At 47.6% G+C, this 43,706-nt stretch carries 41 protein-coding genes; 21 read left to right on the top strand and 20 right to left on the bottom strand.

Annotation, left to right across the window (positions count from 1 at the left end; genetic code table 11):
* From ABF86_RS10295 to cas3, 4 genes are all read right to left on the bottom strand, one after another.
* Nucleotides 1-272 (bottom strand): helix-turn-helix domain-containing protein (locus ABF86_RS10295; protein WP_160803584.1); only part of this gene is annotated, 272 nt, incomplete at its 3' end.
* 134 nt (nt 273-406) lie between these two features.
* Nucleotides 407-1,126: a type I-C CRISPR-associated protein Cas5c gene (gene cas5c, locus ABF86_RS10290; protein WP_074710198.1), complete on the bottom strand. Its 720-nt coding sequence runs from the start codon at nt 1,124-1,126 to the stop codon at nt 407-409.
* A 15-nt stretch (nt 1,127-1,141) separates the two neighbouring features.
* Entirely contained in the window at nt 1,142-1,486 is a 345-nt protein-coding gene (locus tag ABF86_RS12590) for a hypothetical protein (RefSeq protein ID WP_204987595.1), read from the bottom strand.
* The gene (cas3, locus tag ABF86_RS10285; protein WP_204987594.1) at nt 1,456-3,360 is read right to left on the bottom strand and encodes a CRISPR-associated helicase Cas3'; all 1,905 of its coding nucleotides are present in this window, start codon (nt 3,358-3,360) and stop codon (nt 1,456-1,458) included. The genes ABF86_RS12590 and cas3 overlap by 31 nt, the downstream gene beginning before the upstream one ends.
* Nucleotides 3,361-3,563: 203 nt before the next feature.
* Here cas3 and ABF86_RS10280 point away from each other — a divergent pair, with 203 nt between their 5' ends.
* On the top strand, nt 3,564-4,811 hold the full coding sequence (locus ABF86_RS10280; protein ID WP_110332583.1) for an EAL domain-containing response regulator: 1,248 nt from the start codon (nt 3,564-3,566) through the stop codon (nt 4,809-4,811).
* Between the two features lie 32 nt (nt 4,812-4,843).
* On the opposite strand, the gene ABF86_RS10275 is transcribed toward ABF86_RS10280, so the two are convergent.
* Together ABF86_RS10275 and ABF86_RS10270 are read right to left on the bottom strand one after the other, a co-directional pair.
* Nucleotides 4,844-5,374: a dihydrofolate reductase gene (locus tag ABF86_RS10275; RefSeq protein WP_011634100.1), complete on the bottom strand. Its 531-nt coding sequence runs from the start codon at nt 5,372-5,374 to the stop codon at nt 4,844-4,846.
* Nucleotides 5,371-6,165: a thymidylate synthase gene (locus tag ABF86_RS10270; RefSeq protein WP_011634101.1), complete on the bottom strand. Its 795-nt coding sequence runs from the start codon at nt 6,163-6,165 to the stop codon at nt 5,371-5,373. The genes ABF86_RS10275 and ABF86_RS10270 overlap by 4 nt, the downstream gene beginning before the upstream one ends.
* Nucleotides 6,166-6,264: 99 nt before the next feature.
* On the opposite strand from ABF86_RS10270, the gene ABF86_RS10265 reads away from it, so the two are divergent.
* A complete protein-coding gene (locus ABF86_RS10265) occupies nt 6,265-7,761 on the top strand; it encodes a leucyl aminopeptidase family protein (RefSeq protein WP_011634102.1) in 1,497 nt (498 codons plus the stop codon).
* 31 nt (nt 7,762-7,792) lie between these two features.
* Entirely contained in the window at nt 7,793-8,110 is a 318-nt protein-coding gene (locus ABF86_RS10260) for a DUF4389 domain-containing protein (protein ID WP_011634103.1), read from the top strand.
* A gap of 38 nt (nt 8,111-8,148) precedes the next feature.
* Here ABF86_RS10260 and ABF86_RS10255 read toward each other — a convergent pair whose 3' ends face one another.
* From ABF86_RS10255 to ABF86_RS10225, 7 genes are all read right to left on the bottom strand, one after another.
* A complete protein-coding gene (locus ABF86_RS10255) occupies nt 8,149-9,237 on the bottom strand; it encodes a sulfate ABC transporter ATP-binding protein (protein WP_011634104.1) in 1,089 nt (362 codons plus the stop codon).
* Between the two features lie 11 nt (nt 9,238-9,248).
* Entirely contained in the window at nt 9,249-10,118 is an 870-nt protein-coding gene (cysW, locus tag ABF86_RS10250) for a sulfate ABC transporter permease subunit CysW (protein WP_074685272.1), read from the bottom strand.
* Nucleotides 10,119-10,125: 7 nt separating this feature from the next.
* Nucleotides 10,126-10,959: a sulfate ABC transporter permease subunit CysT gene (gene cysT / locus ABF86_RS10245; RefSeq protein WP_074685274.1), complete on the bottom strand. Its 834-nt coding sequence runs from the start codon at nt 10,957-10,959 to the stop codon at nt 10,126-10,128.
* Nucleotides 10,960-11,294: 335 nt separating this feature from the next.
* Nucleotides 11,295-12,302, bottom strand: coding sequence for a sulfate ABC transporter substrate-binding protein (locus ABF86_RS10240; protein WP_074685278.1), 1,008 nt, complete (start codon nt 12,300-12,302; stop codon nt 11,295-11,297).
* 28 nt (nt 12,303-12,330) lie between these two features.
* Complete coding sequence (locus ABF86_RS10235) at nt 12,331-13,815, bottom strand: alginate export family protein (protein ID WP_074685280.1); 1,485 nt, start codon at nt 13,813-13,815, stop codon at nt 12,331-12,333.
* Nucleotides 13,816-15,063: 1,248 nt separating this feature from the next.
* The gene (locus ABF86_RS10230; RefSeq protein ID WP_160803583.1) at nt 15,064-15,222 is read right to left on the bottom strand and encodes a hypothetical protein; all 159 of its coding nucleotides are present in this window, start codon (nt 15,220-15,222) and stop codon (nt 15,064-15,066) included.
* Nucleotides 15,223-15,226: 4 nt separating this feature from the next.
* Nucleotides 15,227-15,577 (bottom strand): hypothetical protein, encoded by a 351-nt coding sequence (locus ABF86_RS10225; RefSeq protein WP_049753093.1) that lies wholly within the window; start codon nt 15,575-15,577, stop codon nt 15,227-15,229.
* A 443-nt stretch (nt 15,578-16,020) separates the two neighbouring features.
* Between ABF86_RS10225 and rpoH the strand changes: the two genes are divergently transcribed.
* Nucleotides 16,021-16,863, top strand: coding sequence for an RNA polymerase sigma factor RpoH (rpoH, locus tag ABF86_RS10220; RefSeq protein WP_074685282.1), 843 nt, complete (start codon nt 16,021-16,023; stop codon nt 16,861-16,863).
* A 49-nt stretch (nt 16,864-16,912) separates the two neighbouring features.
* On the opposite strand, the gene ABF86_RS10215 is transcribed toward rpoH, so the two are convergent.
* A complete protein-coding gene (locus ABF86_RS10215; RefSeq protein WP_074685284.1) occupies nt 16,913-17,626 on the bottom strand; it encodes a type 1 glutamine amidotransferase in 714 nt (237 codons plus the stop codon).
* A 259-nt stretch (nt 17,627-17,885) separates the two neighbouring features.
* Between ABF86_RS10215 and ABF86_RS10210 the strand changes: the two genes are divergently transcribed.
* Complete coding sequence (locus tag ABF86_RS10210; RefSeq protein WP_074685285.1) at nt 17,886-19,280, top strand: DUF2868 domain-containing protein; 1,395 nt, start codon at nt 17,886-17,888, stop codon at nt 19,278-19,280.
* Nucleotides 19,280-20,710, top strand: coding sequence for a DUF3482 domain-containing protein (locus ABF86_RS10205; RefSeq protein WP_074685287.1), 1,431 nt, complete (start codon nt 19,280-19,282; stop codon nt 20,708-20,710). The genes ABF86_RS10210 and ABF86_RS10205 overlap by 1 nt, the downstream gene beginning before the upstream one ends.
* Here ABF86_RS10205 and ABF86_RS10200 read toward each other — a convergent pair.
* Together ABF86_RS10200 and ppc are read right to left on the bottom strand one after the other, a co-directional pair.
* A complete protein-coding gene (locus ABF86_RS10200) occupies nt 20,705-22,654 on the bottom strand; it encodes an integrase (protein ID WP_240142305.1) in 1,950 nt (649 codons plus the stop codon). The two genes, ABF86_RS10205 and ABF86_RS10200, sit on opposite strands and share 6 nt — an antisense overlap.
* Nucleotides 22,655-22,910: 256 nt before the next feature.
* Nucleotides 22,911-25,712 (bottom strand): phosphoenolpyruvate carboxylase, encoded by a 2,802-nt coding sequence (ppc, locus tag ABF86_RS10195; protein ID WP_074685292.1) that lies wholly within the window; start codon nt 25,710-25,712, stop codon nt 22,911-22,913.
* 123 nt (nt 25,713-25,835) lie between these two features.
* Here ppc and hemC point away from each other — a divergent pair, with 123 nt between their 5' ends.
* Genes hemC through ABF86_RS10175 form a run of 4 tightly spaced genes read left to right on the top strand, consistent with a single transcriptional unit; the run spans nt 25,836 to nt 29,785 of the window.
* Nucleotides 25,836-26,762: a hydroxymethylbilane synthase gene (hemC, locus tag ABF86_RS10190; protein ID WP_074685312.1), complete on the top strand. Its 927-nt coding sequence runs from the start codon at nt 25,836-25,838 to the stop codon at nt 26,760-26,762.
* Nucleotides 26,763-26,781: 19 nt separating this feature from the next.
* Nucleotides 26,782-27,564, top strand: a complete 783-nt coding sequence (locus tag ABF86_RS10185) for a uroporphyrinogen-III synthase (RefSeq protein WP_074685294.1) — start codon at nt 26,782-26,784, stop codon at nt 27,562-27,564.
* Between the two features lie 14 nt (nt 27,565-27,578).
* The gene (locus ABF86_RS10180; protein ID WP_074685296.1) at nt 27,579-28,607 is read left to right on the top strand and encodes a uroporphyrinogen-III C-methyltransferase; all 1,029 of its coding nucleotides are present in this window, start codon (nt 27,579-27,581) and stop codon (nt 28,605-28,607) included.
* Nucleotides 28,604-29,785, top strand: a complete 1,182-nt coding sequence (locus tag ABF86_RS10175; protein WP_011634119.1) for a heme biosynthesis protein HemY — start codon at nt 28,604-28,606, stop codon at nt 29,783-29,785. The genes ABF86_RS10180 and ABF86_RS10175 overlap by 4 nt, the downstream gene beginning before the upstream one ends.
* 6 nt (nt 29,786-29,791) lie before the next feature.
* Here the strand turns inward: ABF86_RS10175 and ABF86_RS10170 are convergent, their stop codons facing one another.
* Entirely contained in the window at nt 29,792-30,838 is a 1,047-nt protein-coding gene (locus tag ABF86_RS10170) for a CDP-6-deoxy-delta-3,4-glucoseen reductase (RefSeq protein ID WP_074456341.1), read from the bottom strand.
* Between the two features lie 29 nt (nt 30,839-30,867).
* On the opposite strand from ABF86_RS10170, the gene ABF86_RS10165 reads away from it, so the two are divergent.
* The 6 genes from ABF86_RS10165 (at nt 30,868) to ABF86_RS10140 (ending at nt 35,611) form a co-directional block, all read left to right on the top strand.
* A complete protein-coding gene (locus tag ABF86_RS10165; RefSeq protein WP_074456340.1) occupies nt 30,868-31,773 on the top strand; it encodes an SDR family oxidoreductase in 906 nt (301 codons plus the stop codon).
* A 59-nt stretch (nt 31,774-31,832) separates the two neighbouring features.
* Nucleotides 31,833-33,053 carry a type II secretion system F family protein gene (locus tag ABF86_RS10160; RefSeq protein ID WP_160803582.1) on the top strand — a complete coding sequence of 407 codons (1,221 nt, stop codon included), beginning with the start codon at nt 31,833-31,835 and terminating at the stop codon, nt 33,051-33,053.
* A 43-nt stretch (nt 33,054-33,096) separates the two neighbouring features.
* Nucleotides 33,097-33,957: an A24 family peptidase gene (locus ABF86_RS10155; protein WP_160803581.1), complete on the top strand. Its 861-nt coding sequence runs from the start codon at nt 33,097-33,099 to the stop codon at nt 33,955-33,957.
* Between the two features lie 3 nt (nt 33,958-33,960).
* Entirely contained in the window at nt 33,961-34,572 is a 612-nt protein-coding gene (gene coaE, locus ABF86_RS10150; RefSeq protein WP_160803580.1) for a dephospho-CoA kinase, read from the top strand.
* Nucleotides 34,573-34,644: 72 nt separating this feature from the next.
* Nucleotides 34,645-35,400, top strand: coding sequence for a cell division protein ZapD (gene zapD, locus ABF86_RS10145; protein ID WP_160803579.1), 756 nt, complete (start codon nt 34,645-34,647; stop codon nt 35,398-35,400).
* 16 nt (nt 35,401-35,416) lie between these two features.
* Entirely contained in the window at nt 35,417-35,611 is a 195-nt protein-coding gene (locus ABF86_RS10140; RefSeq protein ID WP_011634126.1) for a DNA gyrase inhibitor YacG, read from the top strand.
* A 67-nt stretch (nt 35,612-35,678) separates the two neighbouring features.
* Here ABF86_RS10140 and argA read toward each other — a convergent pair whose 3' ends face one another.
* Nucleotides 35,679-37,013, bottom strand: a complete 1,335-nt coding sequence (gene argA, locus ABF86_RS10135) for an amino-acid N-acetyltransferase (protein WP_160803578.1) — start codon at nt 37,011-37,013, stop codon at nt 35,679-35,681.
* A gap of 23 nt (nt 37,014-37,036) precedes the next feature.
* Nucleotides 37,037-37,798, bottom strand: a complete 762-nt coding sequence (locus ABF86_RS10130) for a 16S rRNA (uracil(1498)-N(3))-methyltransferase (RefSeq protein ID WP_074456490.1) — start codon at nt 37,796-37,798, stop codon at nt 37,037-37,039.
* A gap of 97 nt (nt 37,799-37,895) precedes the next feature.
* Between ABF86_RS10130 and ABF86_RS10125 the strand changes: the two genes are divergently transcribed.
* Together ABF86_RS10125 and ABF86_RS10120 are read left to right on the top strand one after the other, a co-directional pair.
* Nucleotides 37,896-38,453, top strand: coding sequence for a thioredoxin family protein (locus ABF86_RS10125; RefSeq protein ID WP_011634129.1), 558 nt, complete (start codon nt 37,896-37,898; stop codon nt 38,451-38,453).
* Between the two features lie 2 nt (nt 38,454-38,455).
* Nucleotides 38,456-39,259 (top strand): inositol monophosphatase family protein, encoded by an 804-nt coding sequence (locus ABF86_RS10120; RefSeq protein ID WP_011634130.1) that lies wholly within the window; start codon nt 38,456-38,458, stop codon nt 39,257-39,259.
* A gap of 93 nt (nt 39,260-39,352) precedes the next feature.
* Here ABF86_RS10120 and ABF86_RS10115 read toward each other — a convergent pair whose 3' ends face one another.
* Complete coding sequence (locus ABF86_RS10115) at nt 39,353-40,957, bottom strand: multicopper oxidase domain-containing protein (RefSeq protein WP_074456491.1); 1,605 nt, start codon at nt 40,955-40,957, stop codon at nt 39,353-39,355.
* Nucleotides 40,958-41,427: 470 nt separating this feature from the next.
* Between ABF86_RS10115 and ABF86_RS10110 the strand changes: the two genes are divergently transcribed.
* The 3 genes from ABF86_RS10110 to ABF86_RS10100 all read left to right on the top strand — a co-directional run.
* Complete coding sequence (locus ABF86_RS10110) at nt 41,428-42,939, top strand: alginate export family protein (protein ID WP_345889568.1); 1,512 nt, start codon at nt 41,428-41,430, stop codon at nt 42,937-42,939.
* 45 nt (nt 42,940-42,984) lie between these two features.
* Entirely contained in the window at nt 42,985-43,320 is a 336-nt protein-coding gene (locus tag ABF86_RS10105) for a hypothetical protein (RefSeq protein WP_011634133.1), read from the top strand.
* Between the two features lie 130 nt (nt 43,321-43,450).
* Nucleotides 43,451-43,706, top strand: a 256-nt coding sequence (locus ABF86_RS10100) for a transposase (protein ID WP_160803576.1), incomplete at its 3' end; no start/stop codon positions are given.

Below are 43,706 nucleotides of genomic sequence, written 5' to 3'. Positions count from 1 at the left end.
TGCAAGGCATATAGACAATCATCCAGCGGTAGAAGCGTATGTTTGCGAAACGCCACAACAGCGGCTTCTTCTTCCAGACTTAAAACAGTCGAGTGCGACTCTTTGGGGCCCATCGGTGCATCGTGGGTGAATTCCCGCTTCCGCCACTTCGCTACCGTTTTTGGATTAATCCCATGCCGCTTGGCCAGAACATTCAGACTCTCTTGACTATTTTGTATCGCTCGACGCACCGCCGCTGTCGTGCGGGCGCTTCCGTGTAATATCTGTCCCATAAATCATCCCTCCGTAGCTGGTTATATGTTACACCGGCACACCGTGGGACTAAACATGGGTTTGATTTCAAAACCAGGGCGAGGTAAGTCCGGCTTGCGTTCGTAGTATTTACATAGCGCTTGCAAAATCATCCTCACACCTCCACGTTGTTCAAATCCAGCACACCATTTTTCATTTCAGCCCGGAAGAAGCGCGGATCGGGGCTGGCGGAGTTGGAATAATCCAGGTCGTACAGCATCCAGCCCAGATCACGGGTTTCGGTAATTGGCGAGGGCTCGGCAGAAATATCCTCGATCAGCCTGAAGCTGGCAGAAAATTCGCGACAACCCAGATAAGGCTGGTTTACGCATTGTCCTTTGGCAGCGCGACGTTCGAACATGGCGAGAAATTTTGCCGCGGTATTGACTATGCCAGCCGCTTGCCGTTCTTCCGCATCATTGATGGAATGTTTCACCAGATGCGGATAGTGATGCTTGTGCCGTGAGGCATCGCGCATTTCGAAGTGTGCATGAATACGATAAGCAACATCGCGCAGGAATAACCCAGCACGTTGCTGGCGTTCATTCTCAATGTGCAGGCCAAGGTCGCCGCTACCACTGTTCATAGCAGTCTGTACATTGCGCGTTGATATAACCGCCCCGACTTCATTGCGCCGCAGATTGATCCATTTAATCGGATTTAGCACTTCTATTTTGGTGATATGCCACTGAATGGCAGGTTTCCACAGAATGGCTTCAAACACAGCGTGTGCGGCAGAAGGAGTCATCACGTCATAGCTGACACGTTCGACTTTCATTTCCGGCCGAGTGAAGCAGGCGAAATCACCCGATACTTCCAGACAATAGGTTTTCATGTTTTCTATCCTTTTTCAAATCACCAGGCTATCCGGCGTGATGTTGCTGTCGAACACCACGCCGAGCTTATCGTTGTAAAGTGCTGCACTTGTCTGCGCGTAAATGCCGGGCCATATCTGATATACGTCGCCCTTTGCTTCAAGCTGTGCGAATACATGCCTGGGCAGATTGACCGAGTAACGCTGCAGCTTGCGCATCAACCAGCGGTGTGGCCCTTCCTTTTTCAGTTGGCCGAGCAGCGCATCATTGTTGTCATAGCGCACCAGTATGGTTTGGTAAGCACTGTCATCTATCAGGTGGAATCTGGCTGCTGCGGTGCGGAACTGAATTACACCATCGCCGGCATCGCGTGTAAGCAAATCATGGATGCCATATTTGTCGAGTGAAGGAGCACGTAAAGATGTTCGAAGAACCGCTTGGCAAGTCCGCGTTCCAGCACATCATTTTTATTGCCGGATAACAGACTGACCGAGATCTGTGCAGCCTGGCGCAACAAGCCGGGAGGCGCAGGTTTGGGGGGGACGAAAACCACTACTTTCCCCGGTGTGTAAAGTTTACCCTCCCGGTTGCAGCGCCCGGCAGCCTGCGCAATTGAATCCAGCCCGGCCAGTGCGCGATACACTACCGGAAAATCAAAATCCACGCCGGCTTCTACCAGTTGCGTGCTGATCACGTGAACAGACTGGTTATTCTTCAATTTTGCCCTGATGTCAGCGATGACGTGGTTGCGGTGTTCTCCGCACATCAGTGCCGATAAATGTATGGTTCCTTCCGGCATCAATCGGTACAGTTCACGTGCATCGTCGCGGCGATTGACAATGCAAAGTGCGGTTGAGTGTTTTTGCAGTGCATTGGCGATACTTTGCCAGTTGTCAGGCGTTGTCAGATCATCGGGAACTGTGACTTCAACCCGTTTCCGGTACAGGCTGTCCGGGTCATCCATGATCTCGCGCACATTATCCAGTCCGCGAAAAGGCTGTTCACCGAAAGATTGAAAAGAATCCAATGCCGGTTGGGTAGCAGTGGAAAGTACGAATGTCACGCCGTAATGAGCTGCCAGCAGATTCATGATGTCAGCGATTGGCTGCAAGAATTCTGGTGGCAGCAATTGTGCTTCGTCCAGCACGACGACACTATTAACGATGTTGTGCAGCTTGCGGCAGCGGCTGGTGCGGGCAGCAAACAGGGATTCAAAAAACTGGACATTGGTGGTGACGATGATCGGTGCATCCCAGTTTTCCGTTGCCAGCCTGGAGCAGGCATCTTCCTTGTCGGGATCGAGATTGGCGTGATGTTCAACGATGTTGTCACCAAAAACATCGCGAAAAATAGTGGCAGTCTGCTCGATGATGCTGGTGTACGGAATGACATAGATAATGCGCCGCTTCTGGTGCCATATCGCATGCTCTAATGCGAAGGCTGTTCCGGACAGGGTTTTTCCTCCTCCTGTCGGTACCGTCAGGGAAAACATTCCCGGTGCAAGCTGCGCTTTTTTCCGGCATTGGTTCAGGATAGCGGTACGGATGACATTAACCGGTGTATCAGTTTTGGCTTTACTCATCATGTAGTTATCAAATGTTTCCAGCAAGTCGGCCAAATCGCGATAACCTTTGCGGACGGCGGCTTTGCTGCCATCCATGAAAGCCTCGGTATCGAGAAAATCAGCATCGGTTAAACACGAAAACAGCATGCGCAACCAAAGATGCAATCCTTTCGTGCCCCCTTTAGGTTTGGTGGTCGGTAGGGTTTGATCAAAAATATCTGCGGGAACAGCTTGGGGCGGGATACGATCGAGCAGATAGTCATGTTCCGGGTTCAAACGTACGGAAAGCGACTTGCCGCCGGTTTCCGAAGCGGACCAGTCCGGCAGGCCAGCGTGATGACCTGCAATCAGATAAGCCAGAATGCGACCAGATTTACCCAGCTGACGTATTGCGTGAATAGCTCCGGCAGTGGAGTGATCCACACGGCTCGGTGCACCTTCAATATGTGCTTCGGCAGCTTCGTAGCCGCTTGCATTTTTGATGTATCGTTGAAATTCATTGCTGTATTTCCCCAAATCGTGCCAAATTCCCGCCAGCCTGGCCCAGTCGGCGCTACCAAAAGCATTGGCTGCTTCACCTGCACGGCGACCGACTTCACGCAAGTGTTCATCCAGGGCGTGTTCATGCCAGAGATTTTCTTTATCATGACGGACATGAGCTAGAAAAGTCGTATTTTTTCCAGTATTCATATCTTTCAGATTCCTGGAATGGTTTTTAGAGATCAGGTTTTTGGTATTCTGCTGTGCTTGAAGTCGCTCTTAGTTAGCAAACAAAGGAAGAATTACCTGCCTATTATGATGAGAAATTTTATTTAACTCCGTCCGGGATTATTTCGGCGTGCTATGCTTTTGTCAGGTTGCTGAAATTTGTACACAGATAATTGATAAAGGCGATGATGACTGATATATCTACAACCAGAATCCTGATCCTGGATGATGATCCGTTCATACTGAAGTTGTTGGCGCGTATGTTGATCAATCTGGGATTTCCGTCTGTTGATTGTTGCGAAAACGGTGTGGATGCATTGAAGTTGCTGGATGATGCTACTACCCGGCCTGATCTGATTTTGTTGGATCTCAACATGCCCGGTATGGATGGTATTGAATTTGTGCGCTATCTGGTTGAACGAAAATTTACTGGCAGCTTGATTCTTGTCAGTGGTGAGGATGAGCGCATGCTCAAAACGACGGAAAAACTGGTACAGGCACACAAGATTCCCATTCTGGGTTACTTGCAAAAACCGGTACAGCCTGAGGCGCTACGAATGCAATTGATGAAGCTGGCTTCGTCGTTATCCGGACAGAGTGAGAAGGGAGCCGTCCCCAAAACCTATGATGTGGAAGCAATTAAAAATGCGCTTAATTCCGGAGAGCTGGTCAACTATTACCAGCCAAAAGTCCGAGTAGAGACCGGGGAAATAGTTGGAGTTGAAACACTGGTGCGCTGGCATCATCCCGTGGACGGAGTGATTTATCCCAATCAGTTTATTGGTGCTGCGGAAAAATATGGCCTGATTAATCACCTCACTCAAACGGTACTCGAGCAGGCTTTTGCTCAGGCGGGAATATGGCAGAAGCTGGGTTGTGATCTAAAAGTGGCCGTCAATGTGTCAATGGACAACCTGACATCCCTTGATTTTCAAGATACAGTAGTTAGGTTGGCTGCCGAGACTGAGATTCCTCCCAATAGAATAGTGTTGGAGATTACTGAAAGTCAGTTGATGGGAGATGAACGGGTTCCGTTGGAAATTCTAACCCGCTTGCGCCTGAAACGTTTTCATTTGTCTATTGATGATTTTGGTACGGGACATTCTTCACTGACACAGTTGCGGGATATTCCGTTTGATGAACTCAAGATTGATCAAGGGTTTGTGCATCACGCTTCCAAGGATGTAACGCTGCGTGCAATTTATGATGCCAGTCTGGCATTGGCGAAGCAGTTAAATATGGAAGTAGTCGCCGAGGGGGTGGAGAGTCGTGAAGACTGGGAATTACTGCGCCAGACCGGCTGTGATCTGGCGCAAGGCAACTTTATTGCGCAGCCTATGCCAGCTGAAGAACTGGGTGGCTGGGTGAAAAAGTGGCGTGCTCGAATAGAAGCTGAATCACTCGTTTCCGGGGGTGAGGAGCAAGCGCAGTAGAGTTCTTCAGCAGGTAGGCCAGGTTATGTTGTTCAGCCACCAGAATCTGGCAGCTTGTGATCCAGCATCACAAAGTGGTATTCCAGGCCACTACCTCCTGTTTCATGGTGGATTTCGCGAGAAATTTCCTGCCAGTCATCGTGATCGTACTCCGGGAAAAAAGTATCGCCTTCAAAATCCTCCTGAATCTCGGTCAGGTACAGGCGCTGACACAGTGGTAGTGTTTGTCGGTATAGCTCAGCACCTCCAATGACAAAAATCTGCCTGTCATCATTGGCAAAGTGATCCAGCACTTCCTGAATCGAGTGTGCCGTGATAATTCCTGGTACATCAAGAACATGCTGACGAGAGAGCACAACATTGGTGCGGTCAGGCAGAGGTTTGCCAATGGAATCAAATGTACGACGCCCCATCACAACGATATGACCGGTGGTTAGCTGTTTAAAATGCTTCAGATCTGCTGGTAAGTGCCAAGGTAATGAATTATTCAATCCGATCACTCGGTTGGCTGATATGGCAGCTAGAATGGCAAGCCGGGAGGTGGCAGGTTGCAGTATAGTCATACGGCAACAGGCGCCTTGATGGGCGGATGTGGATCATAATTATGTAAGGTGAAATCCTCGTACCTGAAATCAAGAATATTTCTGATTGCCGGATTCAGCTCCATTATGGGAAGGGATTTTGGTTCACGAGTCAGTTGCAGGCGAGCTTGTTCAAGGTGATTCAGATACAGGTGTGCATCTCCAAATGTATGGATGAATTCACCAGGCTTGAGATTGCAGCACTGCGCGATCATTAGTGTCAGCAACGAATAGGAAGCAATGTTGAATGGAACACCCAGGAAAATATCCGCGCTGCGCTGATAAAGTTGGCAGGAGAGCTTGCCATCCACCACATAAAACTGAAACAGGACATGGCAGGGAGCGAGTGCCATTTTGTCGAGATCTCCCACGTTCCAAGCAGAAATAATCATCCGGCGTGAATCCGGTGTTGCTTTGATTTGCTGGATTACTTGCGCAATCTGATCGATGGATTTGTCACCGGAAACAGTCCAGGAACGCCACTGGTGGCCATAAACCGGTCCCAGCTCCCCGCTTTTATCTGCCCATTCATTCCAGATGGAAATACCATTTTTCTTCAGATAGTCAATATTGGTATCGCCGCGCAGAAACCACAGCAATTCGTGGATGATCGATTTGACATGGCATTGCTTGGTTGTTACCAACGGGAACCCCTGTTGCAGATCAAAACGCATCTGATAACCGAAGATGGAAAGTGTCCCGGTACCGGTGCGATCAGTTTTTTTATGACCGTATTGCAACACATGTCGCATTAGATCAAGGTATGGATGCATGAATAATCCTGAAAGTATGAATCAAGCAGATATAATAGAGCGCTATATCAATTGAATAGTACAGGTGGCTTTTTTAAAGCCAGTTTACTTAAAAAAATAATGCTCGCAACTCTTACTCAAAACGACGATACTTTTGACGAATCGACTCAGGCTTCTCACTTACTGATCATCTTTCCCAAGACAGAGAAAATACCCGGGAAATACCCATTGCCTGCTGAGCAGGTGCTCAATGATTTACTGCAGCGGCAAGGCGCATCGCCAGGCCGGTTGGCGGAAACACCGTTATCTGTCAACCTGCAGAGTGGTGCGCTTTATGCCTGGACGATGGTGGATACCGGCAAATCGGTATTTGAACAACAAACCGGAATTCGCAAGGCAATGCAACTGCTGCTGAATGAGAACCCGGTTGAAATTCATCTGGCTGTTTATGGAGATGAGACACAAAGACGACATCTGGCCGAACTCGCAGTTTATATCGCCTGGATTAACGGGGCAATACTACCGATACGTAAACAGCGTAAGGCGGATGACAAGCCACTGGAGAGAATTTATTTGCATGGCGCGGCTGATTCCACTGGATTTGCCATACAGTGCGCACAGGCAGAGGGAAATTTTCTTGCCAGAGGATTGACTATCCTGCCTCCCAACGAGCTGACTCCCAAGACTTACCGTGAACAAATAAAAAAGCTGGCTGCCAGTGAAAACTGGCAATACCAGGAATATGAATTATCCCGGTTGCGCGAGATGGGGGCAGGTGCATTTACAGCCGTCGCGCAGGGCAGCTTGACGGATGATGCGGCAATTGTTTATTTACGTAGAACGGCAAAAAACAGTGAAACTAACAGAACAATCGCCCTGGTGGGAAAGGGTATCTGCTTTGATACAGGCGGACATAATCTTAAATCGGCGCGCTATATGTATGGCATGCATGAGGATATGAATGGTTCAGCGGTAGCGCTTGGGGCACTTCTGGCTGCAACCCGGGCCGATCTGCCAATCAACATAGATTGCTGGCTTGCTATTGCCCAGAACCACGTGAGCCCCGATGCGTTCAAGCAAAATGATGTGATTACTGCTCTGAATGGTATGACGGTAGAAGTCGTTCATACGGATGCGGAAGGGCGACTGGTACTGGCGGATACGCTGACACTTGCTGCCAGAGAAAAACCTGATCTGATTATCGACTATGCTACGTTGACAGGCAGCCTGATTACCGCACTGGGCACTCGCTACAGCGGTGTTTTTACCAACCGTGATTATCTGGCGCAAAATGCGGTGGCAGTGGGCAGAACAAGTGGCGAACGGGTATGCGTGTTTCCGGTGGACAATGATTATGAAGCTGATCTCGAAAGCAAAATTGCCGACATCAAGCAGTGCTCCATAGAAAGTGAGGCAGACCATATTCTTGCCGCCTGTTTCCTGCGACATTTTGTGAATGATATTCCCTGGTTGCATATGGATCTTTCTGCTTCCCGTCATCAGGATGGATTGGGCGCGGTCAGTACGGATGTTACCGGGTTCGGCGTTACCTGGTCGATTCATTTTTTGCAGGAAATGCTCAAAATTTTGCAGAAAAGAACAGGGAGAACTCGCTGATTATCAACCTTATTTCACTGGTATTTTCTCCATGAATGATGAAGTAAAACAACGTTTGCAAAATACTGAAACCTGGACCCGGGTACTTTTTATGCTGTTGTTTTTTTTCGTCCAGGGAGGAGTAAAATTTCTGATTATGCTGCTAGCGGTATTCCAGACAGTCTCAACCCTGTTGGCCGGACAAACCAATACTCAGCTGCTTAAGCTGGGCCGTCAACTGGCAATGTATGACTATCAGATCAGTTTGTTTCTGACCTTCAATAGCGAGCGGCGTCCATTTCCATTTTCTGCCTGGCCTGCTGATACAAGCGGTTATAACTCGAGCGATAATCAGGGCAATCAAGGCTGATTTTCAATAAAGAGCATTTAAAGAATACCGTTACCCTATTAATAAATCAGCTGTTCCTGATCATGGTTTGGGAACAAGGCGAGACGACGGGGCTTGATAAAAACCTGATCTCCTTTTACCAGCTGTAATTCACGAAAATGTTCCTTGCTGATTGCGGCGTGAATGGTGTGCTGGGTCGGATTATCTCCATACATCAGTTCCAGTCGTACTACCGGGCCAATTGAGAGAATGTGAACAACATGTACTGCCAGTGCGGATTCACCGTTTATGGCCCGGCTCACCTCAATATCATGGGGGCGAACATAAGCAATGGCGTTGAGATCTTCTGCTGCAGCATGTTCGGGCACATCGATTTTCAAGCCGCTGATCCATGCCTGACCATGGTGTACACGGCCATGGAAAAGATTGACGTGGCCCAGGAATTCATACACGAATGGATTGGCTGGTTTTTCATAAACTTCATCAGGGGTGCCGATTTGTTCGATACGCCCCCGGTTCATGATGACGATCCGGTCTGCCACTTCCAGTGCTTCTTCCTGATCATGTGTAACGAAGACACTGGTAATGTGCATGTCGTTGTGCAGTTTGCGCAGCCAGGCACGCAATTCTTTACGCACCTTGGCATCCAGCGCGCCGAAAGGCTCGTCCAGTAATAAAACGCTGGGTTCGACCGCCAGTGCCCGTGCCAGTGCGATGCGCTGGCGCTGGCCTCCGGAAAGTTGGTGTGGATAACGGTCTGCCAGCCAGTCGAGTTGCACCAGTTGCAGTAGCTCGGTCACGCGACGATTGATTTCTCGGGTGTTGGGACGCTCTTTTCGGGGGCGCACACGCAGGCCAAATGCCACATTCTCGAAAATGGTCATATTACGAAACAGCGCATAGTGCTGAAAAACAAAACCAACATGGCGGTCACGGACATGTTTGGTAGTTGAATCTTCCTGGTTGAATAACACCTGCCCGGAATCAGCAGTTTCCAGGCCAGCAATAATGCGCAGCAACGTGGTTTTACCAGAACCGGAAGGGCCAAGCAGGGCGAGCAGTTCGCCTGGATTAACTTGTAAATTAATATTATGCAGGGCAACAAAAGAGCCAAATTGCCTGGAAAGATTGCGTATCTCGATACTCATGTGTAATTTCCTTATCTGGATGTTTTCTGCGCAACTCTGGATTCAACAAATGTTTTTAGTGCCAGCGTAATCAGTGCCAGTAACGCCAGCAGGGAGGCCACTGCAAAAGCAGCAGCAGAGTTGTATTCGTTGTAAAGAATTTCGACGTGCAGGGAAAGTGTATTGGTCAGGCCGCGAATATGTCCAGAAACAACCGATACCGCCCCGAACTCGCCCATTGCCCTTGCATTGCAAAGGATGGTGCCATACAGCAATCCCCACTTGATGTTGGGAAGAGTGATATACCAGAGCGTCTGCCAGCCATTCGCCCCGAGAATGATGGCCGCTTCTTCCTCCTCTGTTCCTTGGGCTTGCATCAGTGGAATCAGCTCGCGTGCGATAAATGGCACAGTCACAAAGATGGTGGCCAGAACAATGCCGGGCACTGCAAAAATGATAGAAATATCGTGCTCTCTCAACCACGGTCCCATCCAGCCCTGCAGACCGAATATTAGTACGTAAATTAATCCGGCAACGACGGGAGAGACGGAGAAGGGCAGATCAATCAGGGAGATCAAAATACTTTTGCCGCGAAACTCGAATTTGGCAATTGCCCAGGCAGCCGCAATGCCGAAAGCCAGATTAAGTGGTATGGCAATGGCTGCAGCGGTCAGTGTGAGCTGGATGGCAGCGAGAGCATCTGGTTCGGTGATAGCAGCGATGTAAACATCCCATCCTTTTTTCAGCGCTTCAAAAAAGACTGCTACCAGCGGTAGTAAAAGAAAAAGGGATAGGAAGGAGAGCGCCAGCAGGGTGAGTATCCAGCGTGCCCATGGTGATTCCTGTGTAACCAGTATCTTGTGCGGTGCCGAAGAGGCTTGAAGTAATGGGATGGTAGTCATGATTCCTTTATACTTTTATGCCGCGATGGTGAACCCACCATTGCAACAGGTTGATGATCAGCAAAAGAATGAATGAAATCACCAACATCACGACAGCAATAGCAGTTGCACCGGTGTAATCATATTGTTCCAGTTTGGTGATAATCAGTAACGGCGTGATTTCCGAAATCATCGGGATATTGCCGGCGATAAAAATCACTGATCCATATTCCCCGATAGCGCGGGCAAACGCCAATGCAAAGCCAGTGGTCAGTGCGGGCAGAATTGTGGGGAAAATAATGCGCCGGAAAATTTGCCAGCGAGTTGCACCTAACATGGCTGCAGCTTCTTCCAGTTCTTTTTCGATATCTTCCAGTACGGGCTGAACGGTACGCACAACGAACGGCAATCCGATGAATGTCAGGGCAACAAATACGCCGATGGGTGTGAATGCAACCTTGATTCCCAGTGGTTCCAGGTACTGTCCGATCCAGCCGTTCCCCGCGTAAATTGCGGTGAGTGTGATGCCGGCAACGGAGGTGGGCAGTGCGAAAGGCAGATCGATCAGGGCATCGACCAGACGCTTGCCCGGAAACGGGTAACGTACCAGCACCCAGGCTACCAGCAATCCGAAAAATGCATTGACCACTGCGGCTGCAAATGAGGCTCCAAATGTCAGTCGATAGGATGCGATAACTCGGGGTGCGGTCACGGTACTCCAGAATTCCGGCCAGGTCAGTTTCGCGCTGTGGATGAATGCTGCCGACAGGGGAATTAGCACGACCAGACTCAGGTAGAGCAGGGTGAATCCAAATGCCAGATTGAACCCGGGTAACACACTGTATTGTTTGAAAGTGCTCAAAATTCAAGCTCCTGTTATTCGATTGTGAAAATCTTTTCTAGATGGCGGCCGAGATCATATTGCGAGTTATGCTGCCTGTCCTAAAAACCGCCCGGCGGATAATACATATCCGCCTGCTTTGCTGCTGTTAGTTGCTCTTGTATTTCAATTTTTCTGACAGGCAGGAGGGATCCTGGTATCACGAGTGCTCCCGTCTTCTGAATAGCCATCCATCTGATAGTGCGGTAGCTCGTTACTACTCAATAGGCGTGGGTGCACACTCAGAAAAATTTGACATTTCCGGGTCTTCTTGAATTTGAATTTATGAGCAGTCAATATGCTGGATACAGAATCAATCATTGATTTACATATATTTTGTCGAACAGGCCGCCATCCTTGAAGTGGATGCTCTGCGCTTTCGGCCAGCCACCAAATACTTCATTTATCGTAAACAGATCGATTGCCGGGAACTGGTGAGCGTATTGCCTGGCTATTTCCGGATCACTCGGCCGATAGAAGTTGCGTGCAGCAATTTCCTGTCCCTCTTTGCTGTATAGATAATCGAGATAGGCCTGCGCGATATTACGTACGCCATGTCTGTCAGCATTTTTGTCAACGACGGTGACAGGGGGTTCGGCAAGAATACTGATCGAAGGTATGATTATTTCGAATTTCTCCGGGCCATATTCCTTGAGTGCCAGAAAAGCTTCATTTTCCCAGGAAATCAGAACGTCCCCTATACCGCGCTGGATGAAGTTGATGGTTGATCCACGCGCCCCTGAATCGAGTATCGAGACATTCTTATAAAGTCTGGTGAGGAACTCTTGTGCTTTTGCTTCATCACCATCATGTTTTTTTAGTGCAAAACCCCACGCTGCCAGATAATTCCAGCGTGCGCCACCCGATGTTTTCGGGTTGGGGGTTACGACGGCAACATCCGGTTTGATCAGATCATCCCAGTCCTTGATTCCTTTGGGATTATCTTTGCGTACCAGCAGGACGATTGTTGAGAGATAGGGTGAGCTGTTGTTGGATAAGCGTTTCTGCCACTCGGCCAGGATCAGTCCGGATTGTTCGCTGATTGCATCGATGTCGTGAGCAAGGGCAAGTGTCACTATATCTGCAGGCACACCGTCGATGACCGCACGTGCCTGCTTGCCGGAGCCGCCATGAGACTGTCTGACAGTAATTTTCTCTCCGGTTTTTTCCTGCCAGTAGCGGGTGAATTTACGATTATATTCCTCATACAGCTCGCGTGTCGGATCATAGGAAACATTGAGAATGGCCCGATCAGCAAGTGCCTGATTAGAATTTACCATAACCAATATTAATAGACCGACTGACAACCATGTGTTGAATTGCATTTGATTTCCTTTTGTAAATAAGTCGATGTTATTTGAATGCGCTGACAGCGATTTCTACATAAAAAAAGTCCGTACCGGCAGTTGTTTCTCCTAGTTCCGCCAGTTGCCGATTTTTTACAAATCCACCGTTGAACCAATGCGAATAGCCCAGTGTGGTACTGATATGGGGCGTCAGCCTGTAACGGGCGCGAATATCGGCTGAATGTCCGAGAAAGCTTCCGCTGTTACCACTGCGATCACGGTTATTTCCATTGCTACTGAGAAGGTTATTGAAACGATCGGCTTTACTGGCGAGCCAGAAGCCGTTATAGCCACCATCGATTTGTAAATCCGGGTGTGGCTGGAACTCTACTTTGATTTTTGGTGCCTGGATATTTTCCATAATGACATAGTCATCAGCTGACCAGGGACGTCCGAAACCGAAAAATCTTTCAAAACGGTTATTTGTATGGTCATTGGGATCACGATCACCGCTTATATAACCGTAAAAGGCACTCATGCGAGGCTTCCAGGCAGTCTGCTGAAAGGTATAGCCAAATTCAAGTAAATAGGCGTGCGCTGATTTTTTCTGTCCGCCGTCGCGCCCAAACTGATAAACAGCGCCGAGATCGAAATCCACTTCAGTGTTAGGTACAATGCCGTAGGCCCGGATGGCGGGAGAGTGGATTTCACGTTTGGCTCGTGTTCCACCATCGTCATCCTGTATCAGTCCCATGTAATAGGGTTGGATGGTGACTATTTTTGACCACTGGCGAAAATGTCCGATTACGCCATAAAACCACTGACCTTTGTCGCGCCGGTCAAATTTGTCTATCAGTCTTATGACCGGCTGCACGCCCCATGCGTCAAATTCCCAGTTATTCGATTCCTGGCCTAATGTCATGCGGAAACCCTCAAAATTATTGGTAGTGTTACGCCATTGATTGCTGGCCAGTAAGCGCCGATCCAGTGCTTCCCATACCATGCGGCCACCTCGAATTCTGACAGGGCGATGATTACCCAGGTCATCCCGCCCCAGCGCATCCTTAAAATAGAGTTCACCATAGGTTTGGATCAGTTCGAATTCATTCCAGTCGCGATTATCTTTAGGGAATTTACTGTTATAGCGGCGAGCATCTTCAAATTCGACGACGAAGCGCAGGGGATCCAGAATTTCCCTGATACCTAGATAGGCTCGTGTTCTGAGTAGAACAGGGTTATCTGTGGTAATGCGTGAGCGCCGGATATCATTGTGGCGATGTTCATAACGTATGCGGTAATCCAGCCCGACATCCAGCCAGTAAAGATTTTTGAGGGCATCAATCCCGGTTTGAGACAGATTACGAACATAACGAGGTGGATCGGATTCCGGGTGCGTACTGTAGCTGCGAGCGCGCTGGTATAAATTTGGCCATGACGTTGTCTGTATCGTTTGGCTGCTTCCAGTTGTTGTGAAATCTTCTTTTGCGTAAGCCATATTTGTCTGTGACAAAAATATAATCAGGTAAAGCCATATCCATGTTGGGCGTTTCATTCATACCCCGTGTCGGGAAGAAGTTATCCAGTTCTTCTGGCCGGATGGTTGCAATATTTTCAATAATGACAATTATTCTTGTTGTGGTTGTCAGTTGATGATTCTCGGTGTTTCCGCATGAGTGGGGAGAAGATACCAACGATCGCTTATTATTAAAAATAATAAATAATGATTTCTTTATTGTTATTTTGAATATAAAGAAAATGACTCAGCTGTGAGGAGAGTTTGATAAGTAGCTGAGAAACGCGGTTGAGTGAAGATCAACCCGGGTAATCAAGGGCTTTTTGTTGCTGCTCGTGCTGCTTTGTAGGCCGCAGATTTTTTTCGAATAAATTGTTGGTAATTCACCCGTCAGTTTATTCAAGGGTGATCAGATGTTATTAGAAGGCGTGGATTGATACTTCGATATAAAACAGATTAGGGGAGTTAGTAACTTTTCCTGGTGTCACCAATTGTTGTTTCTTTACAAACTCGCTAAACCCTTGATCTGAGCAAAATGGGATAATCATTGGTGATTTGTGAGCGTCGGATATCGTTGTTGTGAAATTAATAATATGTGCGGTTCTCTAGCCCGGCATCCAGCCAGTAAAGATTCTTGAAAGCATCAATTCCGGCTTGAGAAAGGTTGCGGACATATGCGGGATGATCACGTTGTAGAGTGACTCACATAATAACTACGTGAACGGCGATAAAAGGTAGACGATTCACGATTTGAATGGTGTTGATGTCCGTTTGTTCGATTTGGCGATCTTTGGCGGGTAACAAACTACTATCTGCGTGAATTATGGCCTGGTAGAAGAAAAAATGGCTTGGATAAGCCATATCCAGCTGAAATATTTCATTTGTTTTTATCTGAAGCAGAAAATCTCTTCCCAGAAGGGAGAATACAAGTTGTCGACAGGTGGTCCGGGGAGCTGTTCAACAGCTACTCGATTGGGTTCGTGGTTCGGATGTGAACCGGAAATTGGCTGATAAGTTAATAGCGTGCGTTTTTCGGTTTCTTACCCTTAGGCCAGTCCTGGAGTTTTTTTACAAAATCCGGCCGAGGTTGTCGAGTAAAGTATAGTGCTACATCAAAGGCCTCTTGATCGGTTAATGTATTGCCTTGCCCAAGAGGCTATTGGCTTTGGTAAACGCAGCCGCTGTATTTAGTCTGGCCATGCCGGCAGCGATATTAAAGGATTTGTCTCCCCATAGCGCAGGAAAAATTACTTCACCGTTTGGCCCATATTGCCCTTGCCCGTCCGGCTAATGACAAATAGCACATTTATCGGCATAAACTTTTTTCCCTCTTTCCATATCTGGAGGTTGAGGCGCGGTAATTCTGATAAAACCGCGACCCTCTACATCCACGCCAGTTGGGACATCTTTTGATAGCCAGTGCATATAGGCGAGAATGGCGAGCATTTCATTACTCGTAGGGTAATGTTTTTCCGTTCAAAGAACGCTCGAAACAGTCGTTAATCCGATCTTGCAAAGAATTGATCCTGGCGTTTCTGGCACGGTACCTAGGGAATGCTCCCCAAATTCCGACCCAGGGTGCGGCATTGGGTTGGCGGCCGCCATTGAGATGGCAGCTTGTACAGTTCAATGCACTCCCTGAATTATTTTTTAGAAGCAGAGATGTCTGAAACAGGAGCTTCTGACCCAGACGAATGGCATCTCCCTGCGGGCTGGCAGGAATGGTGGATTCATCAGGAGGATTAAAAGCTGCCTTTTCTACAGCGGGTGGCTGAGCGATGGCGCTCCTGCGCCCAGCCATAGTAGAAGTAATAAATGATACATTTTCATTGGGTCTCCTTTGGCAACTATTACAATTTCCAGTGGGTATCTAAAAATGCGGACTGATCAAGATGTATGGTGTTGTGATGAAAATTGAAAAAATAGCATACTCCTACGGAACCGGATTTCAACCATCTTGACCACTATAATTTATTCAGCTTTTCCTCTGCTGCTTGCCAATCGGATCGCCAGGTGTCATCTTTTATCTTTTGGATAGTTGCTGTGGTTTGTGATCAAATATTTCGGGATATTTCGCAGAGAGAACAGCCTCAAATAAAAGCATATTTGTTCTTTGTTTGATGACAGGATCTTTTGTTGTTTTACCTTAATATTGAATTAGCACTCGAGGGGTGAGAGTGCTAAAATATGCTTGTTGATTTTATATTCCGTAATATTCATTCGGAAATCAGGAGGAAAATATATATGAGTGAGATTTTAACTTTACCGGTAATAAGTGGAGGGAATCTGGAGAGCTATATTCGTGCAGCTAACAGTTTTCCTGTTTTATCACGGGAAGAGGAAATATCGCTGACTAAAAAAATGCAGGAAAATGGGGATATCAATGCAGCGCATCAACTGGTACTTTCTCACTTGCGTACAGTTGTGATGATTGCACGTGGTTATCTGGGCTATGGGTTGCCGCATGCTGATTTGATACAAGAAGGTAATATCGGCTTGATGAAGGCTGTCAGACGTTTTGATCCGGAACGCGGTGTTCGCCTGATATCCTTTGCAATTCACTGGATCAAGGCGGAAATCCATGAATTCATTATGCGCAACTGGAGGTTGGTCAAGATTGCCACCACCAAACCGCAGAGAAAGCTTTTTTTCAATCTGCGCAGCATGAAAGAAGGGCTGGATACGATGAATCAGGCAGAGGTTGCGACCATGGCAGAGCAACTGGGCGTTAAGGCAGAAGAGGTTGTCGAGATGGAAACACGCTTTAGTGGTCGGGATATTTCGCTTGAGCCGCTAACGGACAGTGATGAAGAGGATTTCAGCCCGATTGCTTATCTGACAGACGGATCAGACCCGTCCAGAGAGCTGGAAAAAGAACAGCTGGAGCGGTTGACGCATGCGAAACTGAAAGATTCTCTAGATAGCCTGGATGAGCGCAGTCGTCGTATTATTGAGGCCCGCTGGCTGCGGGAAGATAAGGCCGCAACCCTGCATGAACTGGCTAAAGAATTGGGTGTTTCTGCCGAACGGGTGCGCCAGATTGAAGCTAAGGCCATGAAGAAAATGCGAGCTGAAATAGCTATTTAACAACTGCTTTATGTAATCTCCTGATAGATGGCCGTATTGCTTGCGGCCATCAATTTTTTAATGCAGTTATCCATTTTTTGTACAGACGATCTGCAACTGATTGCAATACAGTAATGCGCTCCTCCAGGTTCGTCTGAATTTCCTCACTACTACTGACAGCGGGATTTCCATGGTTACGCAACAGCTCATCAGTATTCGCTTCGCTCCATGCTTTGACCATCGCCGCTGTCATTTCGATGTGACACTGCATACCCAGATGGATGCCCAGTGCAAAAGCCTGATTAGGACAATAAGGGCTGGATAGCAGTCGTACGGCATTTGCTGGTATGCTGAAGGTTTCACCGTGCCAGTGAAAGGCGTCAAATTCTGAGAGATCGCTGCCAAACCAATCCTGTGCGATAGGTGTGCTTTCTTCAATATGCACTTGTCCCCAGCCAATTTCCTTAACTGGATTACTTGTTACGATACCCCCGAGGGCGGTTGATAACAGTTGCCCACCCAGGCAATGGCCCAGCACTGGGATATCAATGGCTACTGCCTGCCTGATGAGTGATAATACGAGATTGATCCAGGGAAGATCATCATGCACGCTCATTGGTCCGCCCATTAATACCAAACCACTGTATCCCCTTGGATTGTTCAGAGGAAGCATTCCTTTATCCAGGCGGATGAGCTGCCAGGGAATATGATGCTGATCAAGAAATGTGGCAAAATAGCCGGGCCCTTCAAGTGGGAAAAACCTGAGAATTGCGACGGGTTTCATTAATAATATCCTTCCTGGAATAAATGAACGGATTTCACTGTTCCCTTTCGGGTATTCTGTTTTGTTCAGTAGCGTGTGAATTGTACGGTTTTCCGGGTTTTTGCGGGTGGAAGCTTGTATTAGATCTGCCTGTGATAGCCGCTTCCTGTTGCCATATATTGGTAGTTTGTACTGCCTGATGACAGGATTTTCAGGTCGCCGCCCGGGTATTCTGGGGTAATCTGATTTTTATTTATTCTGCTTTGATATATCAATAGTGATGGCTTTTAAAAACCATGATTTTAATGATCTGGTTCGATTGGAGCAGCTGCGGCATATTGAAACCGGTCAGGCGAAGACGCTTTCCTATGCGGGTGTTGCCAATATGGAATCGTATCCTGTTGCTGGTTTCAGTTACGCAGCTTTTCTGGAAAGACTTCTGAATCGTGCCCATCATCTGATTCACGATAATCACCTGGACGATATTCTCCAACAGCCAGAGAAGCTGTTTGTGCGCGCGGGCAGAGTCATTCTGGTTCTGGCAACAATTCTTGGCGGACTGGCAGCGATTAATGCAACCGGTGATTCTTCGACGCTGAATATTTATTGGCTGCTGGTTGTGTTACTCGGATTCAATTTTTTCTCGATGCTGCTGTGGAGTGCGGGGATTACGCTGGGTATTCAAGGGTTAAGTTCGGGTATTGCTGCACAATTGGCGCGCTGGTTGCCCTTCCTCCAGCTCAAGAAAAAGGAGAAGGATTCCATTGGCACGCTTGCTGCGCACGCCTGGTGGGAAACCTGTCTGTTCGGCAAGGTGGGTAAGTGGCGAATCAGCCTGCTGACTCACCAGTTTTGGATGATTTATCTGCTTGCAGGGATGGGAACACTAATCCTGTTGATGCTGGCAAAACAGTACGATTTTGTTTGGGGGACAACGTTGTTACCAGAAAACAGTCTGCCTGAACTTACCCGGCTTCTGGCTGCCCCCATGGAATTGATCGGTCTGGCCTCTCCTGACAGTCAGCAGATCGCAGCCAGCCGGATTGGGGCAGGCATGCAAGATGCTTCGATCAGAAACGCCTGGGCAAAATTTCTGGTGGGAGCGCTGATTGTTTATGGAGTGTTGCCTCGGATAATACTGGCTTTGTTCGCATTTTTAATGTTGAAATTATCGGAGTATCGTTACAAGCTGGATTTATACCTGCCCTACTATGTCACGTTGCGGCAGAGCCTGATTGCAAATGAATTTATGGCGAGTGTGATCGATCGCGATCCGGGAGTCGCACAAGAGCAGCCGGTGCAAGTTGCCCGCAAGGGGCACAATCGGCATTTGCCGGAGGAAGCATTGGTGATCGGCATTGAGCTGGATAATCACATCATCTGGCCGAAAGGAATGGTTTGCCAGGAAAATGTGGCAGATCAGGAAACGCTTATGCGGGCGGTAGAGATGATCAAGAAATCCAGATATTCCTTGCTCATTGGTGTGGCTGCGCATCGGCTGCCTGATCGCGGGGTGCAACGGATCATAAAAAAACTGACTGCATTGGCATCTGGCCAGATCTGGCTGGTTTTACTGCAAAATAATGCTGCTATTCCAATTACGGAGTCACGTAAACAAGCCTGGTTCCGGTTGGCACAAGCCAGTGCAATTCCAGCCGAACATGTTCTTTCCTGATGACGATCCATTTTGATATGAAAGCAAGCGGGGGGGCTGCAGAACAAGACGCACCACTTCTGGAGATTGCTGTTGTTGGCCATACTAATACAGGAAAAACCTCACTGATTCGTACCTTGTTGCGCAGTACCAGCTTTGGTAAGGTTGAAGATGCTGCCGGCTCGACTCGGCATGTTGAACGGGCGACTATTTTTGCAGGCAGCGAAGCAGTGCTGAATCTGCACGACACACCCGGAATTGAGGATGTGTACGCACTGCAGGACGAGCTGCAAATAATCGCTTCCAGGAATAAACGTTTAACCCCGAATGAGCAGCTGGAGAAGTTTGTATTAGCCACCTCCCTCAATGATCCACTGGAGCAGGAAGCCAAGGTTATTCGGCAGATATTGCGCAGCGATGTCCTGCTGTATGTAATTGATGTGCGTGAGCCAGTACTCGAAAAATATCTCATCGAAATTGAGATACTTGGTAAAGCAATAAAACCCATCATTCCGATATTCAACTTTACTGCCGCGCATCGGGCCGAGCTTGATCTGTGGAGAAAGAAGCTGGCGGCATTCAACATCTATGCCTCACTTGAGCTGGATACTGTTGCATTTGCTTTTGAGGCGGAAAAGCGTTTGTATCAGAAAATACAAAGCCTGTTGGAAATACACTACACCCGTCTGCAACGCCTGATTGACCACCGTGCACGAATATGGAACCAGCTTTGTATATCCGCCGCCAGACGGATTGCCGGATTGATCATTACCGCAGCCTGTTATCGGGAGCCAACCGATGATGATCGGAATTCAGTGGATACATCCTCGGCGGCGATAAGATTGCAGGATTTTGTGCGTCAGGCAGAGCAAAATTGCCTGACCGACTTGTTGAAGATGTTTAATTTCACAGACAAGGATGTCGCTCTGCAAAAGATACCGGTACAAAACGGATATTGGCAGCTTGATCTGTTTGCCCCCGGCATACTAAAGGCTTATGGGCTGGATATTGGCAGTGCCGCGCTAAAAGGTGCGGCTGCCGGAGCTGGAATCGATTTGATGACCGGGGGATTGAGTCTTGGTACTGCCAGTATATTGGGCGCAATTGCAGGCACTGGCTGGTCTACATTCAGACGCTATGGTAAGGAGATTCAGGCAAAGTTTCAGGGGACTCGATGGTTGTGTGTAGATGACAACACGTTACAGTTACTGTATCTGCGTCAGCATCAGCTGCTGGACAAGCTGATGAACCGGGGCCATGCTGCTCGCCATATTGATCAGGTGGATCAACAACCGGAGCGTGGTGATCCACCTGATGGATGGCATGGAATTATTAATATACTCAGACAAAACCCTGCCTGGAGCGGATTATTAAGCCTTCACAATCATGATGATCAGTATCGTTTGATTGAAAAAAATCTGGTTGATGCGCTATTAAACTCAAAGTTATAAATCCTGTTTTTGTTCAAGAGGATAAAATAAGTTTATTGCTTCGATCGGCTGCTTGGCTCCCGGTGGAGCATAAGCGCCGTATTCTGACAGTTCTGTCGGCGAGATATAACCAACAACAGGTTCGAGGTCGGCCAGCCGCATTCCCTGTCTGATCAGATAGAGAATATAGGTCTGCCGCAGTGTTTCAGCAGAAATCCGGCTGGTTATCAGCAGATCGGCATCAATTTGCAGACAGGTCAGCAACGCTTCCAAATCTTCCCGGCCCAACCGATTCCCGGTGGGATCAGTCAGGCAATAGCCATGTTTACTGTAGAGTGTAGCCAGGGCAGGGTGTAGAGGGATTGTTCTGGTGGATATATTTCTAATTGTGAGCAAGTTGTTTTCAAGATCAACGTCATCATTTTGCAGGTTTGCGATTTCATCAGGTGTCAGGCCGCTTAGCAGAAAGATAAGCAGCTGTTTTTCCTTGGCTTTTGCCGCGTGAAATAGTTCGTCAATTTGCCGGGGCGTGTATTCATCTATTTTGATGTGCTCTAGTGCCTGTATAGGTTCTCGAAGCAGATTGGCGGGCGTTGATGGCGGTATGCCAAGAGCGCTGCGAGGTAAATTACTCTGATTGTGAAGATGAATATCGGACAGGTGAATGGCCAGTTTTTCCTGTTCTTTGTGCATCAGAAATTCAAAAATCCAGATAGCAGCCAAGCCCATTAGCAAGGATAGCAGTGTCGCAATCATGGCATTCCATAAATAATCCGGCCTGATTGGGTGATGGGGTAAAAAAGCTCGTTCGATAATATCAACATAGGGATATCTCCCGGTGTGTTGCGCTTCAATCTGAGCCAGTCTTGATTGTGTGTCCCGATAGAGCTGCTCTAGCTCTTCCAGATCAGATTTCAATGCATCATGTTCGGTGAAGCGAGCAGTAAACTCGGCTGCTTTTTGTCTGTGCTGGTCCAGTTGCTCTTGTATTGAACGAGTAGCTTGTAGAGCAGCAGCATAGTTCTGTTCGGCTTCACTGATGACTACAGATTGCCCTTTATGGCGGATATGCTGAATTTCATCATCTAATGCCCGCAATTTGTCCGGGATAACCTTGAGGGAAGGGGTTAAGGCCATATACTCGCGGGTATATTGCCGGTCAAGCTCTTCCAGTTGTTCCCGTAATTCCTGGGCGCGTTTTTCGAGTGCACTCAGCGTGCGGGTATCTTCAGTGGGTACGACAACCTGTCCTAGTTCAATCGACTTTCTGATAGCGTCGAGTCGTGCTTTTGCCTTGACTTCTTCTTCACTGGCTTTGTTCAACGAGTCGGTCAGGCCCTTGAGACGCGCCAGTGCTTCATTATCCTGCCGTTCGGTTGTAATAATTTTGTTATGTTTTCTAAACTGCTCAAGCTCAAGTCTTTTTTGTTCGATTTTTGCAGTTAGCGCAGCCAGTTCTTCCTGCATCATTTGTATTGTTGAGCCTTTGGATCGAGCAACTTCTTCTGCCCGTGCATCCAGATAGACATCAATCCAGGTATTGATCAGGCGTGGGAGCAGCGCAGGATCGCTTCCTTCGGCAACCATTTCGACTAGATTAGTATCGGTTATTGGCCGAACATCCAGCATGTCGCGAATGGTTGCAGGTGTCAGATCAATGCCTGCTTCAGTGTCACTTCCTTCGCGCAGACGGCTTGCTGTTTCAGTTAATAGCTCTGGGCCAAGGAGAACCTGCTTTTGAATGGTGACATGCTGAATATCTGCTTCCCTGCTTGCTTGATCAATCGCTGTTTTGGCGACTGTCAGCAAGGTGGCGTAACTCTGGTAAATCGCCGGTTGTAAAAAAACGGCACCGAGAGAAAGTAACAGGCAAGATAGAAAAACTACGGTAAAGATTAGCAGCCTGGTGGGCTTGAGTCGAGCAAGGCGATTTATGAAAGAGCGAGCCCTTTCTGCGATAGACATGGTGTTTTCCAGTTGAGGGCTCTCTGTTTTCATAATTTTTTCAGCATCAAAAGTTAGATTCGGAGATAAACCGAAATCAGAGATAAACCTTTAATCGTAGTCTTCAATTTTTTCCGTTAAATATACATGAGGTGCTGAGTATACGATCTGAAAACGACTACTTACCAGCATCTTTCCCCAGATCGTAGTTGTTATTACTGTAAGGCACAGTACTTTAATTCACAATAGCTGATTGAAATAAGGTATTTCGAAAATACTAACCGCTGTTTCTTAACCCGGTGGCCACGCCATTGATGGTCAGATGAATTGCGCGCCGGATCGCATCATCATCATCCCCTGAGCGATAGCGGCGAAGGAGTTCGACCTGAAGATGATTCATCGGATCGATATAGGGCGTGCGGATCCGGATGCTGCGCGCCAGTGTGGGATTGTCCTGTAGAAGTTCGGTATGCCCGGTGATGGCAAACAGCCATTTCACACAAAGTTCCAATTCTGTCCGGATGGCAGTGAAAACATACTGGCGTAATTCAGAATCAGTAACCAGTTCTGCGTAGCGTGAGGCAATGCCCAGATCACTCTTGGCCAACACCATATCCATATTGGAAAGCAAGGTTTGAAAGAATGGCCAGGTTCGGTACATTTTTTGCATCTGTATCAATACGTCCTGCGTATTTCCGGCCTGTTGCACAAAATTCTCGACAGCGGTACCGAATCCATACCAGCCAGGAATCATAGTGCGGTTCAGGCTCCAGCTGAAAACCCAGGGGATGGTACGCAGATCCTCTATTTTATTGGAAGGTTTACGTGAAGTCGGGCGACTGCCGATATGCAAGCCGGCAATTTCACGGATGGGTGTGGATTCCTGGAAAAATTGTGTGAAATTAGGTGTTTTATAGACCAGGTTGCGATAGGCTGCATATGCGCTGGCAGACAGTTCTTCCATAATCTGATAGCACTGTGGTGTGTGGCAGTGGATAGCATCACGATCAAGCAAGGTGGATTCAATGGTGGCAGCCACTAGCGTTTCAAGATTACGCCGCCCGATTTCAGGATCTGTATATTTGCTGGCAATGACTTCTCCCTGCTCGGTCAATCTGATCTGGCCGTTGACGCTGCCAGGAGGCTGTGCAAGTATTCCTTGATAGCTGGGACCGCCGCCGCGTCCCACCGTGCCACCGCGCCCATGAAATAGGCGCAGCCGTACTCCGTGACGGTTAAATACCTTGGTGAGTTCGATTTCGGCTTTATGTATTTCCCAGTTGGAGGTAACAAATCCGCCATCCTTGTTGCTGTCTGAATAACCCAGCATAACTTCTTGCAAGTTACTCCTGGATCGCAACATTTTACGATACTCGGGCAGTGAAAACAGTTCTTCCATGACATTGGCGCAACCGCGCAGATCATCGATTGTTTCAAACAACGGGATGATGTTTACAGTCGATCGTGCGGCTTCACCAAATTGTAGTAGCCCGGCTTCTTTCAGCAACAATGCTGCTTCTAGTATGTGGATGACCCCGGTTGCCATGGAAATAATATAGTTAGGCAGCGCGACATGGCCAAAGCGACGCTGGATTTCGGCGGCCATTCTCAAGATTCGCAACTCACCCTGTGTGATATCGGAATAATCAGACAAGGATGAGACCAGTGGATGTGAACGCTTGAGTTCGGCTAGAAGCCATTCAACACGTTCCGCTCGAGTCAAATCAGGATAGTTCTGGTTGTCCTGAGCGTTTTTTTCATATAATTCAGACACAACCTGTTCGTGGATTTTGCTGTGCTGACGCATATCCAGTGATGCGAGGTGAAATCCAAATACATCTACCGCACGGCGCAGGTCTCGTATGGCACCTTGAGCCAGCTTGTTTGATTGGTGTTGTTTCAGGGAACGAATAACGATATCAAGATCATGTACGAACTCGGCGCTGTCAGCATACGGTTCTGCCGTATTTTCCTGATATTGTCGGCCAACGTGAGGGCTTAAGTACCTGCTGGTTGCAATCAAACGCGTGTGCATGCCGAGAAAGACGCGCCGGTACGGTTCATCAATCCTGCTGGCTGGCAAGCCGGGCGCAGTCGAAGCCAGCCCCTCCAGCTCGCTGGTTACTTTGATCAGGCGTTCAGTCAGACTCATGGCCTGGCCGATTTTTTCTACTTCCTCAATATAATAATCAAGTATCAATGCGGAATGCCGTTCGGCGGCATGTAACATAATTTGGTGGGTGACAAAGGGATTTCCATCTCGATCTCCCCCAATCCAGCTGCCAATCCGTAAAAATGAGGCAATACATGGCGCCGCCTTGTCCATGTGACGCTCCAGAATATCTTCAATCTTGGCGTAGATATAAGGAATCTGCTTGAGAAAGGTGTAGTGGTAATAGATCAGGCCGTTTTCAATTTCGTCTTGTACTGTCAGCCTGACTGAGCGCAGCACCCGGGTTTGCCACAGTGTTTGGATAGCGGAACGTAAATCTTCTTCATTGTGGCGCAGTTCATTGGGAGTGAGTTGGGTGCGATCCCGTTCCTTGAGCAGACGTTGTATCTTTAGTTGATAATCCAGAATGCTGCGCCGCTGTACTTCAGTAGGGTGAGCTGTTAATACTGGGGAGATGAGTGCCTCGGCAAAGAAATTCTCCAGTTGTTGCGTATTAATTCCTTTTGCCACCACACGTTCCAGAGCTAACGTAACGCTGCCATCCTGGGGCGGTGAGCCTGCACGCAAATGAGCGCGGCGACGGCGGTTATGATGTAGATCTTCGGCGATGTTCGAAAGTAGCGAAAAATAGCTGAATGCCCGGACAACAGCTGTAGTTTCCTTGTGGCTGAGATGATTGAGTATGGTGTCCAGCTCTTTTCCTGCCTCTTCATCCTGTTCGCGGCGAAAGCGCACAGCAGTCTGACGAATGGTTTCTACCAGATCAAACATTGGCTCGCCTTCCAGCTCTCGTATTGTGTCGCCCAGCATGCGCCCCAGCAAGCGAATGTCTTCCCGTAGTGGATGGTCTTTTTCGAGGGATGCGTCTTTTTCGGGAACAATATTCGCTAGGGTATTCAAACTCATTGTTGTGTGTCTCCTGTAATCATGGGCTCGGGTCACCGGGATAAAATGCAGTTATTTGCCATCATCCGGACCGGGGTCGCCCGTGCTAGAATGGCGGCATTGCTTCAAAATCAGATTCTTATTATGTCTAGTCCTGAAAAAATTGTTATTGCGTCACGTGAGAGCCAGCTTGCTTTATGGCAGGCAAATTTCATTCGAAGTCGTCTGCTTGAATTATACCCGCAAACTGATATCACCATACTTGGCATGACGACTAAGGGAGATCAGATTCTGGATGTTTCCTTGTCAAAAATTGGTGGCAAGGGGCTTTTTATCAAAGAGCTTGAACTGGCTCTGGAAGACGGCCGTGCGGACATCGCAGTACATTCTATGAAAGATGTGCCGATGATTGTTCCGTCTGGATTCAGGCTGGCCGCCATCACAGAACGGGAAGATCCGCGTGATGCATTTGTTTCCAATGATTTTACCAGCCTGGAAGAATTGCCCACCGGAAGCGTGGTAGGGACTTCCAGTTTGCGGCGAGAATCCCAGTTACGGGCGCGCTTCCCGCATCTGCAAGTGCGTCCGTTGCGTGGTAACGTGCAAACGCGACTGCGAAAGCTGGACGAGGAGGAATACAGTGCAATCATTCTGGCTGCAGCCGGACTGAAACGGCTGGAGCTGGGATATCGCATCAGCATGCTGTTGCCGCCCGAGCTGAGTCTTCCGGCGGTTGGACAGGGTGCGTTGGGTATCGAGTGTCGCGATAATGATCCTGATATGGTGGAGTGGATGAAGCCGCTACACCATGCCACAACTGCTTATTGTGTGGAGGCAGAGCGTGCCATGAGCCGTGTGTTGGGGGGCAGCTGCCAAGTACCGCTGGGTGGCTTTGCTGAAATTTTTGAAGGGGTATTGACACTGCGTGGTTTTGTGGCCACCCCTGACGGATCAAAAATAATCGCAGATAAATTATGTGGCAAGCCGGAATCAGGAGAACGGGTGGGCGAGCAACTGGCGCAAAACCTGAAAACGCACGGTGCGGAAGAGATTCTTGCCGCCCTGGCCTGAGATGTGATCGGGGCAGATATTGGCACTTGATCGGTTAGCCGGTAAAAGTATTCTGATTACCCGCCCTTTGCATCAGGCGGGTAATCTGGCTGCACGAATCAAGGGGTTGGGCGGAGAGCCATGGTTGTTCCCCGTGCTGGAGATTTCTGATAGCGAAAACAAGCAGCCGTTACTGGATATGATTGCGCGGCTTGATGATTTTGATCTGGCTGTTTTTGTCAGCCCGAATGCGGTGGAAAGAGTTATGCCGCTGGTTCACGCAGAGCGCCGCTGGCCTGAGCATGTACGTGTTGCAACCGTGGGAAAGGGGAGTGCCCGGGCGCTCGAACGTCATGGTATTCCCGCTGTCATTGTTCCAGAAGATGGTTCTGATAGCGAAGCCTTGTTGCGCGTACCACAACTGCAGATCATGCAGGGTAAGCGCATCATAATTTTTCGCGGTAATGGCGGGCGGAAATTGCTTGGAGATACGCTACGTGATCGTGGCGCCAGTGTTGACTATGTTGAATGCTATCGTCGCCACCGGCCGGAGGTTGATCCCTTGCCGTTGCTGAAGTACTGGCATGATAGCGGGATCCAGGCAGTAGTCATCAGCAGCAGCGAAGGTCTGGATAATTTATTTGACATGATCGGTAAAACAGGCCAACAATTGCTCAGAGCTACCGCCGTGTTTACGGCACATGACCGGATTGAGTGCAAGGCAAGAGAGCTGGGTATCAGGAAGATATACCGCACTCCTCTCGGAGATGAAGGGACTGTGCAAGGTTTGCTGGAGTACTTCGAAAAAATACAGTCACACTGATAGCATCCGATCATATGAATAAATATACGCAGATTTCGACTTCCGGATCAGCTCGCCGCTTGGCTGTTTTCATACTGGTGATCTTGTTAATTGCAGTAACTGCCATGCTGTGGAAATGGGCTGAAAAACAAGGGTACATCTCTGCAATGGAGCATTCCCTGGCAACATATCTGGCTGATGCCGATGTTTTTAGCAGCCGTTCACGCACAATGCTTACTGAGCTTGAGCTTGAAAAAACAGAAATCAAGCAGCGCTTAAATCATCTGGAAGAAAGATTGCTGGTTACCCGTGAATCGCCTGTTGAAGTTGGCAAGCTGTCTGACGGTGACAGTACTCATACGGGTGCCTGGATGCTGGGTGTGATCGAACGTCTTATTGTTTCGGCTGATCGTTATCTGCGGATGACGGGTGATGTGCGTTCTGCACTTGACTCACTAAAATATGCGCAAGAACTGCTGCAATCCGATGAAATCCCTGGGTCATCAAAATTAAATGAGGCATTGGCAGGGGATATTGCGCAGCTTGAAGTGCTGGCTACTGTGGATGTCCAGAGGATTAACCGGGATATTACGGAGCTTGCTACACGGATTGATGATCTTCCTTTGATGATGGACGCCAGTCTGATAGAGATTGATTTGCCGGAGAAACAAGATACATCCGAGCCACGGTTATGGCATCGTTATCTGCTTGAAATCGAAAAAGATCTCAGCCGGTTGATCAAAATTGAAAAAATAAATGACTCGGGAACATCATTATTATCGCCTTCCCAGATTCATCTTCTAAAAGAAAATATCAGACTGCAATTGATGCAGGCACGCCTTGCCTTATTAATCCGAGATGAAGGCAATTTTCGCACTGCTGTGAAAACGGCAATAGATTGGGTGCAGCAGTATTTTAATACAGAGGCTCAGTCAGTTAGAGATGCTCTGGGGGAGCTGGAAAGATTGGCCAGTATTAACATCGGATCACAGTTACCGAATTTGGGAGAAATCTTGGAAATTGTGTATCACGATCAACTCATGCTGAAAGGAGAGGGTGAATGAAACTGGTGTTATGGGTACTGGCATTATTCGCATCAGCGACAGCTATCGTATTGGCTGCGTACTACAACACGGGTTCGGTTTTATTTACCGTACCTCCTTATAAGATTGAGCTTGCGTTCAACACGTTCATCATAATGGTGCTGTCAGTTTTTACCGTGTTTTATATGCTCCTGCGGATCCTATCCGGATTGTCCGGTATAAACAGGCGGATACGGGCTAAAAAAGCCGAGCAGCTGACATGGTCTGGTGTGAGGGCATTTTTTGAAGCGCGTTACGATCAGGCAATGGAATTTTCAGAAAAGGCCTTCAAGCTTGCTGATACACAAACGACTAAGGTTTTGAATGCCGTTGTTGCAGCCCGATCGGCTCATCAGCAGAGGAATTATTTACGACGTGATCATTTACTGACTGCAGCCAGGGAACAGGCTCCTGTGGGCAGAGTACTGACGTTGATTACCGAAGCAGAATTGTTTCTGGATGAAGGGCGTTATCATGATGCGTTGACAGCTTTACAATCAATTTATTCATTCGGTGGTCTGCAAAGTACTGCGGTACTTTTACTGGAGCTAAAAGCCCAACAGATGGCTGGAAACTGGGATGCTGTGCTGGAATTAACTGAAGTGTTGTCAAATCGCTCATCTGTTGATAGAGCACATGTGGATGAATTACGGCACCAGGCACACTTGGAAAATATTAAAAAGAACACAAAAGATATTGTTTTACTGAAGAAATACTGGGGAACCTTGCCATGGCAGGAAAAAACTGATGGCAGGATTGCAGTAGCAGCAGCTCGCGCGTTAATGGCTCAAGGAGATAATGCTGCTGCACAAAAAATTATTGAAAATGGTTTGGATGCCGGGCTCTATCCAGAGCTGGTTGCATTATATGCAGATTGTCAAAGCGGTATAGTCAGCTGGCAAATACAACGGGCAGAAAGCTGGCTCGTGAAGTATCCGAACAATGCTGATTTATTGCTGGCGCTGGGACGGCTTTGTACTTACGGGGAGTTATGGGGTAAAGCGCAAAACTACCTTGAAGCAAGTTTATCAATTGATCCAGGATATCCGGCACATCTTGCATTGGCTCAGTTATTTGAGAAATTGGGTAAGCAAGAGGCAGCAAGCGAACATTATCGCAAGGGACTAGACTTTGCACTCAAGCAGATCAGCTCGGCTTGATTTGTGTCAAGTTACTGCCGGTTTTGAGGGGATGAAGGCATCAGAGAAAAAATTCTCCTCTTGTAAATTCCGCTGACTGGTAAAGTTGTCGAAGGCAGCCTTTACCATGGCAGGAGCGCCACAGGCATAAACCTGACAATCCGACAATGTGTCCATGTCTTCCATAACGGCCTGATGTACCAGGCCGTTTTTTCCTTGCCAGTTATCAGTTAAAAGTGGTTCAGATAATACCGGGATATAACTGAAGTTCTTGTTTTCTTCTTCCCATTTTTTAGCCAGATCATTCAGGTAAAGACCATCCCGAGTGCGGGCTCCCCAGTATAGTTTTATTTTGTTATGCTTGAAGCGGGTATTCTCCGTGTAAAAGAGATATTCCAGCATGCTTTTAACAGGAGCAAAGCCGGTGCCTCCTACCAGAAAGATAATGGGAGTATCATTTTTAGGGGTGTCATGAAGAAAGAATGATCCCAAAGGCCCTTCAAACCGAAGAATATCTTTTTCCTTCATGTAAGAAAAGACATATTCAGAAAATACTCCACCGGCATAATTGCGTGTGTGTAACTGTAGAAATTCATCATTCCCAGGAGCATTAGCCAGAGAGAAGCTGCGACGCTGACCATCCTTCATCAGGATGTCGATGTACTGCCCCGGCAAAAATTGTAACCGTTCATTTGCAGGCAATTTCAGATAAATAATCATGACGTCGGATGCCACATGTTCCAGCTTATGTACCCGGCAGGGCATGGTACGAACCCTGATATCCTTGACTGCTTCGATTTCCTGACATTCAATTTCCAGATCAGAAAGGGGCCTGGCGCAACAAAAAAGTGCCAGCTGCTGTTCTTTTTCCTGTTCCGTCAGCACTTCTTCGCTATAAGCGCCATAATCAACAATCCCTTGTATAATTTTTCCCTTGCAGGTGCCGCATGATCCGTTACGGCAGCCGTAAGGTAAAGACAGCCCATGGCGCAAAGCTGCTTCAAGGATCGTCTCGGTTGGTTCGATCGTGATGATACGGCCACTTGGCCTGAAAGTGATACGGTAAGACTCCATTGGGGAGATATAGCTAACAAATATTGGTTATGAAAAATAAGTTGCTAATTGTGGGATGCGGTGATATCGCTTCAAGAGTGGCCAACCTACTCGGACAGTGCTATCAACTGTTTGGTTTATGTCGCAGAGTTGAAAATTTCGATCATTTACGCATATTGGGTATCACGCCAATAGCGGGTGATCTGGATCAGCCTGCAAGTCTTGAAAGAATGGCGGGAGTTGCTGCTCATTCAGTCTTGCATCTTGCCCCGCCTCCAGGTCAGGGCAAGCGTGATACGCGTACATTACACTTGTTGTCTGCACTTTCCCGGCGGCAATCAAACACAAAAAAAAGAATACTACCACAACAGCTGATCTATATCAGTACCAGCGGGGTTTATGGGGATTGCAGTGGCAACCGGGTTAATGAAAGTTACCCGGCAAATCCGAGAAATGATCGTGCCTATCGGCGGCTAGATGCTGAACAACAAATCAGAAACTGGGGGATACGTAATGGGGTGCGAGTATCTATTTTGCGCGTACCAGGAATTTATGCGCACAATCGACTTCCGCTGGAGCGTTTGCGCCAGGGTACCCCCGCTTTGTTGCCAGCCGAGGATAGTTATACGAATCATATTCATGCTGATGATCTGGCACGCATTATTGTGGCTGCCCTGCGTTTTGGTAAATCGGGCAGAATCTATCATGCGAGTGATGATTCCTGTTTGAAAATGGGAGAATATTTTGATCTGGTAGCGAATCATTTTAATTTGCCCGGCACAAGAAAAATTACCCGTCAGGAAGCCAAAGAGACACTCTCTCCAAGCCTATTATCTTTCATGCTGGAATCAAGGCGTTTAACCAATGATCGTATCAAACGCGAATTGCAAGTCCGGTTACGCTACCCGACTGTGGGAGCTTTCCTGGCAGAGATAGAAAAAACACCAGTTAAATAATCCTGAATTTTCTGCCGTAGTAACTATGATCCAGATCAGCAAGATAAAAGGAAATTGGCATGGTAACGATTGCGACATCAGAAAAGAAAGTCAAAGAATTCAATTTTCTATGGGAAGGAAAAGATAAAACCGGAAGGGCGATTAAAGGCGAAATGCGTGCGGCTGGTACTGTTGTGGTGACCTCTACACTGCGTAAACAGGGTATCAGAGTAACAAAAATTACCAAGGCCAGGGCGGGTGGAAAAATTACCGATAAGGATATTACGCTGTTTACACGCCAGCTTGCGACGATGATGAAATCGGGAGTGCCTTTGCTGCAAGCCTTTGATATTGTAGGCAAGGGACACAGTAATCGTACAGTCGGGAAACTGCTGATGGATATCAAATCAGAAGTGGAAACAGGTAGCAGTCTGGCCAATGCATTCAAAAAACATCCACTTTATTTTGACTCCCTGTTTTGTAACCTGGTGGCAGCGGGGGAAGCTGCCGGTATTCTGGATAACCTGCTTGACAGATTGGCTACCTATAAGGAAAAGATTCAGGCGATCAAAGGGAAAATAAAATCGGCATTGTTTTATCCTGTTTCAATCATTGTGGTTGCTTTCATCATTACCGCAGTAATCATGATATTCGTAATCCCGGCTTTCAAGGAGTTGTTCCAGGGATTTGGTGCTGATCTGCCCGCCCCAACCTTGATGGTCATGACTATTTCTGACTTTTTTGTAGCGTACTGGTGGGCGATTTTTGGAGGCATCGGTGGGGGGCTTTATGTATTTTTTTATGCCTGGAAGCGTTCTGCCGCGATGCAGCATGTCATGGATCGATTAGCTCTGCGGTTACCAATTTTTGGGGAAGTGATCCGTAAAGCTACGATCGCTCGTTGGTCACGGACACTTTCAACTATGTTTGCTGCTGGCGTTCCTTTGGTTGAGGCACTTAATTCTGTTGCTGGTGCAGCTGGAAACCAGGTGTATTACGAGGCAACAAAAGATATCCAGAACGAAGTCAGTATCGGCAGCAGTCTGGTGGATGCGATGATGGCAACCAGTGTTTTTCCTCCAATGGTGCTGCAGATGGTTTCCATCGGCGAGGAATCAGGCTCGCTTGATGCGATGCTCAGCAAAATTGCAGATTTCTTTGAGGCAGAAGTGGATGATGCAGTGGAGGCGCTTTCCAGTCTGATGGAACCGCTCATCATGGTGGTGCTAGGGACGCTCATTGGCGGCATGGTGGTTGCCATGTATCTGCCTATCTTTAAAATGGGGCAGGTGGTCGGATAACTGGATAGTGTTATTTTCGCAACCGAATCAGGACAGGTAGTGCATGAATATTTTTAATACCCTGCAAGCTTCACCAGCTTTTTTTATTTCATTTGTCTCGCTTATTGGCCTGGTTCTGGGAAGTTTCCTGAATGTAGTAATTTACAGGTTGCCCGTGATGTTAAAACGTGAATGGATGCAACAATGTGCTGAGTTGCGCGGAGAACAGGTAAAAGTGTTGCCGACGTATAACCTGGCTATACCAGGTTCCGGTTGTTCACAGTGTGGTCATAAAATTTCCGCTCTCGAAAATATTCCGATTATCAGCTACCTTCTTTTGCGTGGACACTGTTCAAGTTGCCAGGCTCGTATTTCATTTGATTATCCCCTGGTTGAGGCTCTGACAGCCATTCTAAGTGGTTTTGCTGCGTGGCATTTTGGTTTTAGTGGGATTTTGCTTGCTGCGCTGATTTTTGTTTGGGCAATGATTGTTTTGACATTTATTGATCTGAATACCCAGCTTTTACCAGATAGTATTACACAGCCGCTGTTATGGGCGGGCTTGATCGTGAATCTGCATAATGGTTTTGTGGATATCCATTCAGCTGTTATCGGTGTGGTTGCAGGCTACCTGACACTCTGGAGCGTGTACTGGTTGTTCAAATTGATTACCGGTAAGGAAGGTATGGGGTATGGTGATTTCAAGTTGCTGGCTGCAATCGGTGCCTGGTTGGGCTGGCAATTGTTGCCACTGGTAATTTTGTTTTCTTCTGTGGCGGGGGCTGTTATTGGCACTATCCTGATCCTGGCCGCTAATCGTTCAAAAGGTACGACACTTCCCTTTGGTCCTTATCTGGCAGGAGGGGGATTGATTGCCTTGTTCTGGGGTAATCAGATCAATCAGGCATACCTGACCATGTTTTGACGCATGGGATTCATTATCGGGCTAACGGGTGGAATTGGCAGTGGCAAGACCAGTGTAGCTGATCTGTTCCAGGAGCTGGGCATTGGAATTATTGATACTGATCACCTGGCGCATGAACTGATCCGACCAGGTGGTAGTGCGATTCAGGCAATTCGTATCGCGTTTGGTGATCATTTTATACTGGAAGATGGTTCACTGAATCGAGTGACCATGCGCGAGCTCGTATTCTTTGATGAAGTGGCGCGGCATAAGCTCGAAGCCATACTTCACCCGCTGATTTATCAGGAAAGCAGGCGACGTCTCCCGTTGATTCAATCCAGTTACGGCATTCTGGTTGTGCCCTTGTTACTGGAGACTGAAGATTATCCCGAGCTGATTAATCGTGTGCTGGTAGTTGATTGTCCAGAATCCCTGCAAATTTCCCGTACCATGCAGCGCAGCAAACTGAAGGAACAGGAAGTGCGTGCAGTGATGGCCGCACAGTGCTCACGTGATGAACGCCTTGCTCTGGCTGATGATGTGATTATCAACGACTCCGACAATCAGCACCTGCGGCAACAGGTACGAATGCTACATCAGAAATATCTTGCGCTTGTTGACAAACACAGCTTCTGAACGATTCTGGTAAGATGCATGTAACTGCAGTTTTCTGCTATGCTTTAACATTCCCACGTCATCTTACTTACTGTGATCTGTTACGAATTACCCCTGAACGAACGAATCCGCATGTTACTGAGACTGGAGGATTTGTTCGACAAAATTGATTTTTTTTCGGCTAGGGATACCTCTTTCGAACATCATGCTGCTCTGGTTGCATTGTTTGAAATTCTTGATGTTACCAGCAGATCTGATCTTAAGTCGGATCTGCTGCAGGAATTGGATAAACAACGAACCATGCTGGAAGGTTTGCAAGATAACCCGGGCGTATCAGAAAAAGCACTCATTCATATATTGCAGGATATTCGAGCTGCTTTCCGTGGATTGCTTGATATACAAGGCAGGATCGGCGGACATTTGCGGGATGATGAATGGCTGATGAGTGTCAAGCAGCGTATGAGCATTCCAGGAGGGGCGTGCGAGTTTGATTTGCCAGCCTATCATTACTGGCTGAATATGGCTCCAGATGCCCGCAGGGCAGATCTCCAGAACTGGATTACACCTCTTACTGCTATCCGTAGCGGGATCAATATCATACTGAATATATTGAGAAACAGCGGAACAAAATTTTGTTACATTGCTGCTAAAGGAGTATTCCAGCAGGCTGGTTCAGAGCATCAGGCACATCTTTTGTGCCTGCATATCAGTGATGAAATTTCCTGCATCCCGGAGATCAGTGCCAATAAATATGCGCTCAATATACGATTTATTCCCTGGCACTCGGATCACAAGACAGAAGTGTGTGAAGAAGATGTTCCTTTTGAATTGACTTTCTGCAGTTTATGAGTAGTGGTGTGATTAAATGGAAAGGCGACCAGGTAAATCTCCAACCGTAAACTGTCCCCAATGTGGTGAAGTCGTTGTCTGGGAAAAATCAAGCAAGTATCGTCCGTTCTGTTCTGAGCGATGTAAATTACTTGATTTAGGATTGTGGGCTACAGATTCCTACCGAATACCGGATGAAGATGAGCCTCAAGAAGATAATCCTCAAAGCTGATTTTGCATGATTCCAGATTTGTGTTCCTCAGCGATAAAGAACAATAGGCAGAGTAGGCGATCAGGTTTCAGATTGATTTGACGAAAACCTTTGAGCGGCGCTGATAGTTGTAGAGATGCTGCTTTGACTGTGGAAGCTGGTCAGGGGTGGTTTCCGAGAAACCACGCTCTACAAACCAGTGAGCGGTACGGGTAGTGAGGACAAATATATGGCGGTAGCCTTGTTTTCTGGCTTGTTCTTCCAGGTGATCAATCAGTATCCGACCCATTCCTGCTTTGCGATATGCAGGATGTACTGCGACGCAGGCCAGTTCGCATGCTTTGTCATCCGGGAAAGGGTAGAGTGCTGCACAGGCAATGATCACGTTGTCATGTTCAATCACTGTAAAACGTTCAATTTCCATTTCCAGTAATTCCCGGCCACGCCTCACCAGAATACCCGTATTTTCCAGTGGTTCGATTAACTGCAGTATGGCACCAATGTCCTTGATATCAGCCTGACGGATAATTTGTAGTGGGTCACGTGTGATCATGCTGCCAATGCCACCGTGCGTGAACAACTCAAGTAACAGAGCGCCATCAGCATGACGACTGATAAGATGAACACGTTCCACTCCCTGTTCGCAGGCATGCAATGCCCATGGCAGATAGAGGCGGATATCTTCATTTGGTTGATCTGCTGCAGTATCCATTGCCGCAAGTAGCGCTTTACCCTGCCTGACAGTAAGTTCCTGCAATAACGTATTACCTGATTCTGTTTGTTGCTGGATGCCGGGCGTATCTACCAGAAAAATCAGCTTGTCGGCTCTCAGGGCAATGGCGACTTCAGCGGCAGTATTTTCTACTGTCAGATTAAAAATTTCTCCCGTTGGTGAATAGCCCAGAGGTGAGAGCAGCACGACAACCCCTTGTTTAAGTTGATCGAGGATGGCTGCGGCATTGATACGGCGTACTTCTCCAGTGTATTGCAGGTCCACCCCTTCCAAAACACCGATCGGGCGAGCAGTTACGAAATTTCCGCTGGCTACCCGTATGGCGGCATTGGCCATAGGCGAATTAGGCAGCCCCATCGACAGCAGAGCCTCGATTTCAACCCGGACTTTACCGACCGCTTCTTTCACATATTGCAGTGTAGTGACATCGGTAACACGCATACCTTGTACGTAACTTATTTCCTGCTGATCAGCCTGTAATCTGGATTCAATTTGCGGTCGCGCGCCATGCACCAATACGAGCTGGATACCGAGACTGGCAAGCAGGTTAAAATCCTGCACCAGCTCGACAAATTTTCCATTTGCAACGACTTCACCACCAAAAGCGATAACGAAGATTTTCCCACGACTGGTGTGGATATGCGGGGTAACGGAGCGAAACCAGGTAACAAATTCGATGTCCGATTGCATGGCTGATCAAGGTAGAAGCACTATTAATAATCACCCCAAAGCACCTGGGCGGCGGCAATGGCTGCCAATGCAGCGGTTTCGGTGCGCAGAATACGAGTGCCCAGGCAGATAGGTATAAATCCGGCGTGAAGCATGGCGTCGGTTTCTTCTTCAGTAAATCCTCCCTCCGGGCCTGTCAGTAATGTAATGCACTCCCCGGATTCTGGAGGAGACAACTTGGCCAAACGTAGACGAGCGACAGGGGAGAGTATTATATCGTGCCCGGATAGATTACTATTTTCCTGTTTTTGCACCAGTTTCTGTTCTAACCAATGAGATAGGGACATAAGTGGCAACAGCTGGGGAATTCTGTTCCGTCCACATTGTTCACAGGCAGAAATAATGATTTTTTGCCAGTGATGCCAGCGTTTATCGGCACGTTCCCCTGTGAGTCGGATGAGTGTACGGCTAGTAATCAAAGGTTGTATACAAATGACGCCTTGTTCAACAGCTTTCTGAATGATCCAGTCCATTTTTTCATTGGTACAGACAGCTTGTGCCAACGTAAGCATTAAGGGGGATTCACGCTCAACTGGCAGGTGCTGTTCGATTTTAACGACACAAGCAGATTTTCTGACTTGGACAAGGCAACCGGAAAATTCACCTCCTGTACCATCGAACAGGATCACCGGATCTCCCTGTTTTAATCGGAGTACCTGAACTGCGTGATGACTGGTATCGCTGTTTAGCGTAACCTGTTTGGCATCGGGATGAATAGGGAGAGTATGAAAAAAGCGTGCTGTCATATAAAAAAGAATTGATATCTTGAGAGAAAAAGTAACAAAATATTTTTATGATAGTATAGGTAAGAATGAAATTGATTAATGAAAAAGGAGTGGCTAGATGGCAAGTCTTGAAACACCGGTTTGTGATTTTGGCTGGAAGGCGATAGATTTTGATCTTCCCGGGGTGGACGGTAAGCGTTACAACCTGGCATCTGTGCTGGGTGAGAATGGGTTATTGGTCATGTTTATATGCAACCATTGCCCTTATGTAAAAGCTGTTCGTGACCGGATCATTCGAGACGTCAAAGAGCTTGCTGGGCATGGCATCGGTACAATTGCCATCATGTCTAACGATCCGGCAGATTATCCGGAGGATTCATTTGAGAGCATGGGTAAAATTGCCCGGGAATATGCCTATCCGTTCCCCTATGTAATGGATGAAACCCAGGAAACTGCTAAAGCATACGGAGCAGTCTGTACGCCTGATTTTTTTGGCTTCAACAATAAACTGGAGCTGCAGTATCGTGGTCGGCTGGATGCCTCCCGCAAGGAAGCAGCACCTGCTGATGCACGCCGTGATTTGTTCGAGGCAATGGTTCAGGTGGCGAAAACCGGAAGTGGGCCTGAAGAACAGATTTCCAGTATTGGTTGTTCAATCAAGTGGCGAGCAGATTGAGCATGCTGGATCGTGTCATCACGGCAGTAAGGGAGGTTGCACACAAGGAGATTATTCCGCGTTATCTGCAAGTTGAACGTATCTATAAAGCAGATGGCAGTTTTTGTACCGAGGCGGATCTGGCTGCGCAAGGAAGTTTACTGGAGAGATTATACGAAATTTCTCCTGTGGCGATGATTGGCGAGGAAATGCCGGAATCGCAACAACTGGAGCAGTGGGAAGCCGGCCAGGAGGGGATATGGAGTATTGATCCAATTGATGGAACTTCCAATTTCATGAATGGCTTGCCTTATTTTGCTGTTTCTGTGGCGCTGATGCGAGGGGGCAGAAGTGTGCTGGGCGTTGTCTACAATCCGGCGACAGATGAAATGTTTTATGCTGAGCAGGGGAAGGGTGCTTTTCTTAATGGCAAAGCCTTACCTCTTTCCAGACGTAAAATTCCGTTAAACAAAGCGATTGCCAATGTCGATTTCAAGCGGCTGAATCGCAAGCTGGCAGTAGAAATTGTTGCCAAACCTCCTTATTCCTCACAAAGAAACTATGGCACTTGCACGCTGGAATGGTGTTATACCGCAGCGGGGTATTTTGATCTGTATTTACATGGTGGCCAGAAACCTTGGGATTATGCCGCTGGCTGCCTGATACTGGAGGAGGCGGGTGGCCATCGGTGTACGCTGGAGGAGGATGATTACTGGGCAAGCTATCCCTGGCGTCGTTCAGTTATCGGTGCGCTTGATCATGATTTGTTCATTCAGTGGCGTGACTGGATCAGGGCGCGTTTGCCAGATACTGGCTCTGCCCGCTGATTTTCCTGAATCTGAAGACTGCCGGTAGTTGGATGGTATTCGTATAGCACGGCACAGGTAAATTGTATGCCTGTACTCAACACCAACCCGGATTCAGCTGACAAAGAAATTGCGCATCATACCCATATCTTCATGTTCCAGGTTATGACAGTGATAAAGAAATAGCCCGGTATAGTCCGTAAATGGCTTGATGATTTCAACTTCCTCTCCTGGCATCACCAGCACTGTATCTTTCCAGCCACTGTTGATAAATCCATCCTTAATTGCAGCGTAAGCACTGCCAGCATGGCCAGGTTTGCGTGACAGAATCTGGAATTGCTGGCCATGAAGATGGATCGGGTGCGGCTGCGCCATTATCATCCCCATCATTCCTCCTCCCCGACCACCGCGCATCCCGCCACCCATGCCCCCATCCCCTCCGATACCCGGATTGATATTGGATATCCGGATTCTTTGCACGGTATTTACTGGTATTTTCTCTTGGTTCGTATAATCCAGCATGTCAAAGGTTCGGCCATTGAGATTGAAGGTCATACGACGCATGCCAATGGCAATTGGCACCACGATATCCGGATTAGAAGTATCCTTCGCAGTGAAACGGTGTATGGGAACCAGGGTATCAGGCAATCTGGGTGAATCACTTACTTGTTTGGTGATTGCAAATTTGACGATGGTACCTTTGTTTCCCTGGTCCATCGTATTACTTCCCATGCCCATTCCACCTCCCATGCGCATGGAAAATCCCTGGTAGGATAAAGTCTGCAGAGCCAGCTCAGAGCCAGGCTTGCGACCGCTAAAATCAACCCATAGTTCTACCCGTTCTGCTGGGGCGAGCATGATATAGGGGAAGGTTTGCGGTTTTTCCAGTAATCCGCCATCTGTACCGATGATGGTAAGCGGAGAGCCGTCACTCCAGCCCAGTTTGTAGATTCTGGAGTTTGATCCATTCAGGATACGAAGACGGTAGGCACGTGTTTTTACGGGAATAACATGGTTGCGCCGGCCATTTGCCAAGATGGTATCGCCAAGAAACCCCTGCATACGCTGATGCATGTTCAGTGCGTAATACAATTGATTCCCGGATGTAAAAGTTCGATCCTGGATGATAAGCGGAATATCGTATTCATCACTTGGCAGATCCAGTTTGCGTTCAATCTCGTCTGTGATAGTAATGAGTCCGGCGAGACCCTGATACACTTGTCTAGCAGTTACTTCATGTGTATGAGAATGATACCAGTTAGTACCAGCCGGGTTTTTCACTTCAAACTCATATACATATTGCTCACCCTGGTTGATTGCATACATCGGATGTCCATCCATAATTTGCGGTACATGCATGCCGTGCCAATGCGTTACGCAGGGCTCTGGTATCTGATTGTAAAAAAATATTCGGACTTTCTGGCCTTGTTCAAAATTGAGCACAGGCCCCAGATAGCTGGGCAGTTCTTTAAGCGTACCAGAAGGTCCTTTCAGTAATTTTCCGGTATATTTAAGAACACGGGTATTTGCTCCCGGCAGGATTGAGACCTCGGTCATTTGTGCTGTCAGGGCAATTTCAACGTCGGCCTTGAATGCGCTATTGGGTGTTTTATTGAGTTTATTGCTTTCTGTAAACGCAAACCCGGGTATAGCTGCGGCAAGTGTTCCAGATGCGGCATATTGCAAGAACCGGCGACGATTAAGGTTGGTATTGGTCATAAAATTAACCTTATTAAATAATTGACAGTTTTAAGCAGATTCTACCTAATTCGAGATAACCCCGGCGTTCTGGGAAACCAAGTGTAGCAGTCGGTGCAAGTGCCTGATTACCTTTTCTTCAGCGATGTGGCACATTAATAGTTGTGTGAGGGTGTGTTTGAGAAAAATATGGCTAAGAGAAATTTTTTATCCCGGTGTCAAAATGAATATGTGTAAAATTTGTCAGGAAATTAGTTTTTCGGATGTTTCAGAGCTCGATACGAAGAATAATCAACCTGAAACTTTTAATCACTCCTTCTCATAGTAATTATTCCAGAATGTATATAACTGATGCTACTGACCTCAGCCTTAGCCAGAACAGTTTGATTAAGAAATTGACTGAATCATTTATAGATAAACTATCAGATACAATCAGAGCTGGTCTGCAGGTAACCATCACCTGCCTCATTTGTATAAACGGGAGCAGCCCGGTGTTTGCCAGCGAGCGTTCCGTTACTGAAAATCATCAGATTGATTGGTCTAAAGCCCCTCCGGTAACACCACCACCTCGCTCTGGAATTTTTGGCAAGCCTCCAGCAGGCCCCGGCTATTTTTCATTACTGGACTGGTTTGATGGCAACAGACAGGATAAACCACAGTTTGACCCTCACCCACCTGCAGCGCTGACAACAACTCCGGCATTTGATTTTGATTTCCGCTATCTTGAACAACCAGATCATGAAAAGGATTTTTTTGATCCAGTTAAACGTATTCATCTGGGTGATGACTGGCTACTGTCTTTCGGTGGCAGCTTCTGGTATCGCTACATGCATGAAACTGACAGCCGCCTGAATCCAGCAAAAGCCAACAATAATTATCATTTGTTACGAACACGGCTTCATGCTGATCTTTGGTATCAGGATCGCTTCCGGTTGTTTGCCGAGATGCTGGATGCGCGCGCACTGGGGCTGGATTTGCCGCCGCTTGCTATCGACAAGAATCATACTGATATGCTCAATCTGTTTGCAGATGTCAAACTGGGGCAATTCATGGATGATCCGGTCTATCTGCGAGTAGGGCGCCAGGAACTGCTATACGGATCGCAGCGGTTGATATCAACACTAGACTGGGCAAATACCCGTCGCACATTCCAGGGGATAAAAACATTCTGGCAAAATCCGACATTCAACTTGGATGCATTCTGGGTGCGACCAATGGTGACCGAGCCCAATCAGTTCGATAACTGGGATAAGGATCGTAACTTTGTTGGTTTGTGGGGAACTTATAAAGCAATTCCAGGCCAGGTGCTTGATCTGTATTACTTGAATTTGATTGATAACAGAGCTGTTTCTCCTGCCAATATTACCCAGGGTAATGTGTTGCAAGGTGATTCGGTGCTGCATACCATTGGCGCGCGCTGGGCGGGTGATTATGAACGCATCCTCTACGAACTGGAGGGTATGTATCAGTTCGGGAGACGTTCCCATCTTGATATTTCCGCTTTTTCTATTGCTTCCGGGGTAGGTTATCATTTGCCTTTGCCGATGAATCCTCAATTCTGGCTACGCTATGACTTTGCCTCGGGAGATAAAAACCCAGGTGATGGACATAGCAATACGTTTAACCAGCTTTTCCCGTTTGGCCATTATTATTTCGGGTATATGGATCAAGTGGGGCGGCAGAATATCCATGACTTCAATGCCCAGTTTTCGATGAATCCGCAGCCATGGGTATCACTCACCGGGCAGTATCACCGTTTTTATCTGGCAAACAAGCGTGACTATCTGTACAACGCAGCAGGGATGGGATTTATACGGGATATTAATGGTCAATCAGGCAGCCATGTCGGAGATGAAATAGATTTTGTGGTTAATTTCCATGTCAGTCGTCACCATGATATTTTGTTGGGCTATTCAAAATTTTTTACCGGTACATTTGTTAAAAATCAGCGTCCCGGTGTTTCACCTGATTTGTTCTATGCACAATATAACTTCCGGTTCTGATTGATAGGCCAGAATCGTATTTTTCAACTTTGGAAAGGAAAAAACATGTTCAAAACGCTATTTGCTGTAATTTTGTCGGCTTCACTTATCAGCCTTAATATCTCTACTGCTTACGCAGAAGCACCTGCCAGAGGTGAAACGTTTCCTGCTGATGAGGGCATTGTTGTCTCATCTATCGATACAGCGGGATATACCTATATGGAGCTGGCAAACGGTGACAAGAAATTCTGGATTGCAGCGCCGACAACCAAAGTTGAGAAAGGGGAACATATTCGCTTCGTAGAGAATATGAAAATGCACAACTTCACCAGCAAAACCCTGAACCGGACTTTTAATGAACTGATTTTTGTTACATCCACACAAGTTAAAGTAGAGAAGTAAAACAGGTTTTTTATCGAGGGATAATTAACATCTGCTGACGCTTATTGATTTTGCTGCCCAGCTTTTTTTGAATCCTTGCAGATTGATAAGAACCTGTTCAAAATCTCTGGGAGTATGAGAGACTCGGGAGATGAGAAAAAGTTACCTGGGCGACATCAGTCGTGAACAATTCGAGCTTATCAAGCCTTTGCTGGAGAGCGCGCGCAGGAAGACCAGCCCTCGACGAATAGATCTGTACGAGGTTTTTTGTGCGGTGCTGTATTTGCTCAAGAGCGGCTGCCAGTGGCGAGCCCTGCCTAATGACTTTCCCAAATGGCGCACTGTCCACTCATACTGGGCATCTGAGTCCCCGAGACAGGCAGCCATACTGTATGCCGTCTTCTGCT

The sequence above is a fragment of the Nitrosomonas sp. GH22 genome (assembly GCF_009833115.1).
GTDB classification, from domain to species: Bacteria; Pseudomonadota; Gammaproteobacteria; order Burkholderiales; family Nitrosomonadaceae; genus Nitrosomonas; species Nitrosomonas eutropha.
The sequence above is the reverse complement of the archived record's forward strand: the minus strand, read 5'-3'. Positions and strand labels throughout refer to the sequence as shown.

Bases quoted from the DNA above. Each gene is read 5' to 3' on its own strand.
- ABF86_RS10240 (WP_074685278.1), bottom strand. From the start codon at position 12,302: ATGCAATTCAACACATGGTTGTCAGTCGGTCTATTAATATTGGTTATG.
- ABF86_RS10125 (WP_011634129.1), top strand. From the start codon at position 37,896: ATGGCAAGTCTTGAAACACCGGTTTGTGATTTTGGCTGGAAGGCGATA.
- ABF86_RS10205 (WP_074685287.1), top strand. From the start codon at position 19,280: ATGACGATCCATTTTGATATGAAAGCAAGCGGGGGGGCTGCAGAACAA.
- ppc (WP_074685292.1), bottom strand. From the start codon at position 25,712: ATGAGTTTGAATACCCTAGCGAATATTGTTCCCGAAAAAGACGCATCC.
- ABF86_RS10200 (WP_240142305.1), bottom strand. From the start codon at position 22,654: ATGTCTATCGCAGAAAGGGCTCGCTCTTTCATAAATCGCCTTGCTCGA.
- ABF86_RS10175 (WP_011634119.1), top strand. From the start codon at position 28,604: ATGAAACTGGTGTTATGGGTACTGGCATTATTCGCATCAGCGACAGCT.
- cas3 (WP_204987594.1), bottom strand. From the start codon at position 3,360: ATGAATACTGGAAAAAATACGACTTTTCTAGCTCATGTCCGTCATGAT.
- ABF86_RS10235 (WP_074685280.1), bottom strand. From the start codon at position 13,815: ATGAAACGCCCAACATGGATATGGCTTTACCTGATTATATTTTTGTCA.
- ABF86_RS10160 (WP_160803582.1), top strand. From the start codon at position 31,833: ATGGTAACGATTGCGACATCAGAAAAGAAAGTCAAAGAATTCAATTTT.
- ABF86_RS10180 (WP_074685296.1), top strand. From the start codon at position 27,579: ATGAATAAATATACGCAGATTTCGACTTCCGGATCAGCTCGCCGCTTG.
- ABF86_RS10260 (WP_011634103.1), top strand. From the start codon at position 7,793: ATGAATGATGAAGTAAAACAACGTTTGCAAAATACTGAAACCTGGACC.
- ABF86_RS10210 (WP_074685285.1), top strand. From the start codon at position 17,886: ATGGCTTTTAAAAACCATGATTTTAATGATCTGGTTCGATTGGAGCAG.
- ABF86_RS10270 (WP_011634101.1), bottom strand. From the start codon at position 6,165: ATGCATCCATACCTTGATCTAATGCGACATGTGTTGCAATACGGTCAT.
- ABF86_RS10155 (WP_160803581.1), top strand. From the start codon at position 33,097: ATGAATATTTTTAATACCCTGCAAGCTTCACCAGCTTTTTTTATTTCA.
- ABF86_RS10115 (WP_074456491.1), bottom strand. From the start codon at position 40,957: ATGACCAATACCAACCTTAATCGTCGCCGGTTCTTGCAATATGCCGCA.
- ABF86_RS10140 (WP_011634126.1), top strand. From the start codon at position 35,417: ATGGAAAGGCGACCAGGTAAATCTCCAACCGTAAACTGTCCCCAATGT.
- ABF86_RS10165 (WP_074456340.1), top strand. From the start codon at position 30,868: ATGAAAAATAAGTTGCTAATTGTGGGATGCGGTGATATCGCTTCAAGA.
- ABF86_RS10265 (WP_011634102.1), top strand. From the start codon at position 6,265: ATGCTCGCAACTCTTACTCAAAACGACGATACTTTTGACGAATCGACT.
- ABF86_RS10225 (WP_049753093.1), bottom strand. From the start codon at position 15,577: ATGGCTGGGCGCAGGAGCGCCATCGCTCAGCCACCCGCTGTAGAAAAG.
- ABF86_RS10275 (WP_011634100.1), bottom strand. From the start codon at position 5,374: ATGACTATACTGCAACCTGCCACCTCCCGGCTTGCCATTCTAGCTGCC.
- hemC (WP_074685312.1), top strand. From the start codon at position 25,836: ATGTCTAGTCCTGAAAAAATTGTTATTGCGTCACGTGAGAGCCAGCTT.
- ABF86_RS10105 (WP_011634133.1), top strand. From the start codon at position 42,985: ATGTTCAAAACGCTATTTGCTGTAATTTTGTCGGCTTCACTTATCAGC.
- ABF86_RS10255 (WP_011634104.1), bottom strand. From the start codon at position 9,237: ATGAGTATCGAGATACGCAATCTTTCCAGGCAATTTGGCTCTTTTGTT.
- cysW (WP_074685272.1), bottom strand. From the start codon at position 10,118: ATGACTACCATCCCATTACTTCAAGCCTCTTCGGCACCGCACAAGATA.
- ABF86_RS10230 (WP_160803583.1), bottom strand. From the start codon at position 15,222: ATGCTCGCCATTCTCGCCTATATGCACTGGCTATCAAAAGATGTCCCA.
- argA (WP_160803578.1), bottom strand. From the start codon at position 37,013: ATGCAATCGGACATCGAATTTGTTACCTGGTTTCGCTCCGTTACCCCG.
- ABF86_RS10215 (WP_074685284.1), bottom strand. From the start codon at position 17,626: ATGAAACCCGTCGCAATTCTCAGGTTTTTCCCACTTGAAGGGCCCGGC.
- ABF86_RS10170 (WP_074456341.1), bottom strand. From the start codon at position 30,838: ATGGAGTCTTACCGTATCACTTTCAGGCCAAGTGGCCGTATCATCACG.
- ABF86_RS10280 (WP_110332583.1), top strand. From the start codon at position 3,564: ATGATGACTGATATATCTACAACCAGAATCCTGATCCTGGATGATGAT.
- ABF86_RS10120 (WP_011634130.1), top strand. From the start codon at position 38,456: ATGCTGGATCGTGTCATCACGGCAGTAAGGGAGGTTGCACACAAGGAG.
- ABF86_RS10130 (WP_074456490.1), bottom strand. From the start codon at position 37,798: ATGACAGCACGCTTTTTTCATACTCTCCCTATTCATCCCGATGCCAAA.
- rpoH (WP_074685282.1), top strand. From the start codon at position 16,021: ATGAGTGAGATTTTAACTTTACCGGTAATAAGTGGAGGGAATCTGGAG.
- cas5c (WP_074710198.1), bottom strand. From the start codon at position 1,126: ATGAAAACCTATTGTCTGGAAGTATCGGGTGATTTCGCCTGCTTCACT.
- coaE (WP_160803580.1), top strand. From the start codon at position 33,961: ATGGGATTCATTATCGGGCTAACGGGTGGAATTGGCAGTGGCAAGACC.